We start from the raw sequence: 57,671 nt of genomic DNA, 5'->3' as shown, positions 1-57,671 counted from the left end.
TTGATGACGGGTAATACCGCAGGAATTGAATCTATTGTTGATAATCTCAATGCGCCAACCGCCACCGAAACCGTGAAATATTACGAAGTGCAATCTGGTGACAGTTTATGGAAAATAGCAGAAAAGACGCTAGGCAATGGTGCTGATTATCAAAAAATCTTTGATGCTAACCAAGAAGTTATTATCGATCCGGACAAAATATTCCCAGGTCAAAAACTTCGCATACCAACAACGGCTTAATATAAATAGAGGTGAACATCATGGATATTAATCAATTATTACGCGTTGGTGCTCAACTATTCTCACAATCTCAAGCAAATACTACAGGATTAAACGAAAATACTATTACTTCAGCATTATCACATTTATTCGGTGGCGATAGTGACGGCAAAGGTATTGATTTACAAAATATAATTCAATCACTTAATGGAGCTGGATTGGCTAATATCGCAGCCTCTTGGCTTGGTAATGGTAACAATGAGGCTATTTCTGCCACTGACATTGGTAATATCTTTAACCAAGACCAATTATCAAATTTTGCCAATGAGGTTAAATTACCACAAAGCGAAGCGATAACGGGTTTGCAGGAAACATTGCCAGGTATGATAGATAAAGCTAGTCCTAACGGTGATATTGCAGGAGAGCTTTTTCAAGCGGTAGGAGGCATGGATGGACTGCTCAACATCGCCTCAAATATTTTCGGAAAAAAGTAATTAATCAAGTAGTCATTTGAAAAAGGAATCGATGTTATTACAACGAACTGGCATTAATAATTTCATCGATTCCTTTATTTTATCGCATTATTTCTGGGCACTAACACCCATCAAGTGATCAACCTTTTGCACGTTCTTAAAGCCAACCGTTTTTAATCGACGAATAACACCATCAACAAAGCCACTGCCCTTTTTCATAATATGTGGGTTACCAGTGTAATGGAAAAGACGTCCATCTTGACGAAGTACACGGTAGATTTCGCTATAAAACTCTTCGCTATACAACTCACCAGCAAGAGAAAAACGCGGTGGATCGTGAATAACGGCATCAAATGACATTGAAGGCATGGTCGTGATCAATTCAAAGCTACTGCCTTGTCGTTGCTCAATACCCTCGTTATTCAAATCACGAGACCAAGGATTGAGTGCACGTAATCCCATCACTGACTCACTGAGCTCAATGGTCAACACTTTTTTAGCACCTAAACGGTGTGCAGCTATCGCTGCGTAACCTAAACCACTGCAACAATCGAGTACATTATCACCACAACGTACAGCTTGTTTAGCCATATCTGAAGCACTTACAAACGGATCAGTTCCTTTAGATATGTGCATCTTAACACCGCTAATTTCAAGCAGTGGTGCGCCTTCTGTAGGTGCTAACTTATAGTAACCAACACTGCGATCTTCAATCGGTTCCATATCGCCATCACTACAAAGATAAATTCTTTGTGTCTTTTTGACGATTTTTTTAAGATCAGCAATAGACAGTATATTGTCTTCGTCAAGAATTAAACCTTCAGCGCTAACAGAGTAATCCTGCTCAGAAAGATGAAGATCAGTCGAGAGATGGACACTTGATTGTCCTTTAGCGATAGCATCTAACGCCTGTTGGGCATTTTTTGTATGAAGATAGTAGCCAAGCATAGTTCGTTTATCTAATTAAAAACACTGCTCGCATTATAACATAAAATAGCGCAGCCATATCTCCATCGTTATAAACCTACCCCGACTAATTTTAAGTTAATACAACATTACACTTTAAGTTAGGTATTTTACTGTTATCAATACGACCAATCGAAATGTTGGTATTATGTTACTTAATACACAAAAATGTTTCAATAATAAAACAAGATTTATCAATATCATTATTTAATTATCCATAATAATGATTATTAAAGAACCGCCTCAAATTAATTCCCCCTACAAATCCCGCATCATTTAATCAATCGCCGAGATTCCAATGCAGAATAATCACCAATCAAAGTGAATAAATATCATAATGATATGACTTTATATCCACATGAAAAAACAATAATTAATTAATTTATTAGAAGGCTATCCCATTTCTTAATATTAGACGTGATTCTTATTGTTGAGTAGATTAATGTAAAAAAAACAATGCAATTATTTACATTGTCTTTGGGTGTTATTTCCTGCTTTATTAACACTGAATAATTAAATAAAGGACTGTCATGAACAAAGCATTTTTGTTATTAACGTTACTACTCCCATCTGCTGCAATCGCTTCTAATAACGTTAACAATACTGAAAATTATCCATCGATACAAAACCCGTCTACCTATACTAATAATACTTACACCTATGTTAAGTGTTGGTATAGAACGAGTGTAAGTCATGATGAACCAGCCACTGATTGGATTTGGGCTAAAAATACAGATGGCAGTTATTATAAACTTCCGGGTTATTGGTGGTCGTCTATTTCATTTAAAAATATGTTTTACACCGATGTGGCAAATAAAGATATTAAGCAACGTTGCGAAGCTTCAATTGATACTAATAATAAAAATGCAGACATTACTTTTTATGCCTCAGATATAAAATCCTCTTATAGCCATACTATTTGGAGTAATGACAAAATCACCCACTCCAATGCGATCAATAAGATCGTTGCTTTTGGTGATAGTCTTTCTGATACAGGTAATACCTTTAATGGTTCACAATGGTTATTCCCTAACAGTAATAGCTGGTTCCTTGGTCATTTTAGCAATGGCTTAGTATGGACAGAATATTTGGCTAACGCTAAACACTTACCTTTATATAACTGGGCTGTTGGTGGTGCTGCAGGCGTTAATGAATATAGCATTCTTACTGGAATTTATGACCAAATATCATCTTTCAATACATATATGAAATCGGCAAAAAATTATAATATCGGCAATACTCTATTTACCTTAGAGTTTGGCCTTAATGATTTTATGAATTATGGTCGCAACGTGACACAAGTAAAGAGTGATTACAGTACAGCGCTTATTCGTTTAACTGATGTTGGAGCCAAAAATATTTTACTTATGACATTGCCAGATGCCAGCAAAGCACCTCAATTTAAATATTCATCAGCAGAAAAAGTTGCTCTTGTGAGTAAACAAATCAAGCAGTTCAATGCATTTATAAAAGAACAAGCAGCGTATTATAAAGCAAAAGGTATTAATATTACTTTAGTTGATGCATATAAGATGTTTGAAAATGTAACGTCTAATCCACAAAAATACGGTTTTATTAACGCTAAAGATGCTTGTATGGATATTAACCGCAGTTCATCAAAAGACTATTTAATTAGCCACAACCTAACAAATGATTGCGCACAAAATGGTTCAGATAAATACGTATTCTGGGGAGTAACTCATCCAACAACAGCGATGCATAAATATATAGCTCAACAAATAATCAATCAATTGTCAGTAAACTAATTATCCTAAAATATTGGCACTAACTATTTTTTAGTGCCAATAATATAAAACCATTAATAAATTACGCTATTAGCCACTAAAGTCTGACACAGAATAGTTAATATCTGTGTCGATAATTTAATTACACATTACTCATCAATTGTACTTGCTTGATTATCGTTGCAATACCAATAGACCGTGTTGGCGTTAAGTGCTGAGTTAACCCTAATTGTTCGAACCACGCATCAATATCAAACTCAGCTATTTGCTGACGACTCTTTTGATCATAAGCAATAATAATTAACGCCAATAAACCTTTCACAATCGCTGCATCACTATTTGCTGCTAGGTGAATCAGATTATCGTTTGGGGTTAATGTGATCCAAACGCTACTTTGACAACCTCGAATTTTATGATCATTCGTTTGTTCATTTAAAGGTAATATACAAAAACGATCACCAAGTTCAATAAGGTATAAATATTTATCTTCCCAGTTAGAACAGCGCTGAAAATTTTGTAATACTTTTTGGGGCGTCATTGTTGAACTCATGACTTATCCTAATAACTGTTTAATACGCTGCAAACGATCAACAAAGACATCAATATCCTGACTATCGTTATATAGTCCAACCGATGCTCGGCACACTACTGATTGTTCTAAGCGTTGCAATAACGGCATAGCACAATGGTGACCCGTTCGAATCGCTACCCCATAATTATCTAAAAAACTACCGATATCAAAAGCATGATGGTTGCCTAAATTAAATGAAATTACACCGACACGGTTAGCTCTCTTGCCGTATATCGAAAGAGCATCGACACTTCGCATTTGTTCTTCAGCGTAACGAATTAACCTATCTTCATGCTGAATAATCGCATCCATACCAATATGATTAATATAATTAATCGCCTCACTCAGCCCTAAGATTCCAGCAATATTAGGTGTACCAGCTTCAAAGCGCCACGGCGAAGTTTGATACGTTGTCCCCATTGGCAATTGAACACGGTCAATCATCGCGCCACCACCTTCCCATGGAGGTAGCGTATTGATCCACTGCTTTGCAATATAAAGAACACCAATTCCTGTTGGACCATAAAGTTTATGCCCAGAAAAAGCATAAAAATCACAACCAATATCTTGTACATCAACAGCTTGATGCATAATACCTTGCGCACCATCAATCAATACCGCAGCGCCAAACTGATGAGCAATCGCTGTAGCAGCTTTAATCGGGTTAATACAGCCCAATACATTAGAAACATGTGATAACGCTAATAACTTGGTTTTTTTACTCACTAAGTAGCGTAAATCATCCAACTCCAACGTATGTTCAGCGGTCATTTTCCAGATTTTAATTGTTAAACCTAACCTCTCAGCCAACATTTGCCATGGAACGATATTTGAGTGATGCTCCATATCAGTAATAATAATTTCATCACCAGCTTGAGCACATGTAGGAAGAAAAGTATTTGCCACTAAATTGATCGCTTCAGTGGTTCCTTTGGTAAAGATAATCTGATCGCTAGATGTAGCCTTTACAAACTCAGCCACTGTTTGACGTGCTTGTTCCATATTATGGGTTGCATTAGCACTTAACCGATGAACACCTCGATGCACTGTTGCATATTCATGAGTATAAAAGCGCTGCATCCGCTCAATCACCGTTAATGGTGTTTGTGCAGTCGCTGCACTATCGAGATAAATTAAAGGCAGTGTATTATGAATATTATTGAGTGTAGGAAAATCACTTCGCCAAGGGCTATTAAACATTATTTCCGCACTCCAGCTTTTGCGTTACATGCTGCAATAAATACTGACGTATATTGTTTAACGTCACTTTTTCACACACTTGAGCAGCAAAAGCTTTGGTAATCATCTGCTCAGCTAATGGTTTAGGAATACCACGAGCTTGAAGGTAAAATACCTGTTCAGGATCTATTTTTCCTGTTGTTGCCCCATGACTACATTTTACGTCATCAGCATAAATTTCTAACTTAGGACGGCTATTCACTTGTGATTTTGTACTTAACAACAAGTTATGATTATCCATTTGGCCATCGGTTTTAATTGCGCCTTGATTAACATAAATCATACCGTCAAACACACCAACCCCTTCGCCTAATCCTACGATTTTATGCAATTGCTGGCTGTGACAATGTGGTGCACTATGGTGTAAGAAAGTTCGGCTATCAAAACATTCACTCGATGTCGGTAATGCCAAACTATTAAAGCTGACATTACATCCCACATCACCAAGTTCGGTACTTAATTGATGACGGATTAACTGACCCGATAATAAAAATGTACTGCTGCTTACATTAACATCACGGCCTGTTTTTATATCGTTGTGAGCCAAATGATACTGCTCGCGACCCGCTTCTATTAACTTAATATGTTCAAGTCGAGCACCATCAGCAATAGTGGTTGATAATCGAGAAAGCGTAACGCCCTGTGTATCAGATGATGAAATATAGTGTTCTACCAATTGACATGATGCCAACTTTTCAAGCCGTAGATGATGTCGAACTGAAGTCACTTCCCCTACTTTACTATTACTAAAATGAAGCAAGTAAATCGGCTTATCTACAGTCACTTTCGCAGCAATAGTAATAAATAATCCATCTTTTGCTGTCGCATCTGTTAATTCAGAGGTAAATTCAGGCTTTATTGCATCATTGGTAGATTCATCACTATTCAGCCATTGCTCAAAACGTTGGATCTCGACACCTGCAATAACATCCGATAAATCAGAAGCAAACTTGCCATCAATAAAGATAAGTCGATAACCGTCATCTTTCCATAGCATTACATCTGACTTTGAAAGCACTGTTGCTGGTTTCACTGATGTAAAATCAACATCATTAAATTTAGCCAGTGAGGTATATTTCCAATCTTCATCTGTTCCCGTTGGCAAACCAAGTTGGAGCAGATTATTCCAATGTGTATATTGCCACGCTGAATCTTGAACCAATGGCTGTAACCGCATTAAAGCAAGATCAGAATTACTCTGCAGAGATCCAGCCATAGCCTTTTTCCTCAAGTTCTTTCGCTAATAAATAATCACCTGATTTCACAATCTTGCCCTTCACCATAACATGCACATAATCTGGCTTAATGTAATCAAGAATGCGTTGATAATGGGTAACAACAATAAATGCACGCTGACCGTCACGCAGCGCATTCACTCCTTCAGAAACCGCTTTCAATGCATCAATATCTAACCCTGAGTCTGTCTCATCTAAAATACAGAGGTTAGGTGCAAGAACTGCCATTTGTAAAATATCATTGCGTTTTTTCTCTCCACCAGAGAAGCCTTCATTAACGGAACGATCCAATAGTTGCAGCGGCATTTTTAATAACTGCGCTTTCTCTTCTAATAAGTCTTCAAAATCAAACCGATCTATTTCCTGCAAGCCTTTATATTTGCGAATGCCATTCAGTGCAGTGCGTAAAAATAATTTATTACTGACGCCTGGAATTTCAACTGGGTATTGAAAGGCTAAAAACACACCTTCACCAGCGCGCTCATCGGCATCTAATTCAATTAAATCTTTAGTCTCAAACTGAATAGCACCTTGAGTGATTGTATAATCATCTTTACCCGCTAATGTCGCCGAAAGCGTACTTTTACCCGAACCATTAGGCCCCATAATGGCATGCACCTCACCTGGACGCACAGTTAGGTTAATTCCTTTAAGGATCTCGTTATCATCAACTGCAACATGTAAATCTGTAATTTTTAGCATAATCAATTAACCCACACTGTGTTCAAGACTAATAGCAAGTAACTTCTGTGCATCAACAGCAAACTCTAACGGTAATTCTGAGAATACGTCTTTGCAGAATCCGTTTACAATCATAGAAATAGCATCATCCTCACTAATTCCTCGCTGCACACAATAAAACAGCTGATCTTCACCTATTCTTGAAGTGGTTGCCTCATGCTCTATTTGAACCGTTGGATTATTCACTTCGACAGTAGGAAACGTATGAGCACCGCATTGATCGCCAATCAACATCGAATCACACTGAGTATAATTTCGTGCACCTTCCGCCGTTGCGAGTATCTTTACCAAACCACGGTAAGTGTTGTCACTTTTACCCGCAGAGATCCCCTTTGATATAATCGTTGACTTGGTATTCTTACCAATATGGATCATCTTGGTGCCGGTATCGGCTTTCTGTGATCCGTTAGTCAATGCAACCGAGAAAAACTCACCTACAGAGTTATCACCTTTAAGAATGACACTTGGATATTTCCACGTAATCGCCGAGCCTGTCTCTGACTGTGTCCATGACATCTTACTGTTAGCGCCTTCACACACAGCCCGCTTAGTAACAAAATTTAAAATGCCACCAGCAGTACCTTCTTCACCTGCAAACCAATTTTGAACTGTAGAATATTTTACTTCTGCATCTTGGTGGATTATGACTTCAACCACAGCAGCATGTAGCTGATAAGTATCGCGTACAGGTGCTGAACAGCCTTCGATATAACTGATATAAGCACCTTGATCTGCAACTAAAATAGTCCGCTCAAATTGCCCAGTCTTAGCTTGATTTATTCTAAAATAAGTTGATAGCTCACGAGGGCAACGCACACCAGGTGGAACATAAATAAACGTACCATCAGATGCTACTGCCGCATTCAGTGCCGCAAAAAAGTTATCTTTAGCTGGCACAACAGTGCCTAAATAACGTTGAACCAATTGAGGATATTGCTTAATAGCATCACTGAAAGAACAAAATATAATACCGAGCTCGCTAAGTTCTTGATGATATGTCGTTGCCACAGAAACCGAGTCAAAAATAGCATCGACGGCAATACCTGAGCCTTCATGTACAGGTACGCCTAACTGTTCAAAGGCATCAGCAACTTCTTTGGTTAGAAAGTCATTGTCACTATCTTGCTGATTATCATCATTACACTGACTACAACTTGGCGCTGAATAATAACTATAATCTTGGTAATCCAGCTCAGGATAGGTCGCTTTTAACCAATGCGGCTCGGTCATCGTCTGCCACTGCTTAAAAGCATTTAACCGAAACGCTAACATCCATTCGGGCTCATCTCGACGTGCAGAAATTGCTCGAATAACATCTTCATCAATACCTTTTTCAAGCGTATCACTGGCAATATCGGTATAGAAACCTTCTTTATAACCTTTATGATTCAGTGCCATATCGATATCTTGTTGAATTTCTGGACTATTCATTAACTAAATTCCAAAGCTCTCACCACAACCACATTCTGTTTTAACGTTTGGATTGCGATAAATAAAAGATTGATTTAAACCCTGACGAACAAAATCGATCTCTGTACCATCAAATATGGGTAAAGCACTTAATACGACATAAAAAACACAACCATTAGATTCAAACCGAACATCGTCAGCCTGAGGATTGTCTAGTTGCTCTATAACATAGGCATATCCCGTACACCCTGATGTTTTCACTGAGAAACGAACAACTAATCCAGCTTGTGACAGCATTAAAATCCTTTTCGCGGCAGAGAAAGTTGCCGTAACACCGCACCATGTTTCATCTTGCAAAGAAAACTCTTCCACACCTTGATAATGGTTTGTCATTGCTACATCTCCTTGGCAATAAATTCGTTTTAGATAATAATGATTATCAATATCAAATCAACCATGAATAATATATGCCTAATTACAAAAAATACACGATTAACAACATGTGGTAAAAAAAAACCTTGAGAACACAAGATATAGGTGTCAATATGATAATGATTATCGTTCAGATAGTTATTAACATCAATTAGGTGAGACGTAATATGACTATTCTTGTTTATTCCAAACCAAGTTGCATGCAATGTGTTGCAACAAAAAGAGCACTTGATACTCGAGGTATTGATTATCAAAGTATTGATTTAAGCCAAGATGAAAGTGCATTGGAAAAAGTAATTCAGCTTGGATATCGAGAAGCGCCTGTTGTGATCACAGGAACAAAACATTGGAGTGGATTTCGCCCTGATTTAATTGAACAACTATGTGCAAGTTGATCTATTTTTCAAGTCAGTCTGGTAATACTCAGCGCTTTATTGAAAAGCTTAATTTGAACGCAATCCGCTTACCAATAAACGCTGACACAATGCCCCCCACTTCAGAAGAACCTTTTGTTTTGATATGCCCAACCTATGCCGATGGTTATGGGCGTAATGCTGTACCTAAGAGTGTGATTCGATTTTTAAATAACCCTAAAAATAGATCACTACTTAAAGGGATCATTGCACCTGGTAATCGAAATTTTGGTTCATTGTTCGCACAAGCTGGGGATGTGATTGCACAAAAATGTCAAGTTCCAGTGCTTTATCGATTTGAGCTCGCGGGTACGGAGCAGGATGTATTACGCGTTCGGGAAGGACTTAAACGATTTTGGTTAACGTTATGACTAACAACAAAAAAAATGATTCTACTAGTCTCGATTATCACGCATTAAATGCCATGTTAAATTTAGTAGATAACAAGGGTGAAATTCAATTTACGGCAGATAAACAAGCCGTTCGACAATATTTCTTGCAGCACGTAAATAAAAACACATTAATGTTTGATAACTTACGTCAAAAGGTAAATTACTTAACGACTGAACATTATTACGAAACTGCTATTTTTTCAGCTTATTCATGGCCGTTTTTAGAGCAGATTTGGCAAGCTGCATTTAAGGTTAAATTTAGATTTGAAACCTTTCTCGGTGCATATAAATTTTATACATCTTATGCACTCAAAACACGTGATGGTAAACAATATCTCGAACGGTTTGAAGATCGAGTCGTAATGACCGCCCTATTACTTGCTCAAGGTAATGAAACACTTGCAATGCAATTAATGCAAGAAATCATCAATGGTCGCTTTCAGCCAGCAACACCAACATTTACCAATGCCGGTAAATGCAGTCGCGGAGAGTTAATTTCATGTTTTTTACTCAGAATTGAAGACAACATGGAAAGCATTGGTCGTGCCGTTAATTCATCACTGCAATTGTCACGCCGAGGAGGCGGAGTCGCATTAATGCTATCCAATTTACGTGGCTATGGTGCGCCAATTAAAGGTATTGAAAACCAATCATCCGGTGTAGTGCCAGTTATGAAATTACTCGAAGACAGTTTTTCATACGCTAACCAGCTTGGTGCTCGTCAAGGCGCTGGCGCAGTTTATCTTCACGCCCATCATCCTGATATTCTGCGCTTTCTTGATACTAAACGTGAAAATGCCGATGAAAAAATACGCATTAAAACCTTAAGTTTAGGGGTAGTTATTCCTGATATTACCTTTGAACTTGCGAAAAATAACCAACAGATGTGCCTATTTTCGCCGTATGACATCGAAAAAGTGTATGGGAAACCATTATCGGAAATTTCAATTAGCGAGTTATATCATGAAATGGTCGCTGATGAACGCATAGGTAAAACACAGATCAATGCGCGTCAATTTTTCCAAACACTGGCTGAAGTACAGTTCGAGTCAGGTTATCCTTACATTATGTTTGAAGATACCGTCAATCAAGCTAACCCTATTGATGGTCGTATTTCAATGTCAAATTTATGCTCTGAAATTCTGCAAATTAATGAAGCATCAACCTATAACGATGATCTTAGCTACCAACATCTAGGTGCTGATATTTCATGTAATCTTGGCTCATTAAATATTGCTAAAGCATTGGATGGCAACAACCTTTCACAGTCGGTTGAAATTGCAATTCGTGCTTTAAATGCGGTCTCAGAAATGAGTAACATCAATAGCGTGCCGTCAGTACGTAAAGGCAACGAAGAGAGTCATGCTATCGGATTAGGCCAAATGAATCTGCATGGTTTCCTCGCCCGTGAACACATTTATTATGGTAGCCAAGAAGCCTTAGACTTTACTAATGTCTATTTTGCAACGGTACTCTATCATTGCCTACGAACATCCAACCAACTCGCGATTGAAAAACAGGCAATATTTAAAGGCTTTCGACAGTCACAGTATGCCAGCGGTCAATTTTTCAATAAATATTTAGCGAATGATTTCTCGGCTAAAACATCACGGATTAAGCAGCTCTTAATCCAATTTAAGCTTGATATTCCAACTCAAAAACAGTGGGCACAACTTAAACAATCCGTCATGGTTCATGGCTTATATAATCGTAACTTACAGGCGATTCCACCTACAGGTTCAATCAGTTATATCAACAATTCAACGGCGTCTATTCATCCGATTATATCGAAAATAGAAATTCGTAAAGAAGCTAAGATTGGTAGAGTTTACTATCCGGCTCCTTATCTAACCAATGACAATCAGCACTTCTATCAAGATGCGTACGAGATCGGTGTAACTGCCATTATTGATACCTATGCCGTTGCCACTCAGCATGTAGATCAAGGCTTATCGTTAACCTTATTTTTCCCCGATACCGCAACTACACGGGATATCAACAAAGCTCAAATTTACGCTTGGAAAAACAACATTAAGACTCTGTATTACATTAGATTACGTCAAAAAGCACTGGAAGGTACGCAAGTTGAAGGCTGCGTTTCTTGTAGTTTATAAGGAAAAGTTATCATGAACTCTCAATCATCTTACCCTCTTGCTCGTGCTATTAACTGGAATCAACTCGAAGATGACAAAGATCTCGAAATATGGAACAGATTAACCGTTAACTTCTGGCTACCTGAAAAAGTCCCGTTATCTAATGACATTGAAAGCTGGTCACAATTAACAGATCACGAACAACAACTGACTATTCGTGTTTTTACTGGGCTAACACTACTCGACACTATACAAAATACTATCGGTGCGCCAACGTTGATACCTGATGCACTAACACCTCACGAAGAAGCGGTTTTAACCAATATTGCCTTTATGGAAGCAGTACATGCACGCAGTTATTCTTCTGTTTTCTCGACCCTATGTACAACGCCACAAATTAATGAGGCCTTTAAGTGGTCGGAAGAAAATGAATTATTACAGCGAAAAGCACATTTGATTTTACAACAATACAATGCGGTCGAATCACCACTTAAAAAGAAGATTGCCAGCGTCTTTTTAGAAAGCTTTTTGTTTTATTCTGGTTTTTATCTGCCAATGTATTGGTCAAGCCGAGGTAAGCTCACTAATACTGCTGATTTGATCCGTTTAATCATTCGTGATGAAGCAATACATGGCTATTACATCGGCTATAAATTCCAGAAAAAATACCAGACACAGACTGAAACAGAACAAGCTGAACTTAAAGACTATGCTTTTTCACTCTTATTTGAATTATATAATGTTGAATGTGAGTACACTGAAGAGCTTTATAGTAGCGTAGGCTTAGTAGAGGATACCAAGCAGTTTCTCCACTATAACGCCAATAAAGCCCTAATGAATTTAGGCTTTGAACCACTTTTCCCAGATGAACTATGCCAAGTTAACCCAGTGATCATGGCTGCATTATCACCGAACGCTGATGAAAATCATGACTTTTTCTCAGGCTCTGGATCATCCTATGTGATCGGCCAAACTGTTGCGACAGAAGACAATGATTGGGATTTTTAAAACATTATAAATCAACCACATAGAAAGACTACCTATCAATAGGTAGAAATATTGTTTGACGTAAAAAACAAACCACCCTATATTTAAAATCAATGAAGCGAAGCATGAACCATTTAATTAAACTGCTCGCTTCTTTTTTATCGCCACAACCTACCAACCAGTAGGTAGTTAAGTAAGGGGTTACATTATGTTTACTACATCATCAATTGCACTTATTGTTGGCGGTTCATCAGGCATGGGGAAAGCAACCGCTGAACGCTTATTAACCGCAGGGGTTCCTGTAATGATTCTATCGCATAATGCAGAGAATCTTGCCACTGCAAAAGCCGATTTAGAACAACGTACTGGCGGTACTGTTGAAACAGCACAAGTCGATTTATACAACCTTACCGACGTTAACACTTTCATGAATCAGCTGGAAAATGAATCCCGTCATATTGGTTATCTAGTTAACGCCGCCGGTTTTTTTAAACCCGTTAGTTTTCTAGAGCATACAGAAAAAGATTATGACCTTCAGTTAGATATCAACAAATCATTTTTCTTCATTACTCAAGCTGTTGCAAAAAACATGCAACGCCATGGTAGCGGGTCAATCGTAAATATTGGTTCAATGTGGGCACATCAAGCCATTAAAGCAACACCATCATCAGCTTACTCAATGCAAAAAGCCGCCTTACATGCCTTCACTCGTAATTTAGCGATGGAATTAGCTAACGACAATATTCGAGCAAATGCTGTCGCCCCTGCTGTTGTACTTTCAACTATCTATAAATCATTCATTGCTGAAGATGAAATTGAGTCAGCTTTACAAGGATTTAATGAGTTTCACCCTATTGGGCACATTGGTACGCCCAATGATATCGCAGATGCGATTGAGTTTTTACTCTCAGATAAAGCAAAATGGATCACAGGTACTGTGCTTGATGTCGATGGTGGTGTTATGGCAGGACGTAATTAATTCACTTTAAGATAGCCGTCATATTTTGCTCAATAATGGCGATTAATGCATCGCCATTACCTTTCTACTCATAGGTAGAAAAATTGTTATCTTTGATATTAAATGATAAATTATGGGTTCTCTTTAGAATGTGAATATCAATTATGAAAGAAATTAATCCAACGGCAGCAAAAATCGCAGATATTGCTGAAAAATATATTCAATGTCGTGGTTTTAATGGCTTTAGTTTTCGTGATATTCAAGACGAGCTGGGTATAAAAACAGCCAGTATTCATTATCATTATAAAACTAAACAAGATTTAGCTATTGTGGTGTTTGAACGTTATCTTGAACGCTATAAAACAGCATTAATTACAATTGAACAACAACAGTTAACTGCTGTAGATAAACTAAAAGCATTAGCCGATATTTTCATTACTGTACGTAATGAAGGTAAACTTTGTTTATGTGGTATGTATGCATCCGATTTTTACTCTCTCACCGATAGTCTAGAAACCCAACTTAATCGATTCGTTACTTTTAATGAACAATGGATAACACAAGTAATAACTGATGGGATGACTAAAGGTGAATTTCCATCACAGTTAGTTGCCTCAGAGGCTGCTCGACTTTATTTTGTATCGTTAGAAGGTTGTATGTTAATTTCACAATTTAAAGACACTAACTATATTCAAACAGTAGTTAACAATTACTTTAATGTTGTTTTAAACACAGAATTTTGAATTTCGATAAAAAGAAAGAATATTAACTATCAATATTCTTTCCCTACAAAAATTAAATAAATTATATACCTTAAGACACTAATTACTCATCAAGTTATTAATTTATAACACCACAAACAAGCCTAGCCCCACCGCCACCAAGAGGCTTAGGATGATCAGAATGATTATCACCTCCCGCATGGATCATTAAAGCGCGTCCTTTTAAATCAGATAACTTTAATCTAGGCGCTAAAACTGGTTGTTCAACATTGCCTTTCATGTCGACATAAAGTGGAGGTAAATCACCTAGATGGTTGTCGTTTGTCCATGCATAGCCATGTTTATTCGTTTTCATCGGATCATAATGGCCACCAGCCGCACCACCTAAAACAGTTTTACCCATTTTTTCAGACGTACCACATGATGGATTAACGTGAACATGAAAACCATGTATTCCAGCAGGTAGATTTGTAAGGTGAGGTGTAAAAACAACACCATATTTTGTTTGTTCAGCTGAAATAGTGCCTACTATTTTTCCAGTATCAAGATCTGTCATTTTAACTGATAGATCAGCAGCACTCACATTGATGGAAGCTAAAAGTAATGTCGATAATAATATTTTTTTCATTATGTAACATCCTAGTTATATTTAATTCATGAATAGCTATATCATGAAACAATAATACAACCTAAGAATAAAAACACATATAGCAAATCGATTTTTCCGATTAAGCGAGCGTAAAGATAGCTTATAATTATTCTATTTAAAATAACTTATTAAATATCAATACATCAGGTATATGTCGATTTCTCAACACATACCCTTTGTCATTCGCTATTAATGATATTATCAAATTTAAAAAGTACTTAATATTTTAATTGAGCTTACTTTATTATCGAACCCTGTCGCATTGCCGTCACCGCCTTTTCGAGTATAGAAGCCACCAGTATAGTTTGTCCCCTCATAAAAACGCACAGTCCAACCGCTAGGAATATCATAAGAAGACATTCGGTTATCAAAATTATAAATACTCAAATTAGGCTCATCATGAGTAATATTTACTGATGTTCCCATTTGGTTATTACTGCTATAAATTGAGATGCCATTATTTCGGTTAGTATCAATACCGAAAGCCAGTGATGACGCAACACACTGCGCTTCTTTAGCTTTACAAAAAATACTATTTTCACCTTGAGATTTTTCACAGCGTTGTTTTACCTTATAACGCGCAATATCCTCAGTGATACCAACATCAGCAAAAACATCACGGAATGGTTGCAGAGTACAAACATAAACTCGACTACTATTACCACCATTATTGTTATTAAGATTATTTACATTTTTAAACTCAACATGTAAACCGGCTTGTGAAGCAGTACTGAAACCTAAAAGAGTGGTTAAAAAGATTATTTTTTTCATGACTACTTATCTACCGTAGTAAACAATATTACTACTACAAAGGGTTAGTGTATTTGCTGCATAATAGCAGTAATTATCACCTTTGAATATAATACACTGTACAAATATTTCAATTTGGAATAAAAAACAACCACTTTAGAGTGTTTGATCTATTTTATATAATCGCCATGATGGGTATTACTTTAAATAGCTTCATGTTTAATAAACATATATAAAATTGTTGATAGGCTGATTACAAATAAGCACGTTCAATGGTCATACAGATATAATGTGTATTCTTATGTAGCATACGACATTAAGAAAAGACCAAGCGACATGTTAAAAATAGTTTTCTATTGGCTTAAAAAATTTATTAAAGATCCATTTTCTCATTTCCTAATTGCAGGTGCGATCCTGTTTATTTGCTATTCGTTCTATCATTCAGGTCCGTCTTTAAATGAAGTGATAATCACACCATCTCAAATCACTCAACAAAAACGAGACGACACAACGTACTTTGGCAGTGCACCCTCACACGCAATGTTAAACAACGATATAAATCAGGTTATCTTGCAACGCATTCTATCTCAAGAAGCGCTAAAGCTCGGGTTAGAGAAAGGCGATCCAAATCTTAATGCAATGCTAATGCAACGATTCATTTCTTACACGACTCAAATTGCAAAAATTAATGCTGCAGATACCAAACTATTGCACAGCTATTACTTAACACATCGTCAAAACTACCGCTATCCAGATATGTATTCTCTATGCTATCACTTTCTATCATCACAAAAGGAAGCATATCCAGTTACAGCTCCAATTTCTTACCAGTGTTTAAGCAATATAACTAAAAAAGCATTACTCACTAAACTTGGTAATTCAATAATAACCACATTAAATACGATCACACCTAAAAAATGGTCAAATCCAGTAAGTACTCCGTTTGGTCCAATTACGGTTAAATTAATCCAACACAAAAAAGCAGGAATTCTGAGTTTTAAAGATGCGAAATCTCTCTTAACTAACGACTATACCAATGATGTTATAGATAAAAAAATAGCCGACGTAATAAAAGAATACCACATTCAGCTTCCAACTAACTCTGGCATTAACGTAACAACAAAGACCTTACTTAAAAATGTATAAGAACAACGTTTACACTGCCCTATGCGCGGTTATATATATAGCATTTAGTTTGATATGGAGTCCGCAAGTACAGGCACACCCCTATCAACCTGCTGTTGGATTAATCAGCCAAATAAATAACTATCAATATGAATTGACCCTCAAACTGCCTGTGGTTGCTGGAGAGCACACAAATATTACGCCAAAACTTCCCCATGGTGGAAAAATTCATCTATTAAGCTCTCAAAATAGTCTTGATGGTTTTGGTATGGATCTGCACCGTTATTTATTGGTATTTCCGCCTCAAGATACAACGCCAGATATTGAATTCCAAGGATTAAACAATATCCAGCTCCTGACTCAAGTCACCAAAAAAAATGGTCAAATAAACACATTAGAACTTTATAAGGGTCATAATAACTTACGACTAGCGGGAAAAGTCAGCACTTGGTCTACCGTGAAACTATTTGTAACGTTAGGCATAACCCATATATTAACAGGCATCGACCACCTTATGTTTGTCGCTGGCCTACTGCTCTTTACCCGTGATTTTCGTACCTTCTTAAAGGCCATCACTTGCTTTACATTGGCACACAGTATTACGTTAAGCCTGTCGGCACTCAATTTCATTCATGTACCCGAACCGCCAGTTGAAGCAGGCATCGCATTGAGTATCTTGTTTTTATGCTACGAGTTAACTCGACCTAACAATAAAGAACAACCGACATTAAGCCGACGATTCCCGTGGATAATATCGTTTTCATTTGGACTCTTGCATGGCTTAGGCTTTGCAAGCGCACTTAAAGCGGCAGGACTGCAACAAACCAGTATTCCTTTAGCACTCGCATGTTTTAATGTCGGCGTTGAAATCGGACAGCTCATCTTTCTGAGTATACTGCTGACGTTACTCAAAATTTGCTCAAAAATCACATTTTTTCAAAAGAGTATATTCCGGCAAGTACCGCTATACATCATGGGGATTATGGCTTCATTCTGGTTTATTCAGCGGGTTTACATCGTCTTTCACTAAATCTGATATGGCTAAAACGCCATTAATTAGCTCGCAATGATAGCAAATAAAGCAGGCCAATCTTAACCAACGAAAACTATTAAGAAATTGAATATATTAATATTTAAAACAACAAATCATTAATCGTAATCAAACATTTTATTTTTATCTGTGGTCAACGGCGCTATGGCTATGATAGTCATAGCACTCTAAAAATAAAATAACAGTCAATCTGCTAAGGAAGTTATATGTATATTGCAATGAACCGCTTTAAAATTCGTTTAGGCTCTGAACAAGAATTTATTGATATCTGGAAAAATCGCGAAACTTATCTCGATACTGTCCCTGGTTTCCAATCCTTTAATTTACTGCAAGGCGCATCGAATGATGAATATACATTGTTCGCATCTCATTCAGTATGGGACTCTCGCCAAGCATTTGAAGGTTGGACTCAGTCAGAACAATTCCGCAAAGCCCATGCGAATGCGCGTGGTAACAAAGAAATCTATTTAGGCGCTCCAAACTTCGAGGGTTTTGAAACCTGCCTTTAATCTCTAAAGAACTTGTAAATCAATGCCCAAATACTTTATATACAAAGTATTTGGGTTATTGTGGGTAGGGTTACTACGACTTAACGAGTAGCTTAAATTTAGCCATTAGCTAACAATGAATAATAGGAATATCGCTCCATCTTGTTAATACGTTGCGAAGCTGTTTAGATTCAAATCGCTCACCAATAAGCTTTGTCCCTTGACTGGCCAAGAACATAGTTCTACGACCAAACTTAGTATTAAGCCCGTCTAATGCCTCCATTAATCGTTCATCATGTTTAGGAGCAAAGAGATCCGCTTGTTCAAACCTCGCATCCGTTAATGATATAGCCCCCACTCCAAACTTATAGATTGGTATAAATGCACCATTAGGAAGCAATTGCGGCATGTGTTCGGCTAATAACTTTAAAAAACAGATCGTGTCATTGCTCGGGTAATCGAGTGTAATATTAATGCTTGCTGAATGTCGATATTGGTCGTAAGTACTTGTACTACAAAAATATTGGATAGTTTTAATATTTGATTGCTGCTTTCTCGCCTTTTCACACACCTCATGAATATGAAAACTGATCGCCTGCTGTAAGTCCTGAGCATTATGGATTCGGTCACGTTTTGAACGGCTAGAAAATATCTGCTGTTTAGGCTCAGGAAGTTGTCGCCAGCTCAATATCTTATCGCCATGTAATTCGCGAATAAGGGCAACCATCGGCTTACCAAAATCACGTTGTATTTTCTTTAAATCCATCTGCTTAAGTTGCAATGCTGTATTAATCCCTATGGCTTGTAGTTTAGTAGTAGACGCCTTACCCACTCCCCACAACTCACCCACAGGCATAATATCTAACACCTTATCAATCTGTTCTATATTATCTAACACGCAGATCCCTTTATAACCAGGAACCTTCTTCGCGCACCAACTCGCCACCTTAGCTAAAGTACAATTCAGACTGGCTGCAGCGCCGATAGGTAACCGCGTTTCCTTATACACTTGTCGTCGTAAATCAGTCATGAACTGAAGGGGGTCAGGAATACCAGAAATATCAGCAAAGCATTCATCAATACTATAAACATGAGAAATTGGTAAAGCACGTTCTAAGATAGTATGCATACATCGAGATAAGCCACCAAACAGATTGAAGTTAGCATCAACAACGGCGACATTATTCTGCTCAATAATGGTCTTATATTCAAAAATAGGTCCAAACTTCTTAATACCTAAATCTGTCGCTCGTCGACTGGCCGCAATAATAATTCCATCTTTACCACTTAGAACGACTACTGGCCTTTCGCGTAATTCTGGCTGATAGACAGCAGCACAACTTGCATAAAAACGTGTTCCATCAAAAATAGCGATAAGGCTCATTGCAGTAATGTCCTAAAAAGAATCACTGTTTTAGTTACTACCCCCTCCACAGAAAATGGCCGTTGAATCGGCATTGAAATGCCATACCCATCTTCTAAAGTACCTTCAGAGAAGTTTAATCGCCGACAATAGAACGTACTTTTCTGATAAACAACGGCAATATCCCCATCTTTATAATCAACATGACGTTCAATAACGTTTAACGATCCATTGGGGATACCGAGAGGCAGCATATTATTACCCACAGCCTGACTAATAAAGCTGGTTTCAGGACTGGCTATCAACAAAGAATTAAGGCTTTTACTTAAATCCGCAATATTGAGATCAGGTAACACTGATTTACCTCGGTGGAACTTAATAATTGCAATTAATACACCAAGCATCAGCATATCTTCATTCCAAACAACCTTATCTAGCGGAATTAAGCACTGCTCAGCATTAAGTTCAATCAGTATGACATCGCCTTTTTCTGGGTGAAGAGAAGCATCGACGACAGCCCAGTCGTTACGGTGTAACAAGTTATAACGATCAAACTCTGTTTTAGTGTAAATAAATGTTGATGCCGGATGATGAATAATGTCACCAAGATCGAGCGAATATTCAAGATAGGCCTTAGATTGGTTTTCAAACCCAGTAAATACTGACACGTTAACCACTGGTTGTTTATACAGGGTTTTTATAATATCACAGTAATGCAGACTCAGAAACGGTAATCATCACGCTGATGATTTCCACTTAATAAGGGGTATACAACAAGATAAACAGACGTAGCTAGGGTTATTAAAAAAGGCACAACCACCGTTTTTCATCCCCTATTCGCAGACCATAAACGGTGGTGTTACCCATTCACTTTATTAATACTTTTTGTTCCATAAACACCGAATCTCATTTCTATTTTTTGATACATCTTAACCATTCGTTTTAATACCATAATCATTAAGTGTAACGGTCCTACCACTCTATTATTTACCAACAAAAGAATATGGATTCACTTCTTGAAAGAGTCATGACCTTACGCAAAAAGCACGCAACAACCGCAACTATAAAATTGGATACCACCCACTTCGTTTTCTATATAATCATCGTTACAACAATATTTAAGCTTTATTAAAAATAGCCACCACATATATCCACCTAAACTTGTTAAATAATAGTTATATTTAAACAATCATTAACATAGACGCTATCTTATATATCTAATTTTGTGATAACTATTGAATAATTAGACTGTTAGCGTAAATTCTTCGCATAAATATTGTGTATGACACTGCAATTATTACATCCAAAGTAAATTAGCTTAAACTCGTTAAGCTGCTGATAAGGTGTGATTGACTCATTATAAACGCATCATTGGAAATCATCCTCGACTCTACAGCCTGATCACTTTCAATGATTATATAACTCAATCGTCGTTGAGCAATCGCTATGAAAGTGCATATGTTTAGTAGGTGCCTATATAAAAAAGGCCGCTATTATTAGCGACCTTTTAATATTCTGTCCAAAATTCGGATTTTTTCATCATAATGCTATAGCGGCATTATTAATCCAAGAGTTATTTTCTTTTGTTGCTAATAGTTTACCAACAATATCTCTTAATTCTATTTTCACAGTAAAAAATGGAGCAAAAGAAGATGATGATATTTTTGCACCTCTTAAACCATTCATAAATACAGTTTCTGACTTTATTATTTTGTTAGCGTCATCAAAGTACATTATATTATATGCAGACATTTATATTTCTCATTTGAAAATTAAAAAGGTTACTAATTAAATTATCACCATTATTCTCTTACCGAATAAAATCATAATATTAGTATTATTATCATGTTACTTCATTAAGCTGCCGCAGCAGGTTAAAGTAATTCATTTCGAGGTATCAATAGACAAAAAGCAAATCCTATAAGAGAGCTTTAGGTAGTTTTTTGACCTTCAGTCAATGCCTTAAAGCCTTCTGAAACAGTAGCTAGAAAGTGAACAAATACGTCAACACCACTACTGTCTTGAGTCAGAAAACCAAAACATTTCTCTTCATTAAACCATTTTACTAAACCCAGTGTTTTATTAGACATTATTTGTCCCTTATATGAAAATCCATAAATTTATCGTGAAAAATATCAATTTACTAAGAGCTGAATTATTAAACATGACTAAGAAGTTAAGGGAAACACAGAGGATGGCAACAATAACGAAGATATTCTGAGGGTTCTACTTTTACTTAATGTTTCATTAATCACTCTGAACAACAGAGTCGTTACACTAGAACACTTAAATTAGAATATGTACAGATTTATTTCATCAAACAGCAAAGATAAATCATTACATATGATTTTATGATTAATCCTTTTTTCTATGCGAAATAATATTTATTTTGATATCTATTATCTAAATTACCTGTAGAATAGCCTTGGTTTAGACAACGAACTATTAATTAAATATTTAATCGAAAAGCCTCTCAGTTTCTTTTCAATTTAAATCACCTACTCTGCGATACTTTTTTCTTCATTACTAATTTAGATTTTTGTCTTTGCACCAACCTTATAATATAACGAGATTATTATGCGTAAACCTGGAAGAAAAATCGGAAAAAAAATAAGAAAAAATGCTTTTGAAGATCGATTTGCTCTCATCGTTGAAGACTACAATAAAGCCAAAGAAACACTGGATTCTTTGATTGTAGGAACGGCTGAATACGATAAGCAAAAGAAAGAATGTAACCACCTTTTTGCGCATGCAGAGCGTTGTATAAATTCTGGAACATAACAAAAAATTAATTATTCCTTATTACCACTCCTCACAAGATTAGCTTACCTATTTATCCCCTTGTGGCATTTGAACATTAGACTGATTTTTAACTTTTTTGAGTCCCCATACCATGAAATTAATGACTTTCCGATCTGAATGTATTTGCGGCACAGCTACTATTCCAGCTCTCCTATCAACTCTAGGAGTAAAGATTCACAAAGCAGAAGTAGTAAATGATCATTCAGCCGAGGCTAAATGCCACAAATGGGAAATGGATGTTTACACGATAGAGGTACAGGATAACCACACCTTAGAAAGTTTACGTGAACTAATGGTAAGAGTGATTGAGCGGGAAGGTATGTTCTTAGATATGCATAAATGTCACCAGACATTAAATCTTGGTACATCCCCAAGCGAAAACTATCAATAGATAGAGCTATCTGTAGAAATTAAACATAATCACACCTCTTATCTGGTTAGTCTATCCACAGCCTCACCCAATAATGAAAATCCATACGTTTTACTTATTTCCCATAATCATCTTTGGGCTTTCGCAAAGGCCAGCTCAAAATGATAGCCCTGATAGCATAAAAATATTTAAGGACAATTAATGATTACCATTAACTTTCGCCTACCACACGGTAATACAGAAAACTTTGAACAAAAGTTTGTTGCTTATACAAAGGCTGGTGCTTTTCTTCAAGACGCAGATGGCGAAAACAAGGTAATAATACCAGCTTACAACGTGCTATCGGTAACTCTGAAGTTCGGCGATCTAAATACGCAACTGAAAAAAGATTTAAAGTCAGCAGAACCAACAAAGATTGAGGATTACAAAGACTCAACTAAGTTAATGGAAGCTCTCCTTAAAACTAATAAAGAAGCATAACGAACTTTAGTGATGGTGTGTAAATCTTCCATCGCTAATTTTTATAATACAGATTATTTCTATACAGACCCCACCTCATTAAACTTAAAACGCATTTCTTGCTGATTCACTATTTCTTCAATACTTGCGTCATACTATTCAATATCACCAGTAATTAATTAAAAGAAAAATACGCTATTTCGATACTATGATTAATGAAAGAATTATCCCTGTGCAAAGTGAATATCAATGTGAGCATATATAGCAATATCAAATATTAAGTTTACATTATCTATACTATGCAGCATGCTTATGTTTGATTTCTAACCTTTACTTTAATGGATCTGTTTTATCATGAGTCAAGCAATGCTAACTATTATTCTACCTTTATCTCTAGCTTGGATGATGTATTGCGTTGGCTTAACGCTAAAATTAGATGACTTTAAGCGTATTAGATCTTTTCCTCTAAAAATAACAGCAGGTCTAATAACGCAATTGATCGGCTTACCAATTATTGCCTATGGCTTTATTCACTTTTTAGAATTACCTGAACCCATAGCAATTGGTCTCTGGCTACTAGCATTAGCACCAGGAGGAGCGTCATCAAATACAATTACTTATTTAAGCGGTGGCGATACTGCATTATCAATTAGTATGACAGCACTAAGTAGCCTTATTATCCCATTTAGTCTTCCTTTAATGTCGCCATTTGTGCTTACTGATGCGCATTTAGTCATGCCAATAAAGATGGCGATACTTCAATTAGTGGTAGTGACGATCTTACCGACAACTATCGGTATGGTGATGAGAGCTTACATATCAGCAATATGGTTTAAAGACTTTATTAAAGTATCGGGAAAATCAGCATTATGGGTGTTATTTTTTACGGTATTTGTAACGTTACTTGCCAATTTATCAGTTTTTGAACAACTCTTTTCCATTGCGTCAGTCGCTGTTTTATCTTTATGTATATGTGGAGGAGCACTGGGAGCAATAGTCGCAAAGATAATCGGTGGAGATAATACGGTAATAAAAACATTTTCCATTGAAGTCGGCATTCAAAATGCGGGTACAGCAATCTTTGTCGCAGTAGTACAATTACAACGACCAGATCTTGCAGTTACACCATTGCTCTACGGTATTCTTATGAATATTCCAGCATTGATGCTAATTTATTGGCATAAATCTCATAAAGAAATAACAATTTAAGTCTCTTTTTATAGTTAAATTGCAGATACAAAAAGACCGTCACTATAGACGGTCTTTCTGTATCATATCGATATATGTACATTAATAAGACTTAACTCATTATTGGACAGAAACATATTAGCTGTCGATTTAAAGCTTTTATTACACGCTAAATCCATTCCTGCTTATCTTGGGAAATCGTAATTGTCGTTTCAATTTCACCAGTGTGAGCTGTAGATGCTGGCTCGATCATCATAAAATGAGTATCCGGCTTAGCGACAGGACAATGTTCGATACCTTTCGGAACAATATACATTTCACCTGGGTTTAAAACTATATTACCAGCTTGAAGCTTTAAAGTTAGTTGGCCTTTAAAAACAATAAATAACTCATCTTCGTTATCATGCTTGTGCCAAACTAACTCTCCGCTACCTTTAGCAATTTTTACCAGCTGACCATTTGACTCAGCAATAATTTTAGGTGTCCATTCTTCATCGAATAGCGCAAACTTTTCATTAATGTTAATTCTACTCATAAGTTACAACCTTATCGTATAGTGCCTCTGCATGCCAATACTTAGCACTAAGGAGCGCAAGCATGCGTTTACGTTCTGGTGATGGCTAAGGCTTAGCCAAGTAATGCACCGCCATCAATATCAATCACAGTCCCTGTCATATAAGAATTATTAATAAGAAGCAGATATGCCTTTGCTACGTCACTAACCTCACCTACTTTACCTACCGGCAAGCTATTTTTAGCTCGCTCATACAGGGTGTCTCTATCGTATTCATTCATACCTTGGTAAGCTTCAGTTTTTATTAAACCAGGGCTGACAGCATTAACTCGAATAGGAGCCAGTTCTTTAGCCAGTACTTTAGTGGTAGCTTCCATTGCAGCATTAATGGCTGTTTTTACATAAGTATTAGCAACGACTTTACGCGACAACATGCCAGAAGTCAGAGTGATAGATCCCCCTTTCTTGATGTAGCGCACTCCATGTTTTACTGAATTAATTGTGCCCCAGAACTTAGTATTAAAAGCGGATTGCGCTTGGGAAACGTTGACATCCACTACTTTACCGGCTGGAGCATAAGAGCCAGCTGTAACAATAAGGTGATCGAACGCACCGATATTTTCAAAGTAGTCGCACACAGATTGTGCGTTGCAGATATCCAATCCTGTTTTACGGCTCGCAACATGTACGATGGCGTTATCATGTTCTAATTGTTTAGCCAATTCGGCACCAATGCCTGATGTACCACCAATGAGCACATAAACTATTTGCTCCGTTTTCATAATTTATTGTCCTTCTCTTGTTTTGATAGGAACAGTATATTATTTTAAATAAGCTTGATAATTATGTAACATTTGAATTAATTATTTAGTTTAATTAAATAATAATATTAAAGGATAATGTATGGACAAATTTTCTGATATGACGCTGTTTGCCAGCATCATCAAAAATCAAGGATTAGCAGCGGCGGGCAGAGAATTAGGTTTATCCCCTGCCGCGGTAACAATAAGACTCCAAGCATTAGAAGAACGCTATAGGGTTAAGTTGCTCAATCGTAGTACCAGACATATTTCTTTGACTGACTCTGGAGCTATGTATTATCAAGCTTGTCTGGAAATTATCGACAGCGTCAAAGAGACGGAAAACTTGCTCCAAACAGGAACCACAGAAGTACGTGGAGTACTAAAAATCTCTGCACCTCGAGATATTGGTAAACAATATATCTCGCCGATATTGTCGGAGTTTAGTGAATTATATCCTGATGTGATCCCTTACCTATACTTGAACGATAATTTGTCCAACTTGGCAGAATCTGGGCTGGATGTTGTAATTCGTTACGGAGAATTAGCAGACAGCAACCTTATTTCTCGTAAGCTTGCTTCTAGTAGACGTGTTTTATGTGCATCTCCTCAATACCTTGCTAAGAAAGGCACTCCGATTACACCGCAAGATTTAGCCGAACATAATTGTTTAGCTATGGTGCGCAGTAACGAAGAGCTGAAAACATGGCACTTTCAAGACGAAGAATTTCAAAACGTGATTACTGTGGTACCAAAGCGCTTTTCAGATGATGGTGAAGTAATTCGGCAGTGGGCTCTAGATGGCGCAGGCATTGCGTTAAAATCAATCCTTGATGTTCAAGAAGACATTAAACAACAGCGATTAATCACTGTACTCAATGGCTACATGAAAAACTTCAACGCCCTCACTTCTTCTGCTGGTGCCGACTTGAACGTGATTTACCTAAGTCGCCAATATCAACCTAAGAGACTTCGATTATTTCTTGATTTCTTAATTAAACGTTTTACTGAAATATTAAGGTAACGCGAATATTTACCCTAAGTTCAGCAAAATTTTAATATAAATATTCAATGCTAACTATTATCTTATAGAGAAGACGACACATATTAGCAAGTGTCGTCTTACTAATGGTCCACCACATATTTTTTCTACGCTAGGCTAGCTATCATAAAACATAAATTTAGAGAGCCTAATATTCTTCTCCCCAAAGTAATGCTAATTTTAGCTTTTACGTATTAATAATAACTTAAAATATTCATTTTTATTATTTTATAAAACTTAACTTATCTTTAAATTAGATTGAATATAAATCAAGAGCCTTATACTTTATATTAAAAAAATAAAACAAATTCATTCGGTACTTATATGTTTTCTGAACATAATGATATATTTTCAAAATTAAAAAAAGAAAACTCTCATTTTTATAAATTATTTATTCAATATAATGTGTTAGATAGAGCTATTTTAAAGCTTGAAAATAACTTTAATGATATCTTAGAGTTAAAACAAATACAATTAGATCTAAAATATAAGATGTTTTCTATTATTAAAGACGAAGAAGAGTATAATTCACAAAAACATGAAAAGCCTTTGTCCATGGTAAATACTTGTAGTGATTGGAATAATATTGAGCAAGATGATTTTGCTAATTAGTGATATAACGCTTCCCTATTACTCTGCTATTCACCAACAGAATAATAGGGATTTGCTTATTTAAAGAGACATCCTTTTTACGCTAAAAGAATACAATATCCACATACACAGATAATTATATCGCCAGCCTCATTTTCTAAACACTCATCACCATCACAACAAGATTTAGGATTTATTAAAAAGAATCTACACATACTGCCACCTAAAGTTGTAAAAACAATATCATACGTAATTGACAATTCACATGATAAAGATATTGCGCATTCAAATATGTGATGCTTATTAGACTATGAGAATGTTATCTCTAATTATTCGCATTACTGTTATGTGTATACAGCCATTATATGAGTAGCAGTACTGGAGGGTGCGCTAAAGCGTCAATTTCGTGATTGAAGTCACACATCAAAGATGTTTGGAGTGCGCATTGCTATCCTTAACTACAAAACGTAAGCTCTGGTGTGGTTGAATTATAAGTAAATAGTAGTTGTTAGCTTTTTTTGTGCAGCACAAAAACTCCATCATTAAGTAGTCGAGGATTCCCATGTGAATATATAACCCTCATAAGTGATCATTTAACATCAGTTTATAAATCAGACACTTGCTCTCATGGTAAATAAAATTAACAAGATAATGATTTCTTAAATATTTCACTATTAGATGGTTTTGAGTAGTAGAAACCTTGGCAAAAATCAACACCAAGATCTTTTATTCTATTTAATTCATCTTCTGTTTCAACACCTTCGACAACAATTAATAAATTCATTGAATTACCAAGTTTAACCATCATATCTAACATATTACTATTTGATACAGCATATTCGCTGGAAACAAATGCTCTATCTATTTTCATTACATCAAAAGGAAGTTCTTGTATTGTTAATAGATTTGAATAGCCAGTACCAAAATCATCAATTGATAATAGTACACCGTGTTTTTTGAGTTTAAGCATAACCTTTCTTATATCATCTAACTGTTTAAATCGATTATCACTTTCTGTTAGCTCTATAATAATATGATTTTTAACATTGGGCGTTGTTTCAATAAAATTTATGACCTTATCAACAAATAGACAATCTAAAATCATAGCAACAGTAAAATTAAAGCTTAAAAGGTAATCTTGATTATTACTACAATTGAGATCTTTAAATGCTTGTTCGATTAAGCGAAAAGTTACTATATTTATATTATCTGAGCTCTCTAATTTCTGAATGAAATAATTAGGAGTAAGAATTTCACCTTTATGGTTCCATCGACATAATACTTCCGCGCCAATAAATTTCTTTGTCGAAAAAGAATAAATATTTTGATAGTAAGGAATAAATTCATTATTGCGGACACCTTTATTAATTAAGCGAGACATAGAATTATCAATACTAAAATAATTAGATAATAGGTGGTGAATTTTTATTATTATACAAAAAGATATTATGATATTAAATAATGTTAACACTAAAAGGTTAATCTTATTTATACCACTTGATATTATGATATTCAAATGATCGATAATCTTATCTGTTCTAAATAAATCAAGACGGGGATTTTCATGATCATTATATACTTTAAATCTAGTTAATGAATTATGAATATTTTTAATAAATAGGTCTTTATAGTAATTTACTTTATAAAATCCAGTTCCAAATTTAAAAATATAAGAAAAGTATTTATCATCATCATTTGATAAAAGATAAGAATTATGTTCTTTATTGATTATTTCTTTCAATTTATCATCGATAGGTTGGTAAATACTTTTCTTTCTATCTGAAAATATATATTTGTTATTATCTATATATGATATAGACATTATTACTGGTTTTAATAAAACTATTTTTTTTAACTTATTATATATATCAACATCACCGTGTGCGTGCTCAATATCTAATTGGACTTTATCTATTTTATTATTGAGTAAAGATGATATATTATTTATTTGATTTGACTCTACTACTTTTATCGTAACAAAAGTCATTAAGAATGAAAGTAAGATGGTACTTACGCATAGATAACACTTTGCATTAATTTTAAAATTCATTATTTTATATTCATATTTTGTATATATTTGTGTAAGCATTAGCACATATAAATTATTATTGCTTTTTGGTTATATTTAGTCAATACCTCGATTGTTCTTCAATTAAAATGAAAGCAACTATATCAAAGTAACATAAGTTAATAATTATGGGATAATAAAAGTACTCTCCCCTACCTATCCAGGGCTAATTCGTTAAAAAATAGTTAGTTAGGCTCTTCTTTGAGCACAAATAGAGTCTTAATATTTTCTTAAGTTTTAAGTTTCTATTCACCAAAAAATATTAAAAGACAACGCTATTATTATACCTCACCACGTATGCAATAACTTGAGTATAATTTCATTACATACATCGTTCAAAAGATAACATTAAGTAAAACCGCTAATATATAACATAGGTGCATCATATATAATTTATTATTATATTGAATAATGATGGTCTACATCTACAAATAACGTCTTATGTATCAACACGCCAATCGTAATACAAATATTTATCGTCTTTATAATTATAAGATTTTTCAATCTCATTAATATTTAATAAAATCAACTTTCTCGTATCTAAAATATTGTTAAAATACTAACTATGTTGTATTAAAAATCCCAACATAGAGTATATTCATTAGTAATCTCTGAATATTAATGGTTATTTTTTGAAAAAAGGTAATTAATCTACTAAAGATGCTGTATATATATCGAACTAACAACATTTATGAAAAAAACACACTATCTCGATACTATCGATGAACTTAACATATAAAATGGCAGAATCCTGATTCAATGCTTTAGTAACACATATTTTTACTCGACTAAAAAACCCCAAAGAACAAAAACAGACAGAAAAACTAGCCTAAATCATAAGAAAGCCGCTTCTATTAGCGGCTTTTTAACATCATGTCTACGTACTTCGTGACAACTTCAGTAGATGTGACAGATCTGCTACTAGGATTAAATTCTATGAATTTTACTACTTATAAGTACTGAATCTCATAAATTTGAGTGTTAATAATCAAGGCTAGTGCACTAAAAGATGGTGTAAAAACTGTTTTATCAATGCACTTTCAGTGATCATTTGGGGGAATCTAAGAACTCCAACAGTAACAATCTGGATACTACTCTTCGAGGCTATATCTTAAAGAAAATTGAATCCATTTTCTTTGAGATACAAGTGACTAATTACGAGTAAATAATAAATCAATCAATTGAGTAATTATTCCTTGGATTATTTTCATCAAAATAAGACACATGGTCATGATAATTAACAACATAATGACCCCACACAACAAACACGATAACGAGAATGATTTCAAATTTTTAATATTTAATACTTTATTTGTAATAGCTGTCTGAATCATACAATTAAAACTCCCTCCTTAGAATAGACATTACTGACTTCCCTACAATAGAAAATAATTTATCTTTTTAATTTTACTCCAATAAATAAGTTAATTAGTAAAAACATCCACGAATGATCTTAAATATCCCCCCTATCATGCGGGTTAAATTCGAGCATAACATACCAATAAAGAATAAAAAACAAACAAAATAATACTCTTAGGAGCTGTTTTTAGAATAGAATCGAATTCAATGTTTTTTGAGGAGCTAAATATCAACGATGACTAACAATAAGTTATTCGCTATAGGAATGATATTGAAACGAGAAAATGTAGAAATATTAACCCCCCACTTTGCTTAATAGCAATTAATAATAACAGTTTATTAGGAGTAGTTAGAATTCACGAAAATAGATTGAAAATAAGATGATTCAGTATCTAGTCCAATCGGGCTAATGTGTATATCCGTCATTCTATTCAATGCATAGAAATCAGGTTTTTGAGCAGGTGTTGCCCCTAATAACAAAGCAATGGCTACTAATTCTGGTGGAAAAAAAACTTGAATTTGAAGACTATCTTTATGCATAACTGAAATAGGGCATTTAAAAAACGCACCTAGTGGTAAGCTATTGAAATAATTAACTACAGCTGTTGAAATTTGAATCTCTGTATTGAGAGCCTCACTTGGCGTATTTATATAATCAATATTTAAAACATTCCACGTCATATCTAACACCCATCTTATTCAGTCAGAACTTACTCAATAACTATAGATATCAATATAAGATTCGTTAGTTTTTTATCTGATACAAAAAGCTGTCATTTTAGCAAGGTTGATTTAGGCTCGAATTCTGACCGCTAAACTTTTTATATCTTGTAATATATGTTTCAGAGTCAGAATACCGCGAAAAACGCATTATTAGTTGGTTAAAAGCTTTGACTATTATCAATAAAAAGAAGAAAGTCGTCATTCTTGAAGCCAAGACTATTTGTGGCCTACCCGCTTTAACCTACAAAGTTGAAGTACAAGGCATTAATGCATTTATTGAAAGTTGAAATTTATCAGTGAACAAATTCGTCAAGCGCGATTAACTAATCGACACTAATCCATAAAATAGAAACGTGATAATATTTTAACCACACTTAAAATACTGGTATTACTAATTGGTCAGGTTATGAGAATACCATAAACAATAACACCAACGTCCGGCTATAAATCTTTTATAAAAGAGCTTTTCACATCCTTGTAAATCCATTTAACCGTATTACGAAAGCAAACTTAAACCCACGGTTCGAAAAGCTTATTTACACTACTTCAAATGCATAATGATTCAATACATATTTACACTTTATTTTCCATTAAATGCGATCGGTATCACACTTGCTGTTTTATTTAAATGAAATACACCACTTTTAAGTATTTCTCAATCGCAACCATTATGGTTGAAATGTATAACTTAGAAAGTTCAAATGACTCAAGAAGAATACCATCTACACGGAATAATTCGCTTATCTATAAAACCTCATTAAAATGGTATAAAAAACCACCGCGCCTTTCGGTACAGTGGTTCTGGTGTGGCTTCCAATCATGTAATTGATACGTACTAACAGTATTTTTGATTACTTAACATCATTAAGATATTGCCAATACTTATTATTAATAAAGGTGATTAATGATCCCCTTTACTATATCCATCCCTCAAAGATGATGGCTCATTTGATTTTTTTAACTTTAAATCAATAGCTTCTTTAATTTCATCCGCTGCATATTTATCCATAGAAAACATTTCTTCTGTGTTTCTACCCGGGATTTTCCCGAATTCATCACTAGGAATAAAATATCCATAAGAAGCATTGGCTAACCCAACAAATAATTTATATTTGCCGTCCATTTCATGCTTAATCGGTAGTCCTAATCGTGATAATGCTTCACCAGGGAAGGTTAATAAGCTGACATTTTTACCGATATGTGCATATTTCAAATCAACAGAAACTTGATTTTTATCATCCAAATTAATATCCAATACGCCATTTTGTTGCAGCTGAAGCATAGCGGTATTCGTTACAGCATGGTTGAATGAAATCGTTGATACATCGAGTGATCCACTCACTTTTTTCTTTTCTTTCTCTGATTCAAGGATTGCATTCGCGGCTAAATTTCCGATTTCCTCTGCTTTTTCAAACGTTCTATCTGAAGTATTAAATTGAGCGTCACCCAAAATACCATTGACAAATATTGTCATTCCCCCTCTATTGCGTTCAATATTTGTTCTTAAACTATCAATATAATCACTACTATATTGCATATTGTTACCATCTAATATGGTGGGATGTGCACTTAAGTTAACTAGCGTGGCAATAGGTTGATTTGTTTTCCTATTATTGAAAAAAAGTGTAGTAACACTATCATCGACAACATCCCAACCTCTGCGATTAGAGACAGGTACACGAGTTTGTGCTGCAAATGTTTTTACAACTTTAGCAGTAGATTGCGCTTGGATGATAGATCTAGCTGCCATATCAACAATTCGGTTGCGATATTCTTTATCAACACCGCCCCATATTCCTTGGTAATCAAGCCCTGCGTGAGTATGTGTGGCAACAATGACCAAATTTCGAGCATCTAATCTATCTGTCAGTTCGTTTACGCGTTGCCTAATATCGTGAATGATGGAATCGCCAATACCCGTAGTATCAAAAACTAACATAGATAATTGCGTCTTCTTACTTGCCATATAAAGCGCACGTACAGATAAATAATCATGCGTTTCTGTCACACCACAGCGAGGATTAGTTAATGGCAAACCGTACCCTCCCATGCAACTATCAGAAAGTTCTGACGAGGTAGGTGTTATATTTTCTTTCCATACGCCGACTTTTATCGCAGCGAAAGAAAGTTGTGGTGTCAAAAGAAAAATAAAGATAATGCAAAATGTTTTCATCGACTTTTCTCGTTATTGATAGAAAGGAGCAAGCATTTAATTTTAAAACAGGAAAGAAAAAAACCTATTTGTAAACCTATATACGATATGACTGTAATAGCTATAAATGCATTTATAATTGCTTTACGTATCTTATATTCTTTTATATTAAATATAAGAGAATATGTTCATGGTAAAACGAAGATATATAGACCTGTATATGCTGAATTTTATTTTTATCATTTACAAATTAAGTAAATAACATATTATTATCGTGATCTACTTCAAGTTAAATAACTATAATCACCTTATGTATTTACCTTGATTTTATAAATACAGCGAAACAATATTATTGCACCGCTTGGTAATGCCATATCTGCAATGGTTCATCAACCACATCGGCATCATCAGGACTATCCAATATTGCTGCTAGTTCATCAAGTGTTTCATTACCTGTAATTCCAATCGTCATAGATTAACTTCTCCGATTGTAGGCGTATCGCTGTCTGTGCGGATAAAGGCTTTAAACAAACCCCTTATACCTAAAGACAGGCATAAAAAAACACATCCCTTTCGGATGCGGCTTTAGATAATGGAATCAGACTATATTAGATTCAGATAGAATCAAGACGACAGCTACACTGTAAAAATGGGAGAGATTCTGCTAGTTATATCCACTTCCATGTGGGTTTTAGTCCTTATCTACACGTCATGTTTCATATCTCAAGTATATTTATACACTATATTTATTAGAGTAAATATTCTTATTTTCAATGTAACATGCAAAATTAAACCTCTATAGAATCAATTTGTTTTTGAAGATTCAACCGCATATTTTGCTTAGCCAGCCCCACTTCGACACTGACTTTTTCCATTTCAGTTAGAATCTTACCTATTTCTGCTTGTACCTTAATTGGTATCATACTTCAATCTCATTAACGGACGACAGCAATCATTCTTCTGCTACTTGGGTCTCGAAACTATCAATGTTACGTTATAACGGCTTAGTCTTTACCTACCATCATTTGATTAGTCGATTGCTCTAAAATAATGTCTCATGTATTAAATAAACTCATGATCTAAATAACATGTTAATACATAAGCCTAATATCAACGAAACAATTAAAGTGTTTTTTAATTGATTAATGCGAATTAATTTTAAGGAAAGTATGTCAAAAATTCAAAATAGAGGTCTGAATGACAGCATTTTATAATATGCAATAGTTTAATTTATAAATTCCATTTTTAAAATAAAGATCTAATCATAAATAAATTTAGTATCTTCAACATAACCTTCAAATAAACAAAATAAAAAACATTATTAATCTAGAAAAATAACCACAGATATATAGCAATATTTTGCACATAATTGTATACATTTAGCGCATTTAATCCAAAATAATCCGATACACTATAAAAACAAGTACAGAAAGGTAGTCTTGATGGACTAATTGACAGTTATTTAATATCAAATTTATTTAAACTAACGTATAAAAAATCATCGTTATTTTGATAATTATAATTAAGTTTCATAATAAAGTATTAAAACACCCTATATGACTATTTAGATACAACTTGTCACCCTTTTGAATTCCACTTTTATATTCAGTTATAGATTCAATAAACTGAATGACGTTTTTAGGTGTATATAATGAAAAAAGTCTATATATTAGGCTGCATACAAGCGGTATTAGCTTCTAATGTTCATGCAACTCAAACAGAATCTATCGTAGATGAAAGTCACAAAAAACCGCATTCACATACAGCTTTTAGTCAATCTGAACAAGGAGACTATGCTAAGCTGACTCGCTCAGAAGATAATAAACTTTACTTTGTTAGTAAAAGAAAGCATGAATCTAACTTATCAGGAGAGCTGGAAGGTTATGTTAGTTTTGCTCAATCACACACCATTGCCCCTAATGACAATTCAGAAAACGAATTGCCTCATCTTGTATCAAAACGTAAAACATTATTGATGATAACATTTCCAACGTTATACCAAACTGATGCGATTATTTCTGCGACAGTTATGGATAACAATGGTCAAGTAGTTGGAGAACTAGATCTTCAACCGCCATCTTTATTACCAAAATCAGATCGACCTAGTAACTTAGATGCTAGTCATCCTGACGTTATATATGCTGAAAATACTTGGTCAGCAGTTATACCATGGGATATGGTTACCCCCAGTATGACAATACAATTCAAAGACAATAAAGATATAACTGGTGTATTAAATAACATCGAAGTTGGTGCTGAAAACGAGATCGTCATTCAAAACATTCGTATTGGCATGCTTACAGAACCCCCTCGCATTGATAAATTCGAGGAAAACCCTTTACTTGCAATTGACTACTTCCAGAAACTGCCAATTTCTAGTATGAAAGTAGGCAACTACTCTCCACTTTATCTAGAAGAAGTTGTTCTTCCCAACGGTACTAAATATACAGAAAATAGCGCTGTAAAAGGTAGTGTCTATTCTGGTGATATGCGTGAAAACATTGCTAAATCCCTAATTTCTATGGGTATAGATAATGCAAACTTTGGTATCAACGACACTGCGGGTTCAGCACAGTGGCAACCTCAGTACTTCAATCAGTATGTAGTTCACAAGGTTGCTGGTCGTTACACTAATGGGATCGTAACACATGGCCTTAGCGGTGGTAATGGCATGGCTACTCTTCTAAATACCACTGGTAACGAATTTAGTCACGAGTTAGGTCATGCTTACGGAATGGGACACTATCCTGGTGGCGGTCTTCAATCAACTCACAACGATAACTCTGGTTGGGGTTGGGATTCGTCCAATAACCGATTCATTGCAAACTTCTTCTGGAATCTGTCAGGTATTACTGAAATTCAAGGAGAAATAACTCAACCATTCAATGAATTATACAGATTCAATACCGATGCAATGGCCGGCGGAGTCTCCAGTTCACCTATTTCAGCGTACACTCATCACACAGGGTATACCACTAAACGTATACAGCAAAATTTTGAAAAAACTGGAATCCTTACAACCGAAGGTTATAAAAAATGGAATGCTGCAACACAAAAAATGGAAGCTAACAACATTGGTAGCATTCCTGAAGTATATGGTACAGATGTTGTTACTCTTGTTGGCTATTATGATCCACAAATGGAAATGTCTAGCTACATCTATCCTGCTTTATACGGTAGTTTCGGCCATACTTTCGAACAAAATTCACCAACAGCCATTCAATGCTGGGTTAACGTAGAGCTATCAAATGGTAACGTTAAGCGATTTCCATTAAGTGGTCAGCGTTTGAATCCAAATGAAATGAACAAATTCCACGTCAACGTAACTCGTAGCGATGCCCCAACATCAGCAAGTGTGTCCTGTCCAGAACATAACCCGCTAAATGATTACCATGACTGGCTACTTAATAAATTTGAAGTGACCTCGTTCCAATCATGGTCTGGTTCACGACATGGTAATATTGGCGATGTATATGAATATCACCGACCAGGTGGGGACACAGAATATTTTCGTCTAAATTCATCTACATATTGGTACTTCCCTAGTACAGGTGACAGTAATGGTCACTGGGAATACTTAGGATCCCAAAATCAACTTAACCAAGAGTTTGTTATCTCATTAAACGAGATACTATTCGAAGAAGCAAAGGCCATCGAATTAAATAAACGTGTAATTACTGCACCAAGCGTAGAACCTCAACCTGCACTCTTCATTGGTGAGGAATACGGCTATGACCAAGTTCGCGCTATAGCAGCAGATAAAGCACTAACTTTTGACGAAATCGACTCTCTATTAAAATCTAAAGATTTTGGTAGTATTAACGAGTTTCTATCATTCATTGCACCTCACTACAATCAAAGCCATGTAGAGCGCTGGAATGGAAAAAGAACAGGTGAAATTGGTGATTTATACTACTATCCTAATCCATATACAGGTAAGCAGGAGTTCTTTATTCTAAAAACTAAAGAATATGGCTACTTCCCAACAAATCAATCTTCTAACCATCAATGGAAATACCTAGGTCTTGCAGATATCTACTTGAACGAAACTCTATCTCCATTTGATATTAACCTCAAGAAGACACTAAAAGAAAACCTTGCAAGAAAAGTTAACAATGGAAAAGGTATTCTTTATTGGAATCAGCGATTTATTTTTCCTGATATCGGTCTAGTATATAAATATGACAACCCGTACAATGGTGATCAAGAATACTTTAGACAAGTTCGTTCTAAAAATGGCTGGTATTTCCCTACATCTAAAGGTTCTAACAATCAATGGGTATATCTGGGCGATGAAAAACAATTCCAACATCGTAAAGATAAGTTAGCGACTTTTGACGGCTTTGAAGCAGACATCTTGAACTGGTACAAGCAAAATACGATGGCTCAATGGGGTGACAAAGCAGAAGTTGGCACCATCTTCGAATACAAATTCCACGATGGCGATATCTACTACTTTAGATTAAATCAGCCGTCATACAGTTACTTCCCATGGCCAGAAAATGGCATCGGTTATAGTCGTGGCTCTTGGGAATATATGGGGAAATTTGATTTATAATAAACCTATCTCTGTCTAAAATTCGTTGCCTTGTTTTATGAAGCCAGCAGCTTTTGCTGCTGGCTTTTTATAATTAACAATATCTCTTTTCCAATAATAATATCGATTATTATATATAAAAATCACTAGATACATTAAATAGATAAATTTACTCAGATACAGATAAAATTGGTATCATCCGGATTTTTACTAATGATTGTATTCTAGCGATAATTTATTAAAAGGATTATGATTTGTAGTTATGCAACCTCTTTAGCTAGCCCCGTTAAATTACGTGCCTATGTTAAATTTAAAGAAGCAAACACATAATATATTTTTATCCTCTATTTTTGCAAATAAAGACTACCAGTCAAAAAGAGAGTTAATTGTGGATAGTAAAGTTATTAAACAAACACGCTTAAAAGTATACCAAAGATTTGAAAAGGCAATAGCAAAGAGCGGATACCTCTCTTTGCGTTCCATTATTGAATCCACTTATTATTACCCTCGTAAATATAATATGGAGCCTCTCAGACAATCATCAGTTATAGAAACAGAAATAGACAAAAAAAGATAGAATATAACTTCCTCAACAAATAGAGATTCCGTCATATCAGAATGATAAATTTTAAAATAAAAACAATATTTATTAAAAACATAGATATATTACTACGGAACGTAAACTTCTTGAATATATTGGATAACACCCTACATATTCTTATTAGAACGTATAATAAGTGATTTTTGAAAATAATATACTCATTGCTAAAATTTAAACAAAAGCCCGCTATACCGTTGTCATCATGAATACAGTATTACACAACACTGTCTCAGCAGTATTTACTTACCGAATTCCAATAGATAGATACTTTAAGTTATAAAAAGTTTTATAATGACACTCTTATCGGCGGCATTTACCACTAAGAATATTTATACTTAAATCGTTCTAGGGTAATAAGCACATCCATAGTTCAGTGGAACTAACACATAATAGACAGACATGAAAAAGGCCGCTGAAGCGACCTCTTTTCACTATGCAAATTCGATTAATGATGATTTGTACTATTTACCATAACTAATTAAGTCTCTAAAAAGACTGAATTTGCGACCTCAAGGATATCAACGCTGCAATGTAATACTATTTGTACGAATTTGGTATGTACTATTATCGTCATAAGTGAGAACTCCTACAATCTGTATAACATCACCTATAGAATTCGCTGCATTTGAAATTAAAGTAAAATTGAGATCTGTATTCTGACTTTGGTCTTGAGAATAATTAGAAAAATTAAGGGGCCTCCCCGATTGACCAGCCCCAAACCCAGAAGATACTGCGTATTCATAAAACAAACTATTTACTAGTTTTTTTCCTGGAATATTATTTAATTCTAAATGGAGAGTAAAACCGTAGTTACCACCAGAATGACCATTAGAAAGCAAAAATTCTTTATATATAGACGAATCTACAACTTCTTTTGCAATAGTTTCGGTAGATACCCTTGCCTCCATTGCTCGTCGGCGAGCTTCATTTATTATAATTTGGCTATGTTCTACTTTTTCAACACCAATTAATTGCCAATCTTCATTAGAGACTCCAGTTGTAGGAAACCATCCATAATAGCCATCATGCTTTGCTTGAAATAGCTCTGTCTTATTATTGTATGGATTATGATATAGAAACAAATCCTTCATGTTTGTATAATTATTACCATGACCCCAATCTTTAACACCATCAATACTATTACGGAATGAAACAGACTTAACGTTATTCAGCTGCTGCTCTGTAACTTCGCTATTAGAAAGAGCAAATAAAGGTGAGGTGAAGTCAGAATTAGAAAACATTGTGAATACTGTATTATCTGGCATGCAAATTAGATCAATAACTGCATCTATTTGTGGCATACTAAAACCATATTCTGTATAGGAACTCCTATCTATCGGTGCGGTACCAACCACAACGCCTTCTGAGTAGATAGTAACCTCGTCTGTTTCAGTACTACATACTGATGCAAAAGACGAAGTACTAACAATTAAACTTCCTAATAATATAATAGATTTCATTAATAGAACCTTATTAATAAATTAAAAATTATCGGATGCACAATGATTAATAATTCAAGCGAACCCAATCAGATGTAGTAACCTAATTTATTTTAAAAGTAAAAAAGATTTACTATTCTTTTATAATACTTAAACAATTCATCATGGGAATAAGCACCAACAACATTAACACAAAAACACATTTTATTTGCGCATTAGACGTACAACACAAACCACCAAAGCCATAATCCAAATAACTTTAATTCTATTTTTTAATTACTAAAATTGAAACAGTGTCAAAACATTAGCATATAAAACACATAAGACAGGCTCTTATTCGATAAATGAATATGTAATAGTAATCCTGTTATAGCAAACTGAGCACATAACCCAAAATAGCTCGCGATTTCACTAAAAACAAACAGATAAAAAGAAATATTAACTTATCTGAAACCAATCTAAGTAAATTTAATCTTGAATGAGACATTGTAATCTTCATTCATCATTTCTTAGTAAGGAAATTTTACTCAAAAGTAACTTCGACGAAACTGATAACCTTAATAAAGTAGATTTATCATACGCCATTGTTACCAAGAATAAATCTAAAAAACACGGATTGAACATGGTGTATATAGTGCATAATATGACCTCTTTTATTTAATGGTTATATCTGATAGCTAAAAATATTCGAGGCAATGACGATAGCTCATAAGGTGAAAATGATTCTTATACAATCTCTGGCCAAGGTGTAGTAAGTAGACAAATATTAGTAAATGAATTCGATGCAGATAAACATTCTAATCATCTAAACGATAAGTGGATAGTTCATCGCTGCCCCATTCTAGACATCCTCTTTAGGAATTGAATTAACCACCGCTTTTCAATAAAACTGATGTTCTTCTATAAAGCCCTTCTGGTTTCACCAATACGAAAGCCATAGTAATCGTTGTGGTGGTTGTTGTTGGCCAATCGCCAGCAAGATATCAACCAGATCTTCAGGTTCCACCGGCTCGAGATGTGTTAAACCGAAAGAAAAGTGGGTATCGAACATCTTTTAACTGGTGAATACGTTGATCATTAATATGACGTTTGATTTTTTAAAGTGAATAGTTGCATAAATATATACACATATTATAGAAATATTATAAAATACTAATTATACCAAATAGGTATTTTATTCTTTTAGATTAGTTTGTTATGAGATTTATTACAATAGCAGATACATATCTGCAACGAATCATTCATTGGTGTTTAAAAAAAGTGGCTACTCTTTTTAGTATCCTCATTGCGCTTTCTTTTATTGCTCTATTTTTTACTGAACCATTTGAATATGATGATGGATTATTTGATATTGATCGATTTGAAATTATTTCAATGATTTTATTTGTCATTTTTACATGGCGTTTTTTTAAAAAAGCAAAGATTTCAGAATTAAAAATATGGTACTCGATCAAACGATACGCCTTAATATTAACTCTTAATACACTTATTTCATTTGCCATTATAGGCCTTGTTCTAATTATAAATTTAGATCAAACAGGAACATTAAAAATGCCATTCCTTAATGAAATCAGTTTATTTTCGTGGTATATTTCTATTTTTATAACAATATATTCATTCACCCCTACTCCGAAAAAAACATCATTACATGCCATAAAAAAGAAAATCTACAAGATAAAAACCCACCTCTTGAAAGCACAAAAACCACCATTAATGAAGATAATTAAAATGATAAAAACAATGAAAACAACAAAATTATTCTGTGTATTGATATCTATTTTCTTTATCATTCCAGCAAATGCAAAAACAAATTCGTTTAATACAAATGATGGTGCTTTCCTAATCAAATCCTGTAGAGAAGCTATTGAAATATTTAAAAATAAATCAGAAAAACGCTTTTTAGCTGCACAAATGACTTTGGTGTCTGAAGCAATGAGAGCGGGATATTGTATTGGGGTATTAGAACAATATAATAAAGAAAATCATTATTGCTCATATGGTGATATTGATGTTAGAAATTGGTATCAAATGGCTAAAATAATTGCTAATGAACCTTATTATAAAAATGGCGATATCTTTAATATCTCATCATCAACAGTATTAAAGAAAGCTTATTGTTATGAATAATAAAATTACTATTCCGCAAGCTATCAAAAAACTTTTTGATATAGAAGTTTCTAAAGAAAGTCCTTACCTGAAGGATAAAGCAAATTCTTTTGTCCGTAATAATTTAATTAAAGTTGTTACTGAACAAAAAGTACAGCGAAAAAGTGTTTATCTAAAAGATTCTCAACAACTTGATGTTATCTACAACGCCCTACTACTGAATGCATTTTATCCTGACCCCAAACATGTGCAACAAATATTCAACAATGAACAGTATAGAATAGAATAGAATAGAATGTGCAGAGACAATAAAATCCCTTTTTGGTCAAAGAAATAATCTTGCAGAACAAACATTAATATCAAATAACCTAAGTGCTTTAATTAAGGCACTTAAAAGTCAGTTGGATCTATTTTGTACCAGATTACCTAATCCATTTCATCAACTCCCCCAAATCGCTTTAGGAAAGAATACTGGGCTATTAAATTGCTTATTATTGCAAGCATCCGCATAGAGCCAATAGACAATGTACTCGTTTCTATAACCAATGGTGATTAGGAGAAAGCTCAACATTTAGCTATAGCGTTATCTGATGATGTTTCAGGCGCATTACAACTTAAAAATATGATCAATGATAAATTAAAAGAAGCTCAAGAATTTGATGACCTCTTGAATTTTTTTAGTCTACGTTAGAAATATTTTCAAAAGCTCTTGTTAGTGCAATGCACTAGGTGATTATCCTGTTATCGAAAACAACAGAGATATACCAATGTCTATTCAAGAGCTAGTCATTAATTTTCACATGACCGAAACATGTAACTTCCGTTGCGAATATTGTTATGCCACGTGGGATAGTAATAATTCGCAACAGGAGTTACATCACTCATATAGTAATATCAAAGAATTAATTACAAAAACAGCTAATTACTTTCTTAATGATAATCCAATTAAACAAAAATTAGGCTATAAAACTGTACGCTTAAATTTTGCTGGCGGTGAACCCGTTAGGCTTGGAAGTCAGTTTATTAAAGCTATCTTACTCGCTAAAAGTTTTGGACTAAATACATCATTAATTACAAATGGTCATTTACTCACTAACACTATAGTATCAAAAATCAGTCCTCAACTAGACATGTTAGAGATCAGTTTCGACACTGCAGATCATTTACTAGCTGATAGCATTGGACGAGTAGATAGAAAAAAAATTGCTTATCCCCTCAACGCCTAAAAGAAATTGTATCTAACTATCGTCAGTCTAATCCGTGCGGTATGGTAAAAATAAATACTGTTGTTAATAAGTATAATTGGGAAGAAACCCTTACAGCGACAATAACAAGAATAATGCCAGATAAATGGAAAATACTACGTGTATTACCCGTTTACTCCGATAGCTTATGCGTAACACAAGAACAATATAATTTGATTAAAAACAATATGGCTTAATAAAAAAAACGACGTGTTATTAGCATTTAGCATGTCGGTTTTATCTTATTGTTTGTAGTGGTTCTAGTGAATGCTACCAATACGGTTGAAGCGAACCCCATTAGGTAACCAACTTGGCCACATTGAATCTGCGTCATGATTGAAGGTAAAGCTGATCCAAATAAAGGTCGCTTTGCCAACTAAGTTCTGCTCTGGCATAAAGCCCCAGTAACGGCTGTCTAAACTGTTATCTCGGTTATCACCCATCGCAAAGTAATGGCCTTTTGGTACAACCCACTCGCCCATTGGTGAACCTGGCTGTTGGTAATAACTGTAAATTTGTTCTGGTAATGCAGGATCACGCAAAATATGGTGATTCACTTTACCTAGTTGCTCGTTGTATTCATTTAACTGCACGCCTTGCTCAGTAAAGTTAGTTAAGCCAACATATTGTTTGGGTACTTCTTGCGCGACAGGACATACTTTCTGACCGTTACAAGCCGGTTTAATATAAAGGGTTTTGTTTTGGTAAATAACGGTGTCACCCGGTAAACCAACAACACGTTTGATTAAATCGATCTTCGGGTTTGATGGATCAATAAATACAGTAATGTCACCGCGTTGAGGTTTACCCGTAGGGATTAGTGTTTTGTGGAAAATAGGATCGCGTAACCCGTAAGCGAATTTTTCTACGCCAATAAAATCACCAGGTAGCAAGGTTGGCTGCATTGAACCACTTGGAATTTGAAAAGGTTCGATAATAAATGATCGAATAATTAAAATAGCAAACAACACCGGAAACATTGAGCGTGCTTGAGCAACCCAACCTGATGAACTCTCCTGTGTCAGCCCTTCTCGTTTAGGTCTCCATACAAACTTATCTAACGCGAAAACAATACCTGTTATTAAGGTCGCGAGAGTAAGAATGAGTGAGAACAATTCTGCTGCATTGAATACTGAAAGCATGTAAAATCCCAAAAAATGTGTAAATAAAATAATCTATGAATAATAGTACTGCTTATTGAACATGATTAATGCGCTAAATAAAATGGTTAGATTTTGTAAACTATGATCTCACCTTGTTCGTCATTATTTTAATAGCTTAAACGGCTAAATATTTTGACTATTAAATAGAGTCTCTAAAAACAAATCAACCCACTAGCAATAAACTCTCTAATTTAAAATTTGCAGTTCATTATTTAAATTCTTCGTTAAATCGACGCCACATACAACTTACCAAGCACTTCTCAAACCACAACCTCAGCTCACTCCCACAGTTTGTCACTAACTCGCCCTAATCCTATATGTCGTAAGTGTTGGCGAATATTATCAACACTAGGTATAAACAAGCCACGACCACCGCATGAAAGACATTCATCTGTATTCAATATTAAGTGAGTGCCACTACATCGAGGGCAACACAACTTAATGCTATCGCTAAGTCTTTACGCTTTAACGACTCATCATTCAACCATGTGGCCATAACATCAATGATACGATTTGCGGCAGGGGTATCATGAACATACTTGGCCATCAACAAATCCATCCCTAATGGCATCTTATGTTGGACCTTACCAAAAACAGCTAAGATAACGTCACCGGTTAATGTTTGGCGACCGCGTTCATCTGCCGTCACACTGCGCACTTCATGCATTCTTGCGAATAACTCAATTGCTCTGCTCATAATGCCTCATGTATTCAGTAATAATCACGATAGCTTCTACTGAAGAACATATTACCCCTGATACCCAATTTCAGAGAGACGAGATAACCATGAGGCCAATAGTGAACATAGGCTATTAAATATATTGGGGGCTCTATTTTAAAGAAGTAGCTATAATTTTAAACTGCAATAAAAAAATCATATTAATTTCTTAATTGAACAAAAAAAACCACTCAATATAGAGTGGTTGCTCAAAATAGAGAGTGGTTGCTTAAATAAGCAAAACTGATCCCATAGAAGAGCCTACATTGAACCATACTTAACACCAATACATAAGCAACAACTTATTACCATTAGGTATAGGTTCATACTATAACTAATAACAAACATAAAATTACACATAACGATGAACCAATATCTCCTTATTTAGTTATTTTTAATTTCAGCCTTAATAAGGATTTATTAGTATATAAAAATCACTAATAATTTTAAAATAAATTTCTATCTTTTTTACTTAACATATAAATATTGACTGAGACTGTAACAAGCCTATGTTTATAAACACAATAACCTTTATCACTATATTATTTACTTATAGAATAAGAGGCGTTTAGTTATTTAAAGAGACATTACCTTATGCAAAAAGCACACAACAACCACAGCTGTAAATTTGGACATCACCAGCTTCATTTTCTATATACTCATCGCCACAACAACCGTTAAACTTTATTAAAGATAGCCACCACATAGACTCACCAACACTGCTAAATAAAAGTTATCTTTAAACAATTATTAACGTGGATACCGTTTATCTATTTTATTTTGTGATAACTATTGAATAATTAGAATGTTATCTCTAATCCTTCGCATTAATGTTGTGTGCAGTGCCGCAAGAATATATTGCTCTTTCTCCCCTGCTAACCACTCAAATGGTACTCGCCCATCAAGAACGTCATGACAACTTGAGCAGCAATCAACTGCCCATATGTCATCAGATTTATAGCTCATGCCATGAGTAGTACTAGGTAGATGCGCTAAAACGACAGTTTCAGGATTAAAGTTACACACACCAAGAATTTGGACTGCGCATTGTTGATTTTTAGCTGCGTTGCGCAATTTATTACTACGCAACGCTACTCCTTTAATAATCATAATGTGACTATAAGAATATAAAATTAGTAATATAAAGGCTTTGTTATATTTTTTATAGACAACATTTACTGTACTGCTACATACTGTTTAAAACCATTATTCAATGGCTAGTTGGTTATAATGTTTAAGTACGGCTTTCAACATAAATATAATCTTAATATTTTCTATTTTTATCTGATTTAAGCTTCTATCTAACCCCAAAACATTATTTAAAAAAACACCTCCATGATTATACTTTTTTATTGAAAAAAAATAAGCAGTACCAACTAAAGAGATATTATTACGACCCACCTTGTACGCAACTATCTGAGCATACTTTTCATTACATACATCTTCCCAAAGATAATATTCAATAAAACCACTCATATATAACATAGGTGCCATATATGATTTATTGTCATATCGAGTCATGCTAGTACTGTTTTGATTTGCTTCCATAGAGCCTCTCTTAACCACCTCAATCAACAAGTAGAAAAATCATAATCAATACAATTTACTATATTAATAATTGACACACTCCTTATAAAGGCTTGTAAATCAAACAGTTAACAACACCACAAACTAGCAGCACTATCACCTAGAAGATTAGGATAACAACCGACTGTACAACCTAAAGCAGTCCTACCCATTTCCCTGTATCAAAACTGCTATATTCACCGAAAAATTCACACTAAAAGAAACTTAAATTACAACACCTTTGGCACGCAGTATTTCGCTCGCAAATATCTATATCATGAAACAAAAACAGTGACTAGATATAAAAACAAACATGACTACTGTTTTTTCTCATTCACTAATGATTAAAATATTATCTAGATATCTAAATTTACAAATAACTTCTTATATATCAATATGCCAATCGCAATAAAAACATTTTAGCTCTTCATAAATATTAAATTTTGAATATACTTAATATTTTACTTAAACTAACTTTCTCATCATATCTAATATGACTCAAATATTAACTCTGTTGCATTAAAAAAGCCCATATAGGGCCTCTTCTATTATCACTGCTTTTTCATTTACCTAAACCGCGTATCTTTCAGCTTTGCTATTTCTGCGATTCAAAAGATTGCGCAATTTATCACTGCATAATGCGGGAGTTTTGGAGAGCATAGTATAGCTCTTAGGCTAAGGTAATAAAGATTGAGGAGTTCATAACTCAGTACTTCATCTTACGACAGAATAACAAACGGACGAATAGAAATTAAAACTCCTATCCGCCCGAAACTAACTGTTAATTATTTCATAGTTTAAGCATCGCAAGCTTAGCACTAAACAAGATATATACGACGCCTGAAAGTCTATTTAAACGTGCTTTATTCATGCTCGTGCTCAGCCAACCCGCCAAACGAGATGCAAGTAAAATAACCAAGCTAAACCATGCTGAAACAATGAGTGCTTGTACAATACCCAAAATTAAACTGTCAGTTATTACCGAGTTCTTAGATATAAATTGTGGGAAGATCGATAGATAAAACATTACAATTTTCGGATTTAGCAAATTAGTAAAAAGACCTCGAATGAAACTTTGACGCAATGTCTCAACTTTAAGTTCAGAGATCTCATTCACTCTATCAACTTTAACGCTATCTCGGATATGACTATAACCAAGCCAAAGTAAATATCCTACGCCTAACCATTTAAGTAATGCAAAAGCACTTGCAGACTGTGCAAGAAGCAAGCTTAGCCCTAAAGCTGAAACCATTGCATATATAATGAAGCCTAAAGATATTCCAATAATATTAAAAAAAGCATTAAGTTTTCTAGCTGATAAGGACGTATGAAGAATTAAGAGCGTATTAGGCCCTGGAACTATTGTGATAACAAAAACAATAGATATAAACGCAAAAATCGATTCAATAGACATAGGTATTCCAATAAAAATCAAACGAATCCATTCCCACCAATTTATAGGCGAAGAAAATAGAGTTAATCAACAACGCTAAATTAACTTAAAGGTGGGCAACGATTTGCTTGATCTAAATATTGGTTCATTTCAGAATCAATCCTACTGTATACATATAATATTTATAATAACAATCATTCAATATTGCGTCGATAACTAAGTTAACAATTAGAAATTTAGGCTTCTCACCAAGTTTTTACTAAACACAGTATATCATGCCAAAATTATCTAATTGCAGCTTACAAGTATGCACTTAGAGTAAACTTATACCCCCCTATCATGGATGAACCCGTCTAATGATAAATCTTTACGTTGCGTACAGTTACGATATGCAAAATAAAATAGCATGATAATAATCGAAAGTTAGGCTATATAGGTACAGCAACACCTCGTGTAGACGCAAAATTTCACCAACGTAAAAACTCCCAAACAATCATTTCTGGTCTCTGTAATTCGAAATTTTCTTAACTAAATAATCAATAAATTTATATGAAGTTATCGCGTAAAACGAAATGATACTGCCATGTATTGCCGATGAATTTTCAGTAAAACCAAAATAATCATAGTGCTTAAGCAATAATGTAGTTAGAAAGTTCATCGTAAACACAAATAAAGCTAAAACTATTAATTTGCATGCAGGATTTATTAGCACGTAGCAATTCCATTATAATGATTGTTATTTACAGAATTCATATGTGTCAATGTTCTTAATTAGATTAGAAAGTAACTATTAGATACAAAAAAGGCCGCCAAGGGCGACCTAAAATTCATATAACGAGGGTTATATTTAATCACAATCTTTATAATCAGATTCCAAACATATTTTGGATTTTTCTTGCGCTTCACTTATATCTCTTGATGTCATGTTTTTAGTAATGATATCAAAGTTATATTTCATGTCATCCATTCCATTATATTTAGCTAAATCGAACCACATATACGCTTGTTTATTGTCTTGGAACATTTTGCTCCTATAGTACATCCACCCAAGATATAATTGAGCGCTACCATCTCCCTGCTCGGCAGCTTTACGATACCACTTAACTGCTTGTTTATCGTCTTGGGGCACCCCTATGCCCTTCTCGTACATCAATCCGAGGTTGAATTGAGCATCCGCATATCCCTGCTCCGCGGCTTTTCGATACCACTTCGTTGCTTGTTTATCTTGGGACCCGTCGTACATCGACCCAAGTTTATATTGAGCATACGCATTCCCTTGCTCAGCGGCTTTTCGATACCACTTAACTGCTTGTTTATCATCTTGGGGAACACCTTTTCCGTTCTCGTACATCAATCCAAGGTTGGTTTGAGCAAGCGCATATCCCTGCTCCGCAGCTTTGCGGTACCACTTAACTACTTGTTTATCATCTTGGGGAACACCTTTTCCGTTCTCGTACATCCACCCAAGGTTGGTTTGAGCAAATGCATATCCCTGCTCAGCAGCTTTTCGATACCACTTAACTGCTTGTTTATCATCTTGGGGAACACCTTTTCCGTTCAAGTACATCAACCCGAGGTAGAATTGAGCATCCGCATATCCCTGCTCCGCGGCTTTTCGATACCAATTAACTGCTTGTTTATCATCTTGGGGAACACCTTTTCCGTACTCATACATTATCCCAAGGAAGGTTTGAGCAGGCGCATATCCCTGCTCCGCAGCTTTGCGGTACCACTTAACTGCTTGTTTATCGTCTTGGGGAACACCTTTTCCATTCGTGTACATTAACCCAAGTAGGGTTTGAGCAGGCACATATCCCTGCTCCGCAGCTTTGCGGTACCACTTAACTGCTTGTTTATCGTCTTGGGGCACACCTTTTCTGCTCAAGTACATCAACCCGAGGTTGAATTGAGCTTTAGCATCTCCGGACTCTGTAAAATGAATAATTTCGTTGGTTTTTGCCTTGATATCTGGTTGATATCCACTTTTATAGCACCCAGACAAAGCAATAGAAGCTAGCAATAATATTAAAATTCGCATCGATATCTCTGTTGTGTATTTAACGATGATTAGACGGACTATTCCCATCATTTCCTGCAAATAACATATGTCACTTAAAATGCATAACGTATCATATCAAATCAAAAGTATAAAAATACTCACTATTTTTAACTACGTTATTATCGTTGCGAATAAAAACTGAAGTTTTCACTCATTATTGATCTAACAAGTTTTAAGGAATTTCCGTATTAGTGCCTATAACCAACACGGCTTAAATCAACAATGAATAACAAGGAAAGAAGACTACTTCAAATAACTATCCAGCTTCTCAGCATACAGCTCATACCCTTCTAACGACTCTTTCAACCAATCATGTTTGTTATAAAGGCCCATATAGGGCCTCTTCTATTCTCACAATTTCTTCATCTGCTTAAACCGCGTATCTTGCAGCCTTGCTATTTCTGCAATTCTTGTATTCACACTACTCGATATCGCCAATAACTCATCCATACTAAACAAATTTTGCTCTTTAATTAGTTTATTCACCTGCGATTTACTAATAATAAAAGCATCATTGGGTATTATCTTTGAACTCACAGCATGACCATTTTCAATGGTGGTCACGACTCTATAGCTCAATGGTTCTGCTGCTGGTTTTTTTGTGAGTTGTTCTGCCATTAGATTAAAGGCATTGATATAAGCTTCTTTGACTGCCGCTGCACGTTTTCCAGTAAATCCCATAACAAGGAACATGAAGCCATCTTTAGTCATTTGGTATGCTTTCGAATCTCTTACTGCACTATTACCAATGTTTAATTTTTGAACATAAGCGCAAAAGTTCGCTGATGCAAAAATATCTGAGCAATCAAGGGATTCAATCTTTTTTAAAACATCTTTGTGTTGTTTGTTGAAATGCTTAGATACTGTTAATGAATCGGTAACAAGTTCATTAGTATCAGAAATGAAAATAAGATCTGAGGGACTGAGTTGCGTAATAGGCAAAGCAGATTGGATAGGCATGATAACCTCCTGTAGTATGATTTACTCATCACTCAAAAGGCTAATTTGGGGTGGTGAGCTGAACAGGATTAGCCTTACCGCCTACAGGAAACGGCGCACCGAAGTGCTCCCACTCAGCCCACCATAATTCAGATGTGCGAGTTCGCCGCATAAAAAAACCAGCTAAGTGCTGGCGATAATGCGCCCGTAGTTTGTGCGAGAGGCTAATCCCGGCACCAGATTTTGCTGGTACTTTTTAAAGATAATATACAGGTGCTTATTAAGTCAACGGATAATAGTGAATATTATCCGTCGGGAGTTTGCTTATTTGGTATGCAGACTTGGTTTGTCCAACACTTCGGATATCTGTCGGCTGCGCGACACATATCCTTATTTGTTATAAATCCTTTAGCGTCCGTACCTTAAGAACTTCTCGTCCCCAATCGGTGTCACGTTCTATATGAGCTAGAAATTCATAAAGCTGCGTTGAATTGTTAGTTATAACTTTGAATTTAGGGTCATTTGCAAATCTGGACGATAACGTATTGTTAAAAAGCTCCCCATACACCTCATTTTGCATACAAACTAAAAAGTCATGGGTAAAGAATAGGCACTGATTCGTAGTCCAAAACATAGTGTCTAAAAACTCAATTTCAGATGAACCAAATTGAGTCTTAACCATTTTGTAGTGTTCTGATTGCAGTGCATATCTAGTGGCTCGAAATAATAATGGATTAATAATTTCGTTAGCTTCTAAAACTTTACACAGCCCCATAACAGTGTCTGTACAAGCTTTAACGATAACTAACCGCTCTTCTACATTTAAGACAGCTAAGTCCCTTTTATTTTCGAGGTAGACCTTTTTAACGTTGACCGTTGAGCTTACCTCTTCACAGACGGATAAAGCTACCTGTGCTTTTTCAGAAATCAACTCAAATGCTTTTATTTGATGTTGTTTCTTGAACGTTTTTTTTCGCTCATCTTTGACATTTTGAATTTGTTTTCCGACTTGTTTAAAAGTCGCAAATATTGCTACCGCTGCTATAAATGGAGCAGAAAAGTCTTTCAGAATTGTATAAACATCCAATTAGCATAACCTCACATTCCAAACTCAAATAGGATTTATAACGTCGAATTAATGTATGAACAACGCTACCACGAAACTAAACCATACCACCGTAAACACAAAACCCAACGATGGAATGAAAAATGCCAAGTGTTGGGAATCACTCTTAAATGCTTTGTTGAACGAAGCCGCTGCGCGGCAGAGTAAAGCAGACAGCGATTAAGCTACCTTTAATACTCCTTTTAATGGAGTATTAATGATGAATAACGAACAACAACAACGTTCAGATTATCTTTATGAACAACATGTTACCCACCTAACTTTACAAGGTAAACGTCCAGCTACTATTGATGGTTATAGTCGTGCACTTCGTCGCATTACTCACCATTTAGATAAATCGCCTGATACGTTAACCACTGATGATCTAAAACGCTACTTTGCTCAATTGATTAAAACCCATTCATGGAGCACCGTCAGAATTGATCGTAATGGATTACAGTTTTTCTTTAAGCATGTACTTCAACGTGATTGGGAATGGCTTAATATTGTTAAGCCACCACAAGTTAAAACATTGCCTGATATTTTAACGCCAGTAGAAGTTAGCCACTTAATAAATTCAACCAAGCAACTGCGTTACCAAGTGTTTTTTCTGACCTTGTATAGCCTTGGATTACGATTAGGAGAAGGATTAGATCTCGCTGTTGGCGATATTGATAGCCATCGAATGTTAGTCCATATTCGAAATGGTAAAGGTGGTAAAGATAGATTCATCCCTATTCCAAGACGAACATTGTATGCTCTGCGTTATTACTGGCAAACCCACAAAAATAGCCGTTATCTTTTCCCTTCACAGTTTAATGTTAACCATACCGTGATGGATCGCGGTGGTATTCAAAAAGCCATGAAAGCGGTAATTAAAAGCTGTGGGATCAATAAATCAATCAGCCCACATAATTTACGCCATAGCTATGCGACTCATTTGTTAGAACGTGGATTAGATTTGCGCTCAGTTCAGCATTTATTAGGTCATAACAGTTTAAATACTACCGCTAAATATACTCATCTTACCGATATCTCCCGTAAAAACACGTCAGCTACCATTAACCAACTTACTAATGATTTAACATTATCATGGGATCTTAAGTTATGACTTTTCAATCATTATTAAGCGACTATTTCGATGAGTTTTATGCGACTTATTCAAATCAAATTAATCACGATATCCGCTATGCCATGAAAGCAATGTTGACTTGTCATACAGAACAACAAGGACATAGTCGCTGGCAATGTTCTCACTGTGAACATCACGTCAACCATCCAATGTCATGCGGACACCGTCATTGTACGCAATGCCAGCACCGAACAACATCAGATTGGTTAAACAAGCAACAACAAAAACTGTTACCAATTGATTATATTATGGTGACGTTTACGCTACCAGCAGAACTTCGATATCTTGCAAAACAACACCCTAAATTGTTGTACCAAGCCATGTTTACCGTCACTGCCAGTATTATAAAAAGCTTTACTAATAATGATAAACATCTTGGCAATAAAATAGGTTTTACTTCTGTGTTACATACTCATAATCGACGTCGAGATTTACATCCTCATATTCATATGGTGATCACTGGGGGTGGTTTTGATGAAAAGAAGCGACAATGGAAACAGTGTAAAAACAAGTACCTATTTAATTCTTTTGCGTTAGCGAAAGTATGGCGAACTAGATTTCTTGAATATATCACCAGCGTACTCAAGCTCTCCTTACCTGACAAATTAGCAAATAAATGGGTGGTAGATTGCCGCCATGTTGGTCATGGGAAACCCGCTTTATTGTATTTATCAACATATCTTTATCGTGGGGTCATCGCAGATAAAGACATTCTTTATCTCGATAATCATCAGGTGACATTTCGATATAAAGAGAACCAAACAAAGACAATGAAAACACGCACTTTGCCTGTATTACAGTTTCTATGGCTGATATTGCAACATGTATTACCGAAAGGATTAAGGCGAGTTCGTGATTATGGTTTATTACGAGGGCATGAGAAGAAACAACTTCAACTGATCCAATATGCTTTTATGTTAGCAGGGCAACTGACGTTGCCCTCACAACAAAAAATTGTCCGTTTAATGGCACAACTTTTTTGTCCATGCTGTCAGCATGTTATGCAATTGGCGGGGATTTTTCGACCCAGATAAAAACGTAAAATAATAAGGATAATGGCATTAACGCGTAATAATTAACGAGGATCTAATTATAAATCAATGAATTAAATTGATTGGTTCACACCAAGGATAACGCTCGACTTCTTTTCGGCATCACCCTTCATGATATTTTCAATATTTACTTATATAAAGCCGCTCGGGCTTGTCCAACACTTCGGATAGGTGTCGGCTACGCGACACATATCCTTATTTGTTAGGTTTTGGCTGTCATAGGATAAGATTTCAAAATTTTCTCCATTTTATCCAATAACTGTGGTGCATAAACTTCGGTATTATCAACAGCAATCAACTCTTCTAATACTAACTTTATGATCGCAACACACTCTGGTGGAGTTAACCTTTCTGGAGTTTGCTTCTTAAAAAATTCCATTAACTTATCTGCATCAGTGGTATCGGGAAATTTTTTACTCTTATTGTGAGCAAGACTATTTCTTATTCTAAAAGCTTTCTTGATTCCTTGAACTGCCTTTCCGCCAACATCTAAACCTTGGTTATTAAATAGTCGGGTAATAACAACCCATTTTGAAACTGGATCTAACTTATCTAAATATGTCTCAGCATAGTTGATACTTTCCTTTCTAGCCGCATAATCAAAAATAAATGCTTCAAGGAACATACCAGTAAAAATATTAGAAATTTCAATCGTGTCATTTTGACGCTTACCAAGCCTAATAATTTCTTCTTCCTCTAATTCAGCGATACTAAAGTTCTTAGATGCAAAATCACAGTACGTTTTATATTGGTCTAAAACTGTTTCAAAAAAGGTGCCCAATGCACCATATGTGACTATTTTTATGCCACTTTCACTATTATTTATCATTGTACTTCCTATAAAACCTAACAACTTATTATATTAACAACTTACCCGAATTTGTTCTTTGAACCTGTGCCCGTATTTTAATCGCCATGATACAAAAAATATTATAAATCAAACATATTATTACATTTATTGCCCGATATAAATCACGAAATCGGGCATCTTCCTTTTAGTTTCTACTTTTTTACTAATACTTTATGTATTAACAGTATAAAAGGTTCGATATGGCCTCTCTCTTTCTAACTTACATAAAAGAATGCATGTATCAAAAAAACTACGCAAAACGTACCGTTGAAAGTTACTTATATTGGATAAAAAGCTATACTTTATGCCATAATAAAAAGCATCCTGATAAATTAAATAATGATATTGAATAATTCATTTCTTATTTAAATAACTAATCACATTCAACAAATAATAATTTTAAATATATTATTATTTAAAATTCCAACAAACTTTTCCAGCATCATCCTTCATGATATTTCCAATATTGACTTATATAAGGTGGCTTGGGCTTGTCCAACACTTCGGATAGGTGTCGGCTGCGGCGACACATATCCTAATCTGTTAGGCGGGTTCCGAAAACCTGTGACGAGTTCTTGCACCAAGCTTTCTGAGATGAACTACCTCAATATGGTTACGAATCCTTACCCAATTGATATTTTGTAGTACGTTTTCACGAGGGATGTGGATTGTCATAGTTGAATTATCTTCGGTTGGCTCTGGAACTTCACTTAATAATTGCCAATATGCCATGTCTTCAGACGCAATATATTTTACAATCATGACGACTTGTAGCTTATCCCAAAGAAGATTGTATGTAGATATATTTAACTGAACTCTTTCAAATGCACCATTAGCCGTTACATTTGATTCCTCTGATGCTTTCAACTGGACTAGCAATTCACGTCCAGAAGCGTTATCTTCATCAAAAATATCTACAACTAGGTCTACTCCATAATCAGGAACTGGTTTATATGCTGTCCAAAACTCTGGAAGTGACTGTTCAAAAAATAATTCAGATGCTCGCTCCAAGCGATGACTACTGTGTCTTTGTGGTAACTGCATTTTTTTTACCTTATTAAATACTATATCTTTTTCACCTAACAACTTATTAATAAGCATTGTACTTTCACGCAAAAATACACTCGTATATTTCGTTGATCATATTCCATTTAACTCATAAATATCATGAAGTTGATTGCATTATTTTGTTTCAAAATGTTTTTTAGAGCAATAGTGCTGAGAAATGGGGCAAACTTGAGCTAGCAATGAAAGCTTGCTCGATGTTGGTAAAAGCTTCTTAGACAGTTCGTTCTATTTAGGTTGTTAGGTAATGTAAGGATAACGCCTAGCTAAGCACTACTCACCATCATCATATGAATTTAAATAATCAGCTAGCACATCGCCATGACATGCTTCTGGCTTGCAGTAACAACCTAACCTTTTGCCTGCTAAGGAATATACTTTATTCTTGTCTCTATTTAATAAACAATTATATTCAAAATCATACTTAAACTTTCTAATTACATTATCTCTAGGAGTTTCATCTTCATCTAAATCCTCAACTTCATAAATTGAGTATGGATTCCCCCAATAAGATCCTCTACCTATATACTCAAACTTAGGATCTATTGTAGTTGTCGAATATTCATCAGAATTCTTTATATTAATTACTCTAGTAATTTTTATTTTAATAAC

56 protein-coding genes and 1 pseudogene (2 of these 57 only partly in view) are annotated in these 57,671 nt (G+C 35.0%); 25 read left to right on the top strand and 32 right to left on the bottom strand.

Features of this window, described 5'->3' with window-relative positions; genetic code table 11:
* Together lysM and PPBDW_RS07905 are read left to right on the top strand one after the other, a co-directional pair.
* On the top strand, nucleotides 1–240 hold the 3' portion of the coding sequence (lysM, locus tag PPBDW_RS07910; RefSeq protein ID WP_036794607.1) for a peptidoglycan-binding protein LysM. It extends 192 nt beyond the left edge of the window; the window shows 240 of its 432 coding nt (coding positions 193–432); its start codon lies beyond the left edge, outside the window; it ends in the stop codon at nucleotides 238–240.
* 20 nt (nucleotides 241–260) lie between these two features.
* Complete coding sequence (locus tag PPBDW_RS07905) at nucleotides 261–713, top strand: YidB family protein (RefSeq protein ID WP_036794606.1); 453 nt, start codon at nucleotides 261–263, stop codon at nucleotides 711–713.
* An 87-nt stretch (nucleotides 714–800) separates the two neighbouring features.
* On the opposite strand, the gene PPBDW_RS07900 is transcribed toward PPBDW_RS07905, so the two are convergent.
* Nucleotides 801–1,640 (bottom strand): class I SAM-dependent methyltransferase, encoded by an 840-nt coding sequence (locus PPBDW_RS07900; protein ID WP_036794604.1) that lies wholly within the window; start codon nucleotides 1,638–1,640, stop codon nucleotides 801–803.
* A gap of 548 nt (nucleotides 1,641–2,188) precedes the next feature.
* Here PPBDW_RS07900 and PPBDW_RS07895 point away from each other — a divergent pair.
* Complete coding sequence (locus tag PPBDW_RS07895) at nucleotides 2,189–3,424, top strand: SGNH/GDSL hydrolase family protein (RefSeq protein ID WP_036794601.1); 1,236 nt, start codon at nucleotides 2,189–2,191, stop codon at nucleotides 3,422–3,424.
* 121 nt (nucleotides 3,425–3,545) lie between these two features.
* Here PPBDW_RS07895 and sufE read toward each other — a convergent pair whose 3' ends face one another.
* From sufE to PPBDW_RS07865, 6 genes are read right to left on the bottom strand one after another with little or no spacing between them, the layout of a single operon-like run.
* A complete protein-coding gene (sufE, locus tag PPBDW_RS07890; RefSeq protein ID WP_036794599.1) occupies nucleotides 3,546–3,953 on the bottom strand; it encodes a cysteine desulfuration protein SufE in 408 nt (135 codons plus the stop codon).
* Between the two features lie 3 nt (nucleotides 3,954–3,956).
* Entirely contained in the window at nucleotides 3,957–5,174 is a 1,218-nt protein-coding gene (locus PPBDW_RS07885) for a SufS family cysteine desulfurase (protein ID WP_036794597.1), read from the bottom strand.
* Nucleotides 5,167–6,429, bottom strand: a complete 1,263-nt coding sequence (sufD, locus tag PPBDW_RS07880; protein WP_036794596.1) for a Fe-S cluster assembly protein SufD — start codon at nucleotides 6,427–6,429, stop codon at nucleotides 5,167–5,169. Before sufD ends, PPBDW_RS07885 begins: the two co-directional genes overlap by 8 nt.
* Nucleotides 6,407–7,150 (bottom strand): Fe-S cluster assembly ATPase SufC, encoded by a 744-nt coding sequence (gene sufC / locus PPBDW_RS07875; RefSeq protein WP_036794595.1) that lies wholly within the window; start codon nucleotides 7,148–7,150, stop codon nucleotides 6,407–6,409. Before sufC ends, sufD begins: the two co-directional genes overlap by 23 nt.
* Before the next feature lie 6 nt (nucleotides 7,151–7,156).
* Entirely contained in the window at nucleotides 7,157–8,620 is a 1,464-nt protein-coding gene (gene sufB / locus PPBDW_RS07870) for a Fe-S cluster assembly protein SufB (protein WP_036794593.1), read from the bottom strand.
* A gap of 3 nt (nucleotides 8,621–8,623) precedes the next feature.
* Nucleotides 8,624–8,992 carry an iron-sulfur cluster assembly accessory protein gene (locus PPBDW_RS07865; RefSeq protein WP_036794592.1) on the bottom strand — a complete coding sequence of 123 codons (369 nt, stop codon included), beginning with the start codon at nucleotides 8,990–8,992 and terminating at the stop codon, nucleotides 8,624–8,626.
* A gap of 206 nt (nucleotides 8,993–9,198) precedes the next feature.
* Here PPBDW_RS07865 and nrdH point away from each other — a divergent pair, with 206 nt between their 5' ends.
* The 6 genes from nrdH (at nucleotide 9,199) to PPBDW_RS07835 (ending at nucleotide 14,617) form a co-directional block, all read left to right on the top strand.
* The gene (nrdH, locus tag PPBDW_RS07860) at nucleotides 9,199–9,426 is read left to right on the top strand and encodes a glutaredoxin-like protein NrdH (protein ID WP_036794591.1); all 228 of its coding nucleotides are present in this window, start codon (nucleotides 9,199–9,201) and stop codon (nucleotides 9,424–9,426) included.
* On the top strand, nucleotides 9,414–9,815 hold the full coding sequence (gene nrdI / locus PPBDW_RS07855; protein ID WP_036794588.1) for a class Ib ribonucleoside-diphosphate reductase assembly flavoprotein NrdI: 402 nt from the start codon (nucleotides 9,414–9,416) through the stop codon (nucleotides 9,813–9,815). The genes nrdH and nrdI overlap by 13 nt, the downstream gene beginning before the upstream one ends.
* Complete coding sequence (nrdE, locus tag PPBDW_RS07850) at nucleotides 9,812–11,950, top strand: class 1b ribonucleoside-diphosphate reductase subunit alpha (RefSeq protein WP_036794586.1); 2,139 nt, start codon at nucleotides 9,812–9,814, stop codon at nucleotides 11,948–11,950. The genes nrdI and nrdE overlap by 4 nt, the downstream gene beginning before the upstream one ends.
* A 12-nt stretch (nucleotides 11,951–11,962) precedes the next feature.
* On the top strand, nucleotides 11,963–12,937 hold the full coding sequence (gene nrdF / locus PPBDW_RS07845; protein ID WP_036794584.1) for a class 1b ribonucleoside-diphosphate reductase subunit beta: 975 nt from the start codon (nucleotides 11,963–11,965) through the stop codon (nucleotides 12,935–12,937).
* Nucleotides 12,938–13,124: 187 nt separating this feature from the next.
* The gene (locus PPBDW_RS07840) at nucleotides 13,125–13,895 is read left to right on the top strand and encodes an SDR family NAD(P)-dependent oxidoreductase (RefSeq protein WP_036794581.1); all 771 of its coding nucleotides are present in this window, start codon (nucleotides 13,125–13,127) and stop codon (nucleotides 13,893–13,895) included.
* 143 nt (nucleotides 13,896–14,038) lie between these two features.
* A complete protein-coding gene (locus PPBDW_RS07835) occupies nucleotides 14,039–14,617 on the top strand; it encodes a TetR/AcrR family transcriptional regulator (protein ID WP_036794579.1) in 579 nt (192 codons plus the stop codon).
* Between the two features lie 97 nt (nucleotides 14,618–14,714).
* Here PPBDW_RS07835 and PPBDW_RS07830 read toward each other — a convergent pair whose 3' ends face one another.
* Both PPBDW_RS07830 and PPBDW_RS07825 read right to left on the bottom strand, forming a co-directional pair.
* Nucleotides 14,715–15,224: a superoxide dismutase family protein gene (locus tag PPBDW_RS07830; protein WP_107174214.1), complete on the bottom strand. Its 510-nt coding sequence runs from the start codon at nucleotides 15,222–15,224 to the stop codon at nucleotides 14,715–14,717.
* A gap of 228 nt (nucleotides 15,225–15,452) precedes the next feature.
* Complete coding sequence (locus PPBDW_RS07825) at nucleotides 15,453–16,016, bottom strand: beta/gamma crystallin-related protein (protein ID WP_036794575.1); 564 nt, start codon at nucleotides 16,014–16,016, stop codon at nucleotides 15,453–15,455.
* A gap of 315 nt (nucleotides 16,017–16,331) precedes the next feature.
* On the opposite strand from PPBDW_RS07825, the gene PPBDW_RS07820 reads away from it, so the two are divergent.
* From PPBDW_RS07820 to hmuQ, 3 genes are all read left to right on the top strand, one after another.
* On the top strand, nucleotides 16,332–17,141 hold the full coding sequence (locus tag PPBDW_RS07820) for a peptidylprolyl isomerase (RefSeq protein WP_036794573.1): 810 nt from the start codon (nucleotides 16,332–16,334) through the stop codon (nucleotides 17,139–17,141).
* Nucleotides 17,142–17,190: 49 nt separating this feature from the next.
* The gene (locus tag PPBDW_RS07815; RefSeq protein ID WP_243423004.1) at nucleotides 17,191–18,150 is read left to right on the top strand and encodes a HupE/UreJ family protein; all 960 of its coding nucleotides are present in this window, start codon (nucleotides 17,191–17,193) and stop codon (nucleotides 18,148–18,150) included.
* A 227-nt stretch (nucleotides 18,151–18,377) separates the two neighbouring features.
* Nucleotides 18,378–18,680, top strand: a complete 303-nt coding sequence (hmuQ, locus tag PPBDW_RS07810; protein ID WP_036794569.1) for a heme-degrading protein HmuQ — start codon at nucleotides 18,378–18,380, stop codon at nucleotides 18,678–18,680.
* Nucleotides 18,681–18,789: 109 nt separating this feature from the next.
* On the opposite strand, the gene PPBDW_RS07805 is transcribed toward hmuQ, so the two are convergent.
* From PPBDW_RS07805 to PPBDW_RS07790, 4 genes and pseudogenes are all read right to left on the bottom strand, one after another.
* Entirely contained in the window at nucleotides 18,790–20,043 is a 1,254-nt protein-coding gene (locus tag PPBDW_RS07805) for a Y-family DNA polymerase (protein WP_036794567.1), read from the bottom strand.
* Entirely contained in the window at nucleotides 20,040–20,690 is a 651-nt protein-coding gene (locus PPBDW_RS07800; protein WP_036794565.1) for a S24 family peptidase, read from the bottom strand. The genes PPBDW_RS07805 and PPBDW_RS07800 overlap by 4 nt, the downstream gene beginning before the upstream one ends.
* Nucleotides 20,691–21,561: 871 nt before the next feature.
* On the bottom strand, nucleotides 21,562–21,774 hold the full coding sequence (locus PPBDW_RS07795) for a hypothetical protein (protein ID WP_036794563.1): 213 nt from the start codon (nucleotides 21,772–21,774) through the stop codon (nucleotides 21,562–21,564).
* A gap of 182 nt (nucleotides 21,775–21,956) precedes the next feature.
* Nucleotides 21,957–22,112, bottom strand: a pseudogene (locus tag PPBDW_RS07790) (cold shock domain-containing protein); the annotation flags it as partial.
* 487 nt (nucleotides 22,113–22,599) lie between these two features.
* Here PPBDW_RS07790 and PPBDW_RS07785 point away from each other — a divergent pair.
* The 4 genes from PPBDW_RS07785 to PPBDW_RS07770 all read left to right on the top strand — a co-directional run bounded on the left by PPBDW_RS07785 (nucleotide 22,600) and on the right by PPBDW_RS07770 (nucleotide 24,862).
* Nucleotides 22,600–22,803, top strand: a complete 204-nt coding sequence (locus tag PPBDW_RS07785; protein ID WP_036794561.1) for a hypothetical protein — start codon at nucleotides 22,600–22,602, stop codon at nucleotides 22,801–22,803.
* Nucleotides 22,804–22,924: 121 nt separating this feature from the next.
* Complete coding sequence (locus PPBDW_RS07780) at nucleotides 22,925–23,215, top strand: hypothetical protein (RefSeq protein WP_230850385.1); 291 nt, start codon at nucleotides 22,925–22,927, stop codon at nucleotides 23,213–23,215.
* 180 nt (nucleotides 23,216–23,395) lie between these two features.
* Nucleotides 23,396–23,674, top strand: coding sequence for a hypothetical protein (locus PPBDW_RS07775; RefSeq protein WP_036794557.1), 279 nt, complete (start codon nucleotides 23,396–23,398; stop codon nucleotides 23,672–23,674).
* 333 nt (nucleotides 23,675–24,007) lie between these two features.
* Complete coding sequence (locus PPBDW_RS07770; RefSeq protein WP_036794556.1) at nucleotides 24,008–24,862, top strand: bile acid:sodium symporter family protein; 855 nt, start codon at nucleotides 24,008–24,010, stop codon at nucleotides 24,860–24,862.
* A 148-nt stretch (nucleotides 24,863–25,010) separates the two neighbouring features.
* Here the strand turns inward: PPBDW_RS07770 and PPBDW_RS07765 are convergent, their stop codons facing one another.
* Together PPBDW_RS07765 and PPBDW_RS07760 are read right to left on the bottom strand one after the other, a co-directional pair.
* Nucleotides 25,011–25,376, bottom strand: a complete 366-nt coding sequence (locus PPBDW_RS07765; RefSeq protein ID WP_036794555.1) for a cupin domain-containing protein — start codon at nucleotides 25,374–25,376, stop codon at nucleotides 25,011–25,013.
* Between the two features lie 92 nt (nucleotides 25,377–25,468).
* Nucleotides 25,469–26,137: an SDR family oxidoreductase gene (locus PPBDW_RS07760; protein WP_036794554.1), complete on the bottom strand. Its 669-nt coding sequence runs from the start codon at nucleotides 26,135–26,137 to the stop codon at nucleotides 25,469–25,471.
* Between the two features lie 121 nt (nucleotides 26,138–26,258).
* Here PPBDW_RS07760 and PPBDW_RS07755 point away from each other — a divergent pair, with 121 nt between their 5' ends.
* Together PPBDW_RS07755 and PPBDW_RS07750 are read left to right on the top strand one after the other, a co-directional pair.
* Nucleotides 26,259–27,179: a LysR family transcriptional regulator gene (locus PPBDW_RS07755; RefSeq protein ID WP_036794553.1), complete on the top strand. Its 921-nt coding sequence runs from the start codon at nucleotides 26,259–26,261 to the stop codon at nucleotides 27,177–27,179.
* 342 nt (nucleotides 27,180–27,521) lie between these two features.
* Nucleotides 27,522–27,809 carry an HP1242/YdcH family protein gene (locus PPBDW_RS07750; protein WP_036794551.1) on the top strand — a complete coding sequence of 96 codons (288 nt, stop codon included), beginning with the start codon at nucleotides 27,522–27,524 and terminating at the stop codon, nucleotides 27,807–27,809.
* 619 nt (nucleotides 27,810–28,428) lie between these two features.
* Here PPBDW_RS07750 and PPBDW_RS07745 read toward each other — a convergent pair.
* From PPBDW_RS07745 to PPBDW_RS22865, 5 genes are all read right to left on the bottom strand, one after another.
* Nucleotides 28,429–29,838 (bottom strand): EAL domain-containing protein, encoded by a 1,410-nt coding sequence (locus PPBDW_RS07745; RefSeq protein WP_036794549.1) that lies wholly within the window; start codon nucleotides 29,836–29,838, stop codon nucleotides 28,429–28,431.
* Between the two features lie 1,716 nt (nucleotides 29,839–31,554).
* The gene (locus tag PPBDW_RS07740; RefSeq protein ID WP_036794545.1) at nucleotides 31,555–31,896 is read right to left on the bottom strand and encodes a hypothetical protein; all 342 of its coding nucleotides are present in this window, start codon (nucleotides 31,894–31,896) and stop codon (nucleotides 31,555–31,557) included.
* Between the two features lie 943 nt (nucleotides 31,897–32,839).
* Nucleotides 32,840–34,111 (bottom strand): hypothetical protein, encoded by a 1,272-nt coding sequence (locus PPBDW_RS07735; protein ID WP_036794543.1) that lies wholly within the window; start codon nucleotides 34,109–34,111, stop codon nucleotides 32,840–32,842.
* Nucleotides 34,112–34,439: 328 nt separating this feature from the next.
* Nucleotides 34,440–34,562 carry a hypothetical protein gene (locus PPBDW_RS22870; protein ID WP_268801515.1) on the bottom strand — a complete coding sequence of 41 codons (123 nt, stop codon included), beginning with the start codon at nucleotides 34,560–34,562 and terminating at the stop codon, nucleotides 34,440–34,442.
* 316 nt (nucleotides 34,563–34,878) lie between these two features.
* Nucleotides 34,879–35,013 carry a hypothetical protein gene (locus PPBDW_RS22865; protein WP_269059478.1) on the bottom strand — a complete coding sequence of 45 codons (135 nt, stop codon included), beginning with the start codon at nucleotides 35,011–35,013 and terminating at the stop codon, nucleotides 34,879–34,881.
* A 1,016-nt stretch (nucleotides 35,014–36,029) separates the two neighbouring features.
* Between PPBDW_RS22865 and PPBDW_RS07730 the strand changes: the two genes are divergently transcribed.
* Nucleotides 36,030–38,648 carry a M66 family metalloprotease gene (locus PPBDW_RS07730; RefSeq protein WP_181950642.1) on the top strand — a complete coding sequence of 873 codons (2,619 nt, stop codon included), beginning with the start codon at nucleotides 36,030–36,032 and terminating at the stop codon, nucleotides 38,646–38,648.
* A gap of 1,098 nt (nucleotides 38,649–39,746) precedes the next feature.
* Here the strand turns inward: PPBDW_RS07730 and PPBDW_RS07725 are convergent.
* Nucleotides 39,747–40,688, bottom strand: coding sequence for a hypothetical protein (locus PPBDW_RS07725; protein WP_036794541.1), 942 nt, complete (start codon nucleotides 40,686–40,688; stop codon nucleotides 39,747–39,749).
* 1,176 nt (nucleotides 40,689–41,864) lie between these two features.
* Between PPBDW_RS07725 and PPBDW_RS07720 the strand changes: the two genes are divergently transcribed.
* From PPBDW_RS07720 to PPBDW_RS07710, 3 genes are all read left to right on the top strand, one after another.
* The gene (locus tag PPBDW_RS07720) at nucleotides 41,865–42,794 is read left to right on the top strand and encodes a hypothetical protein (RefSeq protein ID WP_054262019.1); all 930 of its coding nucleotides are present in this window, start codon (nucleotides 41,865–41,867) and stop codon (nucleotides 42,792–42,794) included.
* Nucleotides 42,787–43,062, top strand: a complete 276-nt coding sequence (locus PPBDW_RS07715; RefSeq protein ID WP_036794539.1) for a hypothetical protein — start codon at nucleotides 42,787–42,789, stop codon at nucleotides 43,060–43,062. The genes PPBDW_RS07720 and PPBDW_RS07715 overlap by 8 nt, the downstream gene beginning before the upstream one ends.
* A 478-nt stretch (nucleotides 43,063–43,540) precedes the next feature.
* Nucleotides 43,541–43,999, top strand: a complete 459-nt coding sequence (locus PPBDW_RS07710; protein ID WP_054262018.1) for a radical SAM protein — start codon at nucleotides 43,541–43,543, stop codon at nucleotides 43,997–43,999.
* 278 nt (nucleotides 44,000–44,277) lie between these two features.
* Here the strand turns inward: PPBDW_RS07710 and lepB are convergent, their stop codons facing one another.
* The 8 genes from lepB to PPBDW_RS07670 form a co-directional block, all read right to left on the bottom strand.
* Nucleotides 44,278–45,159, bottom strand: coding sequence for a signal peptidase I (gene lepB / locus PPBDW_RS07705; RefSeq protein ID WP_036794537.1), 882 nt, complete (start codon nucleotides 45,157–45,159; stop codon nucleotides 44,278–44,280).
* A 424-nt stretch (nucleotides 45,160–45,583) separates the two neighbouring features.
* Nucleotides 45,584–45,877: a hypothetical protein gene (locus PPBDW_RS07700; RefSeq protein WP_036794535.1), complete on the bottom strand. Its 294-nt coding sequence runs from the start codon at nucleotides 45,875–45,877 to the stop codon at nucleotides 45,584–45,586.
* Between the two features lie 810 nt (nucleotides 45,878–46,687).
* A complete protein-coding gene (locus tag PPBDW_RS07695) occupies nucleotides 46,688–46,987 on the bottom strand; it encodes a nuclease domain-containing protein (protein ID WP_230850386.1) in 300 nt (99 codons plus the stop codon).
* 117 nt (nucleotides 46,988–47,104) lie between these two features.
* Nucleotides 47,105–47,446 carry a hypothetical protein gene (locus PPBDW_RS07690; RefSeq protein WP_036794533.1) on the bottom strand — a complete coding sequence of 114 codons (342 nt, stop codon included), beginning with the start codon at nucleotides 47,444–47,446 and terminating at the stop codon, nucleotides 47,105–47,107.
* 808 nt (nucleotides 47,447–48,254) lie between these two features.
* Nucleotides 48,255–48,878: a LysE family translocator gene (locus PPBDW_RS07685; protein ID WP_036794530.1), complete on the bottom strand. Its 624-nt coding sequence runs from the start codon at nucleotides 48,876–48,878 to the stop codon at nucleotides 48,255–48,257.
* A gap of 826 nt (nucleotides 48,879–49,704) precedes the next feature.
* Nucleotides 49,705–50,895 carry an SEL1-like repeat protein gene (locus PPBDW_RS07680; RefSeq protein WP_082386835.1) on the bottom strand — a complete coding sequence of 397 codons (1,191 nt, stop codon included), beginning with the start codon at nucleotides 50,893–50,895 and terminating at the stop codon, nucleotides 49,705–49,707.
* A 372-nt stretch (nucleotides 50,896–51,267) separates the two neighbouring features.
* Nucleotides 51,268–51,876, bottom strand: coding sequence for a Rha family transcriptional regulator (locus PPBDW_RS07675; protein ID WP_054262017.1), 609 nt, complete (start codon nucleotides 51,874–51,876; stop codon nucleotides 51,268–51,270).
* Between the two features lie 376 nt (nucleotides 51,877–52,252).
* Nucleotides 52,253–52,942 carry a hypothetical protein gene (locus tag PPBDW_RS07670; RefSeq protein ID WP_036794528.1) on the bottom strand — a complete coding sequence of 230 codons (690 nt, stop codon included), beginning with the start codon at nucleotides 52,940–52,942 and terminating at the stop codon, nucleotides 52,253–52,255.
* A 238-nt stretch (nucleotides 52,943–53,180) separates the two neighbouring features.
* On the opposite strand from PPBDW_RS07670, the gene PPBDW_RS07665 reads away from it, so the two are divergent.
* Nucleotides 53,181–54,071, top strand: a complete 891-nt coding sequence (locus PPBDW_RS07665; RefSeq protein WP_036796355.1) for a tyrosine-type recombinase/integrase — start codon at nucleotides 53,181–53,183, stop codon at nucleotides 54,069–54,071.
* A complete protein-coding gene (locus PPBDW_RS07660; protein ID WP_036794526.1) occupies nucleotides 54,068–55,126 on the top strand; it encodes an IS91 family transposase in 1,059 nt (352 codons plus the stop codon). The genes PPBDW_RS07665 and PPBDW_RS07660 overlap by 4 nt, the downstream gene beginning before the upstream one ends.
* A gap of 220 nt (nucleotides 55,127–55,346) precedes the next feature.
* Here the strand turns inward: PPBDW_RS07660 and PPBDW_RS07655 are convergent, their stop codons facing one another.
* Nucleotides 55,347–55,973: a hypothetical protein gene (locus PPBDW_RS07655; protein ID WP_036794525.1), complete on the bottom strand. Its 627-nt coding sequence runs from the start codon at nucleotides 55,971–55,973 to the stop codon at nucleotides 55,347–55,349.
* A 221-nt stretch (nucleotides 55,974–56,194) separates the two neighbouring features.
* On the opposite strand from PPBDW_RS07655, the gene PPBDW_RS22910 reads away from it, so the two are divergent.
* Entirely contained in the window at nucleotides 56,195–56,347 is a 153-nt protein-coding gene (locus PPBDW_RS22910) for a phage integrase N-terminal SAM-like domain-containing protein (RefSeq protein WP_082386821.1), read from the top strand.
* A 190-nt stretch (nucleotides 56,348–56,537) separates the two neighbouring features.
* Here PPBDW_RS22910 and PPBDW_RS07645 read toward each other — a convergent pair whose 3' ends face one another.
* Both PPBDW_RS07645 and PPBDW_RS07640 read right to left on the bottom strand, forming a co-directional pair.
* Nucleotides 56,538–57,110: a DUF4365 domain-containing protein gene (locus PPBDW_RS07645; protein ID WP_156312884.1), complete on the bottom strand. Its 573-nt coding sequence runs from the start codon at nucleotides 57,108–57,110 to the stop codon at nucleotides 56,538–56,540.
* A gap of 222 nt (nucleotides 57,111–57,332) precedes the next feature.
* Nucleotides 57,333–57,671 carry the 3' portion of a DUF4326 domain-containing protein gene (locus PPBDW_RS07640; RefSeq protein ID WP_036794521.1) on the bottom strand. The gene runs 285 nt beyond the window's last position, so 339 of the gene's 624 nt are visible here — the last part of the coding sequence; its start codon lies beyond the right edge, outside the window — the gene reads right to left on this strand; it ends in the stop codon at nucleotides 57,333–57,335.

Source organism: Photobacterium kishitanii (assembly GCF_000613045.3).
GTDB lineage: Bacteria > Pseudomonadota > Gammaproteobacteria > Enterobacterales > Vibrionaceae > Photobacterium > Photobacterium kishitanii.
This window is presented reverse-complemented; position numbering and strand designations above follow the sequence as displayed.

What these genes read in the sequence shown, in the direction of transcription:
- PPBDW_RS07665 (WP_036796355.1), top strand. Translation starts at nt 53,181, where the DNA reads ATGAATAACGAACAACAACAACGTTCAGATTATCTTTATGAACAACAT.
- PPBDW_RS07675 (WP_054262017.1), bottom strand. Translation starts at nt 51,876, where the DNA reads ATGCCTATCCAATCTGCTTTGCCTATTACGCAACTCAGTCCCTCAGAT.
- PPBDW_RS07805 (WP_036794567.1), bottom strand. Translation starts at nt 20,043, where the DNA reads ATGAGCCTTATCGCTATTTTTGATGGAACACGTTTTTATGCAAGTTGT.
- PPBDW_RS07765 (WP_036794555.1), bottom strand. Translation starts at nt 25,376, where the DNA reads ATGAGTAGAATTAACATTAATGAAAAGTTTGCGCTATTCGATGAAGAA.
- PPBDW_RS07680 (WP_082386835.1), bottom strand. Translation starts at nt 50,895, where the DNA reads ATGCGAATTTTAATATTATTGCTAGCTTCTATTGCTTTGTCTGGGTGC.
- PPBDW_RS07825 (WP_036794575.1), bottom strand. Translation starts at nt 16,016, where the DNA reads ATGAAAAAAATAATCTTTTTAACCACTCTTTTAGGTTTCAGTACTGCT.
- nrdH (WP_036794591.1), top strand. Translation starts at nt 9,199, where the DNA reads ATGACTATTCTTGTTTATTCCAAACCAAGTTGCATGCAATGTGTTGCA.
- PPBDW_RS07840 (WP_036794581.1), top strand. Translation starts at nt 13,125, where the DNA reads ATGTTTACTACATCATCAATTGCACTTATTGTTGGCGGTTCATCAGGC.
- PPBDW_RS07715 (WP_036794539.1), top strand. Translation starts at nt 42,787, where the DNA reads ATGAATAATAAAATTACTATTCCGCAAGCTATCAAAAAACTTTTTGAT.
- sufC (WP_036794595.1), bottom strand. Translation starts at nt 7,150, where the DNA reads ATGCTAAAAATTACAGATTTACATGTTGCAGTTGATGATAACGAGATC.
- PPBDW_RS07720 (WP_054262019.1), top strand. Translation starts at nt 41,865, where the DNA reads ATGAGATTTATTACAATAGCAGATACATATCTGCAACGAATCATTCAT.
- PPBDW_RS07770 (WP_036794556.1), top strand. Translation starts at nt 24,008, where the DNA reads ATGAGTCAAGCAATGCTAACTATTATTCTACCTTTATCTCTAGCTTGG.
- PPBDW_RS07755 (WP_036794553.1), top strand. Translation starts at nt 26,259, where the DNA reads ATGGACAAATTTTCTGATATGACGCTGTTTGCCAGCATCATCAAAAAT.
- PPBDW_RS07745 (WP_036794549.1), bottom strand. Translation starts at nt 29,838, where the DNA reads ATGAATTTTAAAATTAATGCAAAGTGTTATCTATGCGTAAGTACCATC.
- PPBDW_RS07750 (WP_036794551.1), top strand. Translation starts at nt 27,522, where the DNA reads ATGTTTTCTGAACATAATGATATATTTTCAAAATTAAAAAAAGAAAAC.
- PPBDW_RS07830 (WP_107174214.1), bottom strand. Translation starts at nt 15,224, where the DNA reads ATGAAAAAAATATTATTATCGACATTACTTTTAGCTTCCATCAATGTG.
- PPBDW_RS07905 (WP_036794606.1), top strand. Translation starts at nt 261, where the DNA reads ATGGATATTAATCAATTATTACGCGTTGGTGCTCAACTATTCTCACAA.
- PPBDW_RS07775 (WP_036794557.1), top strand. Translation starts at nt 23,396, where the DNA reads ATGATTACCATTAACTTTCGCCTACCACACGGTAATACAGAAAACTTT.
- PPBDW_RS07700 (WP_036794535.1), bottom strand. Translation starts at nt 45,877, where the DNA reads ATGAGCAGAGCAATTGAGTTATTCGCAAGAATGCATGAAGTGCGCAGT.
- PPBDW_RS07660 (WP_036794526.1), top strand. Translation starts at nt 54,068, where the DNA reads ATGACTTTTCAATCATTATTAAGCGACTATTTCGATGAGTTTTATGCG.
- PPBDW_RS07690 (WP_036794533.1), bottom strand. Translation starts at nt 47,446, where the DNA reads ATGGAAGCAAATCAAAACAGTACTAGCATGACTCGATATGACAATAAA.
- PPBDW_RS07760 (WP_036794554.1), bottom strand. Translation starts at nt 26,137, where the DNA reads ATGAAAACGGAGCAAATAGTTTATGTGCTCATTGGTGGTACATCAGGC.
- PPBDW_RS22865 (WP_269059478.1), bottom strand. Translation starts at nt 35,013, where the DNA reads ATGATACCAATTAAGGTACAAGCAGAAATAGGTAAGATTCTAACTGAA.
- sufE (WP_036794599.1), bottom strand. Translation starts at nt 3,953, where the DNA reads ATGAGTTCAACAATGACGCCCCAAAAAGTATTACAAAATTTTCAGCGC.
- PPBDW_RS07885 (WP_036794597.1), bottom strand. Translation starts at nt 5,174, where the DNA reads ATGTTTAATAGCCCTTGGCGAAGTGATTTTCCTACACTCAATAATATT.
- PPBDW_RS07710 (WP_054262018.1), top strand. Translation starts at nt 43,541, where the DNA reads ATGTCTATTCAAGAGCTAGTCATTAATTTTCACATGACCGAAACATGT.
- PPBDW_RS07895 (WP_036794601.1), top strand. Translation starts at nt 2,189, where the DNA reads ATGAACAAAGCATTTTTGTTATTAACGTTACTACTCCCATCTGCTGCA.
- PPBDW_RS07780 (WP_230850385.1), top strand. Translation starts at nt 22,925, where the DNA reads ATGACTTTCCGATCTGAATGTATTTGCGGCACAGCTACTATTCCAGCT.
- lepB (WP_036794537.1), bottom strand. Translation starts at nt 45,159, where the DNA reads ATGCTTTCAGTATTCAATGCAGCAGAATTGTTCTCACTCATTCTTACT.
- PPBDW_RS07785 (WP_036794561.1), top strand. Translation starts at nt 22,600, where the DNA reads ATGCGTAAACCTGGAAGAAAAATCGGAAAAAAAATAAGAAAAAATGCT.
- PPBDW_RS07835 (WP_036794579.1), top strand. Translation starts at nt 14,039, where the DNA reads ATGAAAGAAATTAATCCAACGGCAGCAAAAATCGCAGATATTGCTGAA.
- PPBDW_RS07900 (WP_036794604.1), bottom strand. Translation starts at nt 1,640, where the DNA reads ATGCTTGGCTACTATCTTCATACAAAAAATGCCCAACAGGCGTTAGAT.
- nrdF (WP_036794584.1), top strand. Translation starts at nt 11,963, where the DNA reads ATGAACTCTCAATCATCTTACCCTCTTGCTCGTGCTATTAACTGGAAT.
- PPBDW_RS07865 (WP_036794592.1), bottom strand. Translation starts at nt 8,992, where the DNA reads ATGACAAACCATTATCAAGGTGTGGAAGAGTTTTCTTTGCAAGATGAA.
- PPBDW_RS07820 (WP_036794573.1), top strand. Translation starts at nt 16,332, where the DNA reads ATGTTAAAAATAGTTTTCTATTGGCTTAAAAAATTTATTAAAGATCCA.
- PPBDW_RS07685 (WP_036794530.1), bottom strand. Translation starts at nt 48,878, where the DNA reads ATGTCTATTGAATCGATTTTTGCGTTTATATCTATTGTTTTTGTTATC.
- PPBDW_RS07725 (WP_036794541.1), bottom strand. Translation starts at nt 40,688, where the DNA reads ATGAAATCTATTATATTATTAGGAAGTTTAATTGTTAGTACTTCGTCT.
- PPBDW_RS07795 (WP_036794563.1), bottom strand. Translation starts at nt 21,774, where the DNA reads ATGTCTGCATATAATATAATGTACTTTGATGACGCTAACAAAATAATA.
- PPBDW_RS07740 (WP_036794545.1), bottom strand. Translation starts at nt 31,896, where the DNA reads ATGACGTGGAATGTTTTAAATATTGATTATATAAATACGCCAAGTGAG.
- hmuQ (WP_036794569.1), top strand. Translation starts at nt 18,378, where the DNA reads ATGTATATTGCAATGAACCGCTTTAAAATTCGTTTAGGCTCTGAACAA.
- PPBDW_RS22910 (WP_082386821.1), top strand. Translation starts at nt 56,195, where the DNA reads ATGGCCTCTCTCTTTCTAACTTACATAAAAGAATGCATGTATCAAAAA.
- PPBDW_RS07655 (WP_036794525.1), bottom strand. Translation starts at nt 55,973, where the DNA reads ATGATAAATAATAGTGAAAGTGGCATAAAAATAGTCACATATGGTGCA.
- sufD (WP_036794596.1), bottom strand. Translation starts at nt 6,429, where the DNA reads ATGGCTGGATCTCTGCAGAGTAATTCTGATCTTGCTTTAATGCGGTTA.
- PPBDW_RS22870 (WP_268801515.1), bottom strand. Translation starts at nt 34,562, where the DNA reads ATGACGATTGGAATTACAGGTAATGAAACACTTGATGAACTAGCAGCA.
- PPBDW_RS07735 (WP_036794543.1), bottom strand. Translation starts at nt 34,111, where the DNA reads ATGAAAACATTTTGCATTATCTTTATTTTTCTTTTGACACCACAACTT.
- nrdI (WP_036794588.1), top strand. Translation starts at nt 9,414, where the DNA reads ATGTGCAAGTTGATCTATTTTTCAAGTCAGTCTGGTAATACTCAGCGC.
- sufB (WP_036794593.1), bottom strand. Translation starts at nt 8,620, where the DNA reads ATGAATAGTCCAGAAATTCAACAAGATATCGATATGGCACTGAATCAT.
- nrdE (WP_036794586.1), top strand. Translation starts at nt 9,812, where the DNA reads ATGACTAACAACAAAAAAAATGATTCTACTAGTCTCGATTATCACGCA.